At 70.7% G+C, this 56,313-nt stretch carries 52 protein-coding genes and 1 tRNA gene (2 of these 53 running past the window's edge); 19 read left to right on the forward strand and 34 right to left on the reverse strand.

Annotated elements, in window-relative coordinates; translation table 11 throughout:
• Nucleotides 1–128, reverse strand: the 5' end (the start) of a protein-coding gene (locus tag ABT158_RS25570; RefSeq protein ID WP_043629845.1) for an STAS domain-containing protein. It extends 223 nt beyond the left edge of the window; only the first 128 of its 351 coding nucleotides appear in the window; the start codon lies at nucleotides 126–128; the stop codon falls past the left edge of the window.
• Nucleotides 129–537: 409 nt separating this feature from the next.
• Here ABT158_RS25570 and ABT158_RS25575 point away from each other — a divergent pair, with 409 nt between their 5' ends.
• A complete protein-coding gene (locus ABT158_RS25575) occupies nucleotides 538–2,892 on the forward strand; it encodes a DEAD/DEAH box helicase (RefSeq protein ID WP_352357404.1) in 2,355 nt (784 codons plus the stop codon).
• Here the strand turns inward: ABT158_RS25575 and ABT158_RS25580 are convergent.
• A complete protein-coding gene (locus tag ABT158_RS25580) occupies nucleotides 2,889–5,087 on the reverse strand; it encodes a hypothetical protein (RefSeq protein WP_352357406.1) in 2,199 nt (732 codons plus the stop codon). The two genes, ABT158_RS25575 and ABT158_RS25580, sit on opposite strands and share 4 nt — an antisense overlap.
• Nucleotides 5,088–6,114: 1,027 nt before the next feature.
• Nucleotides 6,115–6,573, reverse strand: coding sequence for a MarR family winged helix-turn-helix transcriptional regulator (locus tag ABT158_RS25585; RefSeq protein ID WP_352357408.1), 459 nt, complete (start codon nucleotides 6,571–6,573; stop codon nucleotides 6,115–6,117).
• Nucleotides 6,574–6,636: 63 nt separating this feature from the next.
• Between ABT158_RS25585 and ABT158_RS25590 the strand changes: the two genes are divergently transcribed.
• Both ABT158_RS25590 and ABT158_RS25595 read left to right on the forward strand, forming a co-directional pair.
• Nucleotides 6,637–7,005 (forward strand): VOC family protein, encoded by a 369-nt coding sequence (locus tag ABT158_RS25590; RefSeq protein ID WP_352357410.1) that lies wholly within the window; start codon nucleotides 6,637–6,639, stop codon nucleotides 7,003–7,005.
• Nucleotides 6,992–7,855, forward strand: coding sequence for an NAD(P)H-binding protein (locus ABT158_RS25595; RefSeq protein ID WP_352357412.1), 864 nt, complete (start codon nucleotides 6,992–6,994; stop codon nucleotides 7,853–7,855). The genes ABT158_RS25590 and ABT158_RS25595 overlap by 14 nt, the downstream gene beginning before the upstream one ends.
• 277 nt (nucleotides 7,856–8,132) lie before the next feature.
• Here the strand turns inward: ABT158_RS25595 and ABT158_RS25600 are convergent, their stop codons facing one another.
• The 8 genes from ABT158_RS25600 to ABT158_RS25635 all read right to left on the reverse strand — a co-directional run bounded on the left by ABT158_RS25600 (nucleotide 8,133) and on the right by ABT158_RS25635 (nucleotide 15,124).
• Nucleotides 8,133–8,546 (reverse strand): Rv3654c family TadE-like protein, encoded by a 414-nt coding sequence (locus ABT158_RS25600; protein ID WP_352357414.1) that lies wholly within the window; start codon nucleotides 8,544–8,546, stop codon nucleotides 8,133–8,135.
• 177 nt (nucleotides 8,547–8,723) lie between these two features.
• Nucleotides 8,724–9,104, reverse strand: coding sequence for a TadE family type IV pilus minor pilin (locus ABT158_RS25605; RefSeq protein ID WP_352357416.1), 381 nt, complete (start codon nucleotides 9,102–9,104; stop codon nucleotides 8,724–8,726).
• Nucleotides 9,101–9,481 (reverse strand): DUF4244 domain-containing protein, encoded by a 381-nt coding sequence (locus ABT158_RS25610; RefSeq protein ID WP_352357418.1) that lies wholly within the window; start codon nucleotides 9,479–9,481, stop codon nucleotides 9,101–9,103. The genes ABT158_RS25605 and ABT158_RS25610 overlap by 4 nt, the downstream gene beginning before the upstream one ends.
• A 164-nt stretch (nucleotides 9,482–9,645) precedes the next feature.
• Nucleotides 9,646–10,206 carry a type II secretion system F family protein gene (locus ABT158_RS25615; protein WP_352357420.1) on the reverse strand — a complete coding sequence of 187 codons (561 nt, stop codon included), beginning with the start codon at nucleotides 10,204–10,206 and terminating at the stop codon, nucleotides 9,646–9,648.
• A 478-nt stretch (nucleotides 10,207–10,684) separates the two neighbouring features.
• Entirely contained in the window at nucleotides 10,685–11,398 is a 714-nt protein-coding gene (locus ABT158_RS25620; protein ID WP_352357422.1) for a type II secretion system F family protein, read from the reverse strand.
• A 13-nt stretch (nucleotides 11,399–11,411) separates the two neighbouring features.
• A complete protein-coding gene (locus ABT158_RS25625) occupies nucleotides 11,412–12,575 on the reverse strand; it encodes a TadA family conjugal transfer-associated ATPase (RefSeq protein ID WP_352357424.1) in 1,164 nt (387 codons plus the stop codon).
• Nucleotides 12,572–13,612 carry a septum site-determining protein Ssd gene (gene ssd / locus ABT158_RS25630; RefSeq protein WP_352357426.1) on the reverse strand — a complete coding sequence of 347 codons (1,041 nt, stop codon included), beginning with the start codon at nucleotides 13,610–13,612 and terminating at the stop codon, nucleotides 12,572–12,574. Before ssd ends, ABT158_RS25625 begins: the two co-directional genes overlap by 4 nt.
• A 732-nt stretch (nucleotides 13,613–14,344) precedes the next feature.
• Nucleotides 14,345–15,124 carry a Fic family protein gene (locus ABT158_RS25635; RefSeq protein WP_352357428.1) on the reverse strand — a complete coding sequence of 260 codons (780 nt, stop codon included), beginning with the start codon at nucleotides 15,122–15,124 and terminating at the stop codon, nucleotides 14,345–14,347.
• 418 nt (nucleotides 15,125–15,542) lie between these two features.
• Between ABT158_RS25635 and acs the strand changes: the two genes are divergently transcribed.
• The 4 genes from acs to ABT158_RS25655 all read left to right on the forward strand — a co-directional run bounded on the left by acs (nucleotide 15,543) and on the right by ABT158_RS25655 (nucleotide 19,510).
• Nucleotides 15,543–17,516 carry an acetate--CoA ligase gene (gene acs / locus ABT158_RS25640; protein WP_352357430.1) on the forward strand — a complete coding sequence of 658 codons (1,974 nt, stop codon included), beginning with the start codon at nucleotides 15,543–15,545 and terminating at the stop codon, nucleotides 17,514–17,516.
• Between the two features lie 186 nt (nucleotides 17,517–17,702).
• Nucleotides 17,703–18,143: a phage holin family protein gene (locus ABT158_RS25645; protein WP_352321392.1), complete on the forward strand. Its 441-nt coding sequence runs from the start codon at nucleotides 17,703–17,705 to the stop codon at nucleotides 18,141–18,143.
• Nucleotides 18,133–19,050, forward strand: coding sequence for an alpha/beta fold hydrolase (locus tag ABT158_RS25650; RefSeq protein WP_352357432.1), 918 nt, complete (start codon nucleotides 18,133–18,135; stop codon nucleotides 19,048–19,050). The genes ABT158_RS25645 and ABT158_RS25650 overlap by 11 nt, the downstream gene beginning before the upstream one ends.
• Before the next feature lie 16 nt (nucleotides 19,051–19,066).
• The gene (locus ABT158_RS25655) at nucleotides 19,067–19,510 is read left to right on the forward strand and encodes a DUF309 domain-containing protein (protein WP_352357434.1); all 444 of its coding nucleotides are present in this window, start codon (nucleotides 19,067–19,069) and stop codon (nucleotides 19,508–19,510) included.
• On the opposite strand, the gene ABT158_RS25660 is transcribed toward ABT158_RS25655, so the two are convergent.
• Nucleotides 19,507–20,697, reverse strand: coding sequence for a MarP family serine protease (locus ABT158_RS25660; RefSeq protein ID WP_352357436.1), 1,191 nt, complete (start codon nucleotides 20,695–20,697; stop codon nucleotides 19,507–19,509). The genes ABT158_RS25655 and ABT158_RS25660 overlap by 4 nt on opposite strands.
• A 103-nt stretch (nucleotides 20,698–20,800) precedes the next feature.
• On the opposite strand from ABT158_RS25660, the gene ABT158_RS25665 reads away from it, so the two are divergent.
• Complete coding sequence (locus ABT158_RS25665) at nucleotides 20,801–21,292, forward strand: HEAT repeat domain-containing protein (protein ID WP_352321385.1); 492 nt, start codon at nucleotides 20,801–20,803, stop codon at nucleotides 21,290–21,292.
• Between the two features lie 15 nt (nucleotides 21,293–21,307).
• Here the strand turns inward: ABT158_RS25665 and ABT158_RS25670 are convergent, their stop codons facing one another.
• Nucleotides 21,308–21,973, reverse strand: coding sequence for an NUDIX hydrolase (locus ABT158_RS25670; RefSeq protein ID WP_352357439.1), 666 nt, complete (start codon nucleotides 21,971–21,973; stop codon nucleotides 21,308–21,310).
• 49 nt (nucleotides 21,974–22,022) lie between these two features.
• Entirely contained in the window at nucleotides 22,023–22,745 is a 723-nt protein-coding gene (gene nth, locus ABT158_RS25675; protein WP_352357441.1) for an endonuclease III, read from the reverse strand.
• A 76-nt stretch (nucleotides 22,746–22,821) separates the two neighbouring features.
• On the opposite strand from nth, the gene ABT158_RS25680 reads away from it, so the two are divergent.
• Together ABT158_RS25680 and ABT158_RS25685 are read left to right on the forward strand one after the other, a co-directional pair.
• On the forward strand, nucleotides 22,822–23,250 hold the full coding sequence (locus ABT158_RS25680) for a hypothetical protein (RefSeq protein ID WP_352357443.1): 429 nt from the start codon (nucleotides 22,822–22,824) through the stop codon (nucleotides 23,248–23,250).
• Nucleotides 23,251–23,383: 133 nt separating this feature from the next.
• The gene (locus ABT158_RS25685) at nucleotides 23,384–24,064 is read left to right on the forward strand and encodes a Crp/Fnr family transcriptional regulator (protein ID WP_125644033.1); all 681 of its coding nucleotides are present in this window, start codon (nucleotides 23,384–23,386) and stop codon (nucleotides 24,062–24,064) included.
• Here the strand turns inward: ABT158_RS25685 and ABT158_RS25690 are convergent.
• The 4 genes from ABT158_RS25690 to sp36 are packed head-to-tail and all read right to left on the reverse strand — an operon-like array spanning nucleotide 24,046 to nucleotide 26,309.
• Nucleotides 24,046–24,834 carry an MBL fold metallo-hydrolase gene (locus ABT158_RS25690; protein ID WP_352357446.1) on the reverse strand — a complete coding sequence of 263 codons (789 nt, stop codon included), beginning with the start codon at nucleotides 24,832–24,834 and terminating at the stop codon, nucleotides 24,046–24,048. The two genes, ABT158_RS25685 and ABT158_RS25690, sit on opposite strands and share 19 nt — an antisense overlap.
• Nucleotides 24,831–25,649, reverse strand: coding sequence for an NUDIX hydrolase (locus ABT158_RS25695; RefSeq protein ID WP_352357448.1), 819 nt, complete (start codon nucleotides 25,647–25,649; stop codon nucleotides 24,831–24,833). Before ABT158_RS25695 ends, ABT158_RS25690 begins: the two co-directional genes overlap by 4 nt.
• 49 nt (nucleotides 25,650–25,698) lie before the next feature.
• Nucleotides 25,699–26,157 (reverse strand): RidA family protein, encoded by a 459-nt coding sequence (locus ABT158_RS25700; protein ID WP_352357450.1) that lies wholly within the window; start codon nucleotides 26,155–26,157, stop codon nucleotides 25,699–25,701.
• The gene (gene sp36, locus ABT158_RS25705) at nucleotides 26,154–26,309 is read right to left on the reverse strand and encodes a Sp36 family protein (protein ID WP_219471185.1); all 156 of its coding nucleotides are present in this window, start codon (nucleotides 26,307–26,309) and stop codon (nucleotides 26,154–26,156) included. The genes ABT158_RS25700 and sp36 overlap by 4 nt, the downstream gene beginning before the upstream one ends.
• A 132-nt stretch (nucleotides 26,310–26,441) precedes the next feature.
• Here sp36 and bagA point away from each other — a divergent pair, with 132 nt between their 5' ends.
• Together bagA and bagB are read left to right on the forward strand one after the other, a co-directional pair.
• On the forward strand, nucleotides 26,442–27,446 hold the full coding sequence (gene bagA, locus ABT158_RS25710) for an ATPase BagA (RefSeq protein WP_352357453.1): 1,005 nt from the start codon (nucleotides 26,442–26,444) through the stop codon (nucleotides 27,444–27,446).
• Complete coding sequence (gene bagB, locus ABT158_RS25715) at nucleotides 27,443–28,570, forward strand: ATPase BagB (protein ID WP_352357455.1); 1,128 nt, start codon at nucleotides 27,443–27,445, stop codon at nucleotides 28,568–28,570. The genes bagA and bagB overlap by 4 nt, the downstream gene beginning before the upstream one ends.
• A 53-nt stretch (nucleotides 28,571–28,623) precedes the next feature.
• Here the strand turns inward: bagB and ABT158_RS25720 are convergent, their stop codons facing one another.
• On the reverse strand, nucleotides 28,624–28,920 hold the full coding sequence (locus ABT158_RS25720) for a WhiB family transcriptional regulator (protein ID WP_090771382.1): 297 nt from the start codon (nucleotides 28,918–28,920) through the stop codon (nucleotides 28,624–28,626).
• Nucleotides 28,921–29,164: 244 nt separating this feature from the next.
• Between ABT158_RS25720 and ABT158_RS25725 the strand changes: the two genes are divergently transcribed.
• Nucleotides 29,165–31,495 (forward strand): transglycosylase domain-containing protein, encoded by a 2,331-nt coding sequence (locus ABT158_RS25725; protein ID WP_352357458.1) that lies wholly within the window; start codon nucleotides 29,165–29,167, stop codon nucleotides 31,493–31,495.
• A 428-nt stretch (nucleotides 31,496–31,923) separates the two neighbouring features.
• On the opposite strand, the gene ABT158_RS25730 is transcribed toward ABT158_RS25725, so the two are convergent.
• On the reverse strand, nucleotides 31,924–32,379 hold the full coding sequence (locus tag ABT158_RS25730; protein WP_352321362.1) for a GatB/YqeY domain-containing protein: 456 nt from the start codon (nucleotides 32,377–32,379) through the stop codon (nucleotides 31,924–31,926).
• Nucleotides 32,380–32,468: 89 nt separating this feature from the next.
• Between ABT158_RS25730 and ABT158_RS25735 the strand changes: the two genes are divergently transcribed.
• From ABT158_RS25735 to ABT158_RS25745, 3 genes are all read left to right on the forward strand, one after another.
• Nucleotides 32,469–33,332, forward strand: coding sequence for a metallophosphoesterase (locus ABT158_RS25735; RefSeq protein ID WP_352357634.1), 864 nt, complete (start codon nucleotides 32,469–32,471; stop codon nucleotides 33,330–33,332).
• A gap of 64 nt (nucleotides 33,333–33,396) precedes the next feature.
• A tRNA-Pro gene (locus ABT158_RS25740) sits at nucleotides 33,397–33,470 on the forward strand.
• 357 nt (nucleotides 33,471–33,827) lie between these two features.
• Nucleotides 33,828–34,448 (forward strand): TMEM175 family protein, encoded by a 621-nt coding sequence (locus tag ABT158_RS25745; protein WP_352357460.1) that lies wholly within the window; start codon nucleotides 33,828–33,830, stop codon nucleotides 34,446–34,448.
• Between the two features lie 90 nt (nucleotides 34,449–34,538).
• On the opposite strand, the gene ABT158_RS25750 is transcribed toward ABT158_RS25745, so the two are convergent.
• From ABT158_RS25750 to ABT158_RS25775, 6 genes are all read right to left on the reverse strand, one after another.
• Nucleotides 34,539–39,260 (reverse strand): nSTAND1 domain-containing NTPase, encoded by a 4,722-nt coding sequence (locus ABT158_RS25750; RefSeq protein ID WP_352357462.1) that lies wholly within the window; start codon nucleotides 39,258–39,260, stop codon nucleotides 34,539–34,541.
• Nucleotides 39,247–39,765, reverse strand: a complete 519-nt coding sequence (locus tag ABT158_RS25755) for a CU044_2847 family protein (protein ID WP_352357464.1) — start codon at nucleotides 39,763–39,765, stop codon at nucleotides 39,247–39,249. Before ABT158_RS25755 ends, ABT158_RS25750 begins: the two co-directional genes overlap by 14 nt.
• Before the next feature lie 301 nt (nucleotides 39,766–40,066).
• Nucleotides 40,067–42,577: an ATP-binding protein gene (locus ABT158_RS25760; protein WP_352357466.1), complete on the reverse strand. Its 2,511-nt coding sequence runs from the start codon at nucleotides 42,575–42,577 to the stop codon at nucleotides 40,067–40,069.
• A gap of 180 nt (nucleotides 42,578–42,757) precedes the next feature.
• Nucleotides 42,758–45,916 (reverse strand): S8 family serine peptidase, encoded by a 3,159-nt coding sequence (locus ABT158_RS25765; protein ID WP_352357468.1) that lies wholly within the window; start codon nucleotides 45,914–45,916, stop codon nucleotides 42,758–42,760.
• Complete coding sequence (locus ABT158_RS25770; protein ID WP_352357470.1) at nucleotides 45,907–46,758, reverse strand: hypothetical protein; 852 nt, start codon at nucleotides 46,756–46,758, stop codon at nucleotides 45,907–45,909. Before ABT158_RS25770 ends, ABT158_RS25765 begins: the two co-directional genes overlap by 10 nt.
• Entirely contained in the window at nucleotides 46,755–47,342 is a 588-nt protein-coding gene (locus ABT158_RS25775; protein ID WP_352357472.1) for an RNA polymerase sigma factor, read from the reverse strand. Before ABT158_RS25775 ends, ABT158_RS25770 begins: the two co-directional genes overlap by 4 nt.
• Nucleotides 47,343–47,553: 211 nt before the next feature.
• Here ABT158_RS25775 and ABT158_RS25780 point away from each other — a divergent pair, with 211 nt between their 5' ends.
• A complete protein-coding gene (locus ABT158_RS25780) occupies nucleotides 47,554–48,462 on the forward strand; it encodes a WXG100-like domain-containing protein (protein ID WP_352357474.1) in 909 nt (302 codons plus the stop codon).
• Between the two features lie 15 nt (nucleotides 48,463–48,477).
• On the opposite strand, the gene ABT158_RS25785 is transcribed toward ABT158_RS25780, so the two are convergent.
• The 4 genes from ABT158_RS25785 to ABT158_RS25800 all read right to left on the reverse strand — a co-directional run bounded on the left by ABT158_RS25785 (nucleotide 48,478) and on the right by ABT158_RS25800 (nucleotide 50,254).
• Nucleotides 48,478–48,831 carry a YbaB/EbfC family nucleoid-associated protein gene (locus ABT158_RS25785; protein ID WP_352357476.1) on the reverse strand — a complete coding sequence of 118 codons (354 nt, stop codon included), beginning with the start codon at nucleotides 48,829–48,831 and terminating at the stop codon, nucleotides 48,478–48,480.
• Between the two features lie 17 nt (nucleotides 48,832–48,848).
• On the reverse strand, nucleotides 48,849–49,403 hold the full coding sequence (locus ABT158_RS25790) for a hypothetical protein (RefSeq protein ID WP_352357478.1): 555 nt from the start codon (nucleotides 49,401–49,403) through the stop codon (nucleotides 48,849–48,851).
• Between the two features lie 80 nt (nucleotides 49,404–49,483).
• On the reverse strand, nucleotides 49,484–49,846 hold the full coding sequence (locus tag ABT158_RS25795; protein ID WP_352357480.1) for a nuclear transport factor 2 family protein: 363 nt from the start codon (nucleotides 49,844–49,846) through the stop codon (nucleotides 49,484–49,486).
• A 132-nt stretch (nucleotides 49,847–49,978) separates the two neighbouring features.
• Nucleotides 49,979–50,254, reverse strand: coding sequence for a hypothetical protein (locus tag ABT158_RS25800; RefSeq protein WP_352357482.1), 276 nt, complete (start codon nucleotides 50,252–50,254; stop codon nucleotides 49,979–49,981).
• A 212-nt stretch (nucleotides 50,255–50,466) separates the two neighbouring features.
• Between ABT158_RS25800 and ABT158_RS25805 the strand changes: the two genes are divergently transcribed.
• Nucleotides 50,467–51,747, forward strand: coding sequence for an esterase-like activity of phytase family protein (locus ABT158_RS25805; protein ID WP_352357484.1), 1,281 nt, complete (start codon nucleotides 50,467–50,469; stop codon nucleotides 51,745–51,747).
• 9 nt (nucleotides 51,748–51,756) lie between these two features.
• Here the strand turns inward: ABT158_RS25805 and ABT158_RS25810 are convergent, their stop codons facing one another.
• The 3 genes from ABT158_RS25810 to xylA are packed head-to-tail and all read right to left on the reverse strand — an operon-like array spanning nucleotide 51,757 to nucleotide 54,748.
• Complete coding sequence (locus ABT158_RS25810) at nucleotides 51,757–52,860, reverse strand: Gfo/Idh/MocA family protein (RefSeq protein WP_352357486.1); 1,104 nt, start codon at nucleotides 52,858–52,860, stop codon at nucleotides 51,757–51,759.
• Nucleotides 52,857–53,600 (reverse strand): sugar phosphate isomerase/epimerase family protein, encoded by a 744-nt coding sequence (locus ABT158_RS25815; protein ID WP_352357488.1) that lies wholly within the window; start codon nucleotides 53,598–53,600, stop codon nucleotides 52,857–52,859. The genes ABT158_RS25810 and ABT158_RS25815 overlap by 4 nt, the downstream gene beginning before the upstream one ends.
• On the reverse strand, nucleotides 53,597–54,748 hold the full coding sequence (xylA, locus tag ABT158_RS25820; protein WP_352357490.1) for a xylose isomerase: 1,152 nt from the start codon (nucleotides 54,746–54,748) through the stop codon (nucleotides 53,597–53,599). The genes ABT158_RS25815 and xylA overlap by 4 nt, the downstream gene beginning before the upstream one ends.
• Nucleotides 54,749–54,838: 90 nt before the next feature.
• Between xylA and ABT158_RS25825 the strand changes: the two genes are divergently transcribed.
• A complete protein-coding gene (locus ABT158_RS25825; protein ID WP_352357492.1) occupies nucleotides 54,839–55,951 on the forward strand; it encodes an ROK family protein in 1,113 nt (370 codons plus the stop codon).
• Between the two features lie 4 nt (nucleotides 55,952–55,955).
• On the opposite strand, the gene ABT158_RS25830 is transcribed toward ABT158_RS25825, so the two are convergent.
• Nucleotides 55,956–56,313 carry the 3' portion of a DinB family protein gene (locus ABT158_RS25830; protein WP_352357494.1) on the reverse strand. Its footprint extends 158 nt past the window's final position, so only the last 358 of its 516 coding nucleotides appear in the window; the start codon falls outside the window, past its right edge; the stop codon is at nucleotides 55,956–55,958.

The following is a 56,313-nucleotide window of genomic DNA, read 5'->3' on the forward strand; positions in this document are numbered from 1 at the left end:
AAGTTGCCCTTGTTCACCAGGTCGATGAGGAGCTCACGCAATCTCGGCGCCGTGTAGACATCGATCTCACCCTCGACCTCCACGATGGTGAGTCGGTCTTCGGTGCGGTGATCCAACTTCAGATCCACAGATCCTCCAGCGCCTCGCCTGCGAAAGTACTCTTGCGGGCCTGGCAATCTGGAGCGTGGCCCCAGACTGTCCGACCCTGACGCGCGGCATTCAACCACGCGTCTGGCTTGTGTCTATACGAAATCACGATTCCCGGCGACTTTGCCCATCGATGCAAGACTGGAAACAGTGACTTCCTCGGCATCCTCCCCACAACAGGCAGGTCCACTCCTCGCCCACCTGCTCGGAGTTCCCGCACGTCATGAGCGTGTCACCCATGTGGAGCATGTTCCAGCACGTCAGGCGGGTCAAGCCCGTTGGCCGGACTGGGCTCCGGAAGTCCTGGTTACGCGCTTGGCGAACCGTGGAGTTACAGGACTCTGGCCTCACCAGTACGAAGCCGCCGACCTGGCTTTCCGTGGCCGAAACGTGATCATCAGTACCGGAACGGCCTCGGGCAAGTCCCTGGCGTACCTCACGCCGGCGGTCGCCTCCTGCCTCGAAGGCGGCACCGTCCTGTACCTGACGCCGACCAAGGCCCTGGCCGCCGACCAGCTCCGCGGCCTGCGCGAACTGCGCATCACGCAGGTGCGCGCCGCCTGCTTCGACGGCGACACTCCCTTCGAGGAACGTACGTGGGTCCGCCAGCACGCCAACTACGTCCTGACCAATCCGGACATGCTCCATCGCGGCGTCCTGCCCCGGCACGCGCAGTGGTCCTCGTTCTTCCGCCGCCTCCGCCTGGTCGTCGTGGACGAGTGCCATGGATACCGCGGCGTCTTCGGCTCGCACGTGGCCCAGATCCTGCGCCGCCTGCGCCGGGTCTGCGCCCGGTACGGCTCGCGCCCCACGTTCGTGCTCGCCTCGGCCACGGCGAGCGAGCCCGGCGTGTTCGCCATGAGGCTGACGGGGCTTGAGATGGACGAGGTGACCACGGATGCGTCGCCGAAGGGTTCCACGACCATCGCGCTCTGGGAACCGCCCCTGACGGATCTGCGGGGCGAGGGAGGGGCTCCTGTGCGCCGCACGGCCACCGCGGAGACCGCTGACCTCCTCGCAGACCTGGTCCTGGCGAACGTACGGACGCTCGCGTTCGTGCGTTCGCGACGCGGCGCGGAGACGGTCGCCCTGTCCGCCCGCGCCAAGCTCGCCGACGTCGCCTTCTCCGTCACCGCGCCCTGGCCTCCCCAGGGCACCCCCGAAACCGCGCCCTGGCCTTCGCACCCCACGCCCGAAACCGCTCCTTGGCCCGCGCACGCCATCCCCGAAACCGCGCCCACGGACTTCACCCCCAGCGCCGAGCCCCCGCCGCTCGCCTCCCCCTCGCCCCCTCAGGACTCCGCCTCCCCCCTCGGAAGCGCCACCGTCGACGCCCAGGACCCGCGCCACCCCACCCCCGCGAGCCCGCTCACCTGGGCCATCCCCGACGACGTCCAAGACCTGGCCGCCCTCCCCGACAAGGTCGCCGCCTACCGCGCTGGCTACCTCGCCGAGGACCGCCGCCTCCTGGAGAAGGCCCTGCGCGCCGGCACCCTCATGGGCCTGGCCACCACGAACGCCCTCGAACTCGGCGTGGACGTCTCGGGCCTGGACGCCGTACTGATCGCCGGCTGGCCCGGCACCCGCGCCTCCCTCTGGCAGCAGGCCGGCCGGGCGGGACGCGACGGCCAGGACGCCCTCGCCGTCCTCATCGCCAGGGACGACCCTCTGGACACCTACCTCGTCCACCACCCGCAGGCCCTGTTCGGACGGCCGGTGGAGGCGATCGTCCTGGACCCGGACAACCCGTACGTCCTGGGTCCCCACCTGTGCGCCGCCGCCGCCGAGATCCCGCTGACGGACGACGACCTGCCCGTCTTCGGCACCACCACCCCCGACGTCCTGGAAGACCTGGTCGCCCGGAACCTCCTCAGACGCCGTCCCGCAGGCTGGTTCTGGACCCGCCGCGAACGCGCCACCGACCTCGCCGACATCAGAGGTGGCGGAGGCGCCCCGATCCAGGTGGTCGAGTCGTCGACCGGCCGCCTGCTCGGCAGCGTGGACGAGCCGTCCGCCCACACCACGGTCCACACCGGCGCGGTCTACATCCACCAGGGCGAGACCTTCCTCGTGGAGACCCTCGACCTGGACGCCGGAGTCGCCCTGGTCGAGGCCGCCAATCCCGACTACTCCACGTTCGCCCGGGACATCACTGACATCTCCATCCTGGCCACCCAGCGCTCCCGCCCCCTCGGCCCGGGAACGCTGCACTTCGGCGAGGTGGAGGTGACCAGGCAGGTGGTCTCGTACCTGAAAAGACGCCTGCAGTCAGGCGAGATGCTCGGCGACGAACCCCTCGACCTGCCACCCCGCACCCTCCGCACCCGCGCGGTCTGGTGGACCCTCCCCGCCACGGCGGTCGCGCCGCTCGCGGCGGCGGACATCGACCTCGGCGGCGCCGCACACGCCGCCGAGCACGCCTCGATCGGCCTGCTCCCCCTGTTCGCCACCTGCGACCGATGGGACATCGGCGGCGTCTCCACCGAACTGCACGCCGACACCGGCCTGCTCACCGTCTTCGTGTACGACGGCCACGAAGGCGGCGCGGGCTTCGCCGAACGCGGCTACGCGCGAGCCACCGACTGGCTGACGGCCACGCGTGAGGCGATCGCCTCCTGCGAGTGCGAGCGCGGGTGCCCGTCCTGCATCCAGTCCCCGAAGTGCGGCAACGGCAACGAGCCCCTGCACAAACGCGGCGCGCTCCAGCTCCTGGACATCCTCCTCACCCCCGGCCCCCTGTCCTAACTGTCACCCTTCTCCGGCCGACGCCCCGCATACGCCCGCTCTTCTTCTTCGTCGTCGGAGGCCCAGAAGTCGCCGGCGCCCGGCAGCGGACGCTCCCAGAAGCCGCTGTCCTCCATGCATCTGGGCGAGGGAGGCAGGTAGTCGTCCCAACGCTGTTCCAGAGGGGTGGCGGGTGGGACGACAGGGCCGGGCTCGGCAACGTCCGTGACGGCCGAGCTGGACAATGCGATGCGCGGCGGCTCCTGCCGCGTATCCCGCCCTGTCTTCCCCGCTGCTTCCTGGCCCGCTTCAGGCCGAGCCTCATGACGGGCTGACTCCCGCGATTGCTGGGCCGCGCGTAAGTCCTGCACGCTCAGATGGATCGGTAGAACAACCGACACCTGCCCCGACGCCCCACCCGGCTTCTCGGCAACCCTGGGATCCGCCTCCCGCCACCCCCGAGCGCTGTACGCCGCCTGCCCCTCTCCCGCCTTTCCCCCCGACATCTGCGACCTCACCGGAGCGTCCGCCGCCTCTCCCTGCACATGCGACGTCCCTTGAGCCTCCGCCGCCCTCACACCCTGGACACCCGATGTCCTCTGAGCCTCCGTCGCTCTGATGCCCCGCACATGCGACGTCTCCTTGGCCTCCGCCGCCCTCACACCCTGCACAGGCGAAGTCCCCTGAGCCTCCGCTGCTCTCATGCCTGGCGCATGCGCCCCCTTCTCAGGCTCTGCCGCCCTGGGATCCGTGCTTTCGCGAAGCGGACCAGGTGCGGCGGCCGCCCTTCCGAGAGCACGCTGTGGCGTCTCATGTGCCTGGCCTGCCCTCTCGTCCACCTGTTCGCCGCCCCCTTGCCCGATCGCAGGCTCGGGCATGGGCGTCGGGGGGTTCGGCTGGGGAGGCTCCGGCATGCGCGTCCTGGCGATGGCGAGCACCACGGCGGGACGTCGGGACGCTGTCCTGGCTCGCAGGACCTCGTCCGTGTTGTGCCGAACCGCCCCGCTTCCAGCTGATGTGGCTGCACGGCTGTCCGAAGCCGCGATCTTCCCACCACCACTCCTAGCGCCGGTGGCCAGCGCACGCCTCCGAGCCCATGCCCCGGCGTGCGCCGCGAGCAGGAGAAGCAGCAGGCCGCCTGTCACGTACATCCCGTACTGCCCGATGTTCCCCAGCGGCGACTCGTCCGACTGCGCCCTGACGCCGCCTGCCTGGATCGGAGCCGCTTCGGTGTCCTCGTTCGCGCCCTTGTTCGTCCCGGATGGTTCCTGGCGGCCCGGGTCGGCCGCGGTCGAGGTCGGAAGGTTGCCCTTGTCGTCGGTCTCCGGTATCGCGGGCAGGGCGGAGGTGTGCCTGCGGGTCGCGGTCGGCTTGCGGGTGGGTACGGTCGTGGGCCTGACGTGCTTCTTGGCCGGGAGGGTCGGCAGCGGATCGACCCGCGTCCTGCCGTCCGTCTTCGGCGTCTGCTGCTTGTTCGTCTCTTGCTCGGTCGTCTGCTTCTTGGGCTGGGACGCGGGCGGCGCGGGAACCGTGACGTACGCGGCACCCGATTTGCCGGACCCGACCGAACCGCCGTCCCCGTCGCCCCGGAACGCCTTGACCGTGATGCCCACCCGCCGCCCCGCCGCCTTGGCGGGCACCGCGAGCACGGCCTTGCACGAGGAGCCGGAGCACGCGTTGTCCGCGGACAGCCGGCCCACGACGCCGGACTGACTTGTGGAGACCTCATAGGACTGGAGATCCGGCTCCGAGCCCTTGCTCCAGGTCATCTCGACCTTGGTGGTGCCCTCCAGGCGCGCGTTCACGTTTCCTGGGGGCTCGGGAGGTCGCCGCAGCTTGAACGTGCTGCTGGCGTACCTCGTACCAGTGATGCCTCCCTTGAGCGTCACGGTGAAGGTGCCGTTGGGCGCGCTGCCGGCGTCGAACGTCCCGGAGATCGTCTGGTTCGCTCCGCCTCCGGCGACCCTCCGGCTCGGCGTGGAGGGGCCTTCGATGTACAAGCCCATCTTGAGCTGCATCAACCCGGTCTGAGCCGAAACCGTCACGGACGACCCCGTGACCACCTGACCGTCGGACGGCGACGTGATCTGCCCAGAGGCTGCGGCCTGCCGCGTCACCACAGCCGCCTGCGCCGACCCGCCCAGGACGATCGAACCCGCCACGACCGCCACAGCGGCCACCACCCTGCCAACCACCGTCACGACGATTCCCTCCACAGAGAGCCTCGCGCCGCATGACCGTCCAAGGGGCGTGCACGCGACGACCGGAAGTGCAGTCCGCCCGGCCGATGCGGTCACCGACCGCTCCCGAATTCGTCCTGTTGGCGACGTTCTGGAAGCGCGCCGTGGCCAGCATGAACCGAGGGTAAGCGGAACCTTATGTGACGTAACGAACTCTTGGACACCGCGTCCAAGAAGTCGTGACTCGATTGCGACATTGCACGGCAACTCACAGAAATATCGCGTGTTTGACAGGGGTCACCCAGAAACACCAATAGACCCCAGCCGAAAAGACGCCATTTCTATCAATCAAACAACTTCGACGCCAGACTTTCGCGCCATGCATCACCCCGAAACAATCCCGAGGTTCTCCGGCACCCCACCCCACGCTGAACGCACCTGCAGGGCCTCCCTACAGCACTTCACACCGGAACGCCCCCGCGAGGCTCCCCCTCAGCGCTGCACGCCGGAACCTGCGAGCCTCCCCGCAACACTTCACGCCCGGAACGTCCCTACGAACCTCCCGTGGCGCTTCACGCTGGACACCCTGCCGGTCCCAGGCTGGACACACGCCCCCGAGGACACCTCCCACCTCGACGCAAACACCGCTGCTCCGCGGGCCGTTCCTGCTTCCCATCGCTGAACCGTGTGCCTTCTCGGTCGCCCACTGCCCTACCTTGCTGCACTCCCGCCAGCGCCCGCGCCCCCGCCTCAGCTTGCTCCGCCGGGTTCCACGTGAAGCCGCTGTCGACTCCTTCCCGCGACCCTCGCGCCCTGCTGCACACTCCTTCACGGCGGAAGGCCCCAGCGCACAAGCCGCCACAACCTGCACCTCACGCCGCCTGATTCCAGCCACCACCGACGACCTGCAGCTTGCGCCACACGGCCTTCACTCATTCGCTCGCCCGACGATTTATCAGCTCAATCGCAGAACAAGGTGCCGGTTTTCCGACGTCACTCGCACAGATTTCCACGCCCGGCCGCACCCGGCCCCAACACGGCGAATCATGCACCGAGAAACGGGCTATGCACCGCCGTCACCATCGCGCAGCGAATGAATCATGCTCTGCAAAATCCGGAACGCGTCCGACTGCTCGGCCTCGGTCATGCCGGCCAGCATTCTGACCTCGACGGACCGGACCGCCGCGCTCGCCTTCTCCAGGCTCCGACGTCCGCGAGGCGTGAGCCGCGCCGGGAGAGCCTTTCCGACGGGCGCCTCCGCGGGCCTGGTCACGTAGCCGTCTCGTTCCAGGGTCTGGAGCAGCACGTTCATCGACTGCCGGGTCACGAACGCGCCACGCGCCAGCTCGGAGTTCGACAAGCCCGGCCGTTGGGCCAGCAGCTCCAGGCAGGAGTAGTGCGTCACGGTCATCCCGAGTGGCCGCAGCACCTCCTCCATGGCTGCGCGCAGGGCGCTCGAAGCCTCTTTCAGCAGGTAGCCCAGCGATTTGTCCAGGTCGACGCCGGCACCGTTTTGACTCATGTCAGTATTCTGACATACATTGCAACGTGTCAGATAACTGACACGAAGACAAGGAGCAGCACCATGCCCGTCACCGGCCCCGACTTCATCTCGCTGCAAGCGCGCGACCTCGACGCTTCGCAGGCGTTCTACGAGCAGTACCTCGGCCTCGTCCGCTCGCAGGCCGGGCCTCCGCACGCCGTCGTCTTCGAGACGAAGCCGATCGCGTTCGCACTCCGCGAGGTCGTTCCCGGCACCGATCTCACCTCCGTTGCCCGGCCCGGCATCGGCGCCGCGATCTGGCTCCACGCCACCGACGTCCAGGCCATCCACGACGCACTCGTCGCCGACGGTCACACCATCGTCTCCGCACCGATCGACGGCCCCTTCGGCCGCACCTTCACCTTCGCCGACCCCGACGGCTACCAGATCACCCTCCATGACCGCGCCTGAGGCGAGCACCCTGGTCTTCGGGGCCACCGGGGCACTCGGTCGCCACGTCCTGGACGCGCTGGTCGCTCGAGGAATCAGCCCCGAAACGATCACTGCGGCCGGTCGGAACCAGGTACGCCTCAGGGAACTTGATTCCGCCGGGTTCAGCGCCGCCGCCGTCGACCTGTCGGATGCAGCCGGCGTCGCAGCGCTGGTTGCCAGGCACTCCGACATCGTGTTGATCTCGGGCAGAGAGCCGAACCGCCTTGCTCAGCACGAGTCGGTCATCAAAGCGGCGAAGAACGCCGACGTCCGACACGTCTACTACACCAGCGGAGTCCGAGCCGACGACGACCGGTTCGAGATCAACGCGGACCACAGAGCGACAGAGGACGCTCTCATCGCTTCCGGCGTGACGTACACGATCCTGCGCAACACCTGGTACATCGAGAACTACATCCAGATGCTGGCAGGCCCCCGCTTCACCGGCGTTCTCGCCGCCGCGACCGGCGACGCCGTCGTTGCACCGGCCAGCCGGAAGGATCTGGCTGAGGCATTGGCCATCGTCGTCACCACAGACGGGCACGACGATGTGACTTACAGCCTCTCCGGCGACACGAACTTCACCTACGCCGACATAGCCGAAGCGATGTCGGTCGTCCTGAAGCGCGAGGTCACCTACCGGCCTGTCACTCCCGAAGAATTGCAGGCAGCGCTCATCAACTCGGGGATGGACAGCGAGCTGGCCGGCTTCTTGGCACGTCTCGATGAAACCATCGCCGCCGGGGTTTTCGCTCGGGTCGGTGACGATCTTCCTCGACTCCTCGGCAGGCCAACTACCGGCCTGGTCGAGGGACTGACAGCAGAGTGAACACCGGGGGCGGCGCAGGCGAGTCGGCATCTCGGCTCGCGCCGTCCCTTCTCCCGATCAGCGCGTCTGGAGCAACGCCGTCAGTCCGGAACACGTCGAAGCGGGCGGCCACGGAGGCTTCACGCATGTGGGCCACGGTGCCGACACGCGTGTCTCAGCCCGAACAGCCGGTGGCCCGACTCGCGCGACATGCCACGAGGCTTGCACGTGTCGCGGTCGGTCAGGCGCCCCCAAAGCTCAGGGCTGTGGCCTGACGACCGACTGCTGCAACCAGCTGCTACCCAGGTGACATCGTGACCGGCCCCGCGCGAGACCTGCCCGTAAGGGTGTGGGCTCCGGCGATCGGCAAGGTGATCGACAAAGAGGTCCGGACATCCGCGATCTCTCCCGTGATCTCACATGCCGCCAGCTGGACGCCGTTCCTTCTGGCCAACGCGGCCGCCCTGCCGCAAGCGCCCTCCGGATCGACGATCGCCGCCCTGGCCGCCGCCAGAGCGCTCAGGTCGGCCGCGCTGTCAACCCGATGGCGAGCCACACGAACCGCCCCCACGGAGGCCAACCCTCCGGCAACCGCCATCAGGAGCCCCATGAGGGCCACTCCCCATAAGGTCGCCGACCCTCGTTCCTTGTGCTTGTTCATCCTTGTCCTCGGAGTGATTGATCGGTGGAAGGTCATCGCTTCGCCCAGCATTGAGACGCTTCCTCACCTTCCGCGCGGACGATCTCCGTGCCGCGTCGCGGAGTTGTTGTCTCTTCTTGTGGGTAGAAGAGGCCGTAGGGGTTGGAGATTTCGCCCCCCGACTGCCAGGAGGACACGAGGGCTCATGTCCTCCTGGCAGATCTCATTTCGGCAGGCACCTGCGTGACGTCACGGTTCTGTGGCGGCTGTCGCCGAGGCCGACACGGGCACGGCCGGCAGCGAAACGCCCCAAGCTGGTCGTACATCTACTGCGATCTCTACGTGGGTGAATTCTGCGTCGCGGGTGATCTCTACGTGTGCGTCCGGGCGGGTGGCCGAGCGGGCGAGTTCGCGGACCTGGTCCAGCGGCTCGCCCCGGGCTGCCGCGCGCACTGCTGCTCGGGCTGCGTCTACGCATTCCAGTTGGACGTTCACCGCTTGTATGGCCCAGAGCGCGGCTGCCAGGACGAGCATGAGCGCGGGCAGCATGGCGGCGGTCTCGGCCGTCACCGAGCCGCGTGATGCCGACCGTTTCCTGGTGGCGGCGTTCCGCGTCTGGTGGAGGGTCATCCGGTCATCTTGAGTGCTCGGTCTATGAGGGACTTCAGCATCTCCTGAACTTCCGGGCTGCTGACCACCTTGAACAGGAGTGCGGCGAAGGCGCAGGCCGCGATGGTGCCGACTGCGTATTCGGCTGTGGACATGCCGCGCTCTCTGTTCGCGACAGCGCAGGAGATCCACTTGCCCGGGTACCAGCGTGAGCCCTGCCCGGTGGGCCCGCCGAGAGGTGCGGAGGAGGTCGAGGAGGTGTGGGCGGCTTCCGTCTCGACATGGGAGGAGTCGACGGCTTCGAGGGGCGGCGCGGTGGTGGCCGGCTCGGTGCAGGCGGTGGGCCGGGGTGAAGTGGCGTACGCGTGAGCTGGAGTGGGGCTGAGGGTGCCTGGCATGGTGGCGGAACCTTGCATCGTGCCTCCAGGTGGTCGGAGCCGGGTCTTGTCCGGCGGGAGTCCAAGATTCGCCGAGAAGGCACAGCCGCCGTCAGGCCGAATGGCGTTCTGGGGATTGCCCACCAGGTCGGCCCTCAGGCTGTGGACAACGCCGCCCCAGGACGTCACGGCAGGACGATCGTGGACGCGAGGCCGGCGATCACCGGGATGATGCCCAGCAGGACGAAGGCCGGCAGGAAGCACAGGCCCAGCGGGGCGACCGCTTTCACGCCCACGGTCCGGGCGGCGGCGAGTGAGGCGGCTCTGGCTGTGTCTCTCGCGTCGTCGGCCAGGCGGGTCAGGACGTCCGCCAGCGGGGCACCGGTCTGCGCGGCCCGGCTCATGGCTCTCGACAGCTGGCTCAGGGCCGGGTCCTTCGCCAGGGTTGCCCAGGTCGGCTCGGGATCGGCGCCCAGGCGGAGTTGGCTACCCACCCACGCCAGACGCTGACCGAGTGGGCCGCCGATCGTGGTCGCGGCCAGGTCGGTGGCGGCGGTCACCGGTTGTCCGGCGAGAAGGCAGGCGGTCATCAGGTCGGCGGCGAAGGGGAGATCGGCGGTGATCTGCTCGCGCTCCAGGCGGGACCGCGGGGGCTCCTTCCTGTGCAGGATCAGGACGGTCACCGGGGTCAGCAGCAGGGCCACCGCGATTCCTGGGAGGCCGCCGACCAGGAGGGCGGTGATCACGCCCGTGATGGCGGCGGTGGTAACGGTTCTGCGGGTCGGGCGGCGTTGGTGGGGGTCCTCCTTGTCTAGCCAGTCGGGCTGGACGGGGGTGTCCGTCGGAGAGGTGGCGGGGTTCGACGGCGGGTCGGGCGAGGGCAGGAGGCGGGTGAGGCGGTCTACGGGGGTACGTGGGGCCGACCACAAGAAGACGGCGAGGGCTGCGCAGAAGGCGGACAACAAAGGGAGCATCGGGCGGATCCAGTGGTTCGGGCGGACGTGGATTGAGCACCACTCGGACAGGCAGGGACAAGGGCGACTCGGACGGGCGGGGATGAACACGACTCAGGGAGGACGGCTCGCCGAAACAGGGGCCTACAGGCTTCCCTGGAGTGCTGGCCAACAGGACACGCATGAGTGCTGAGCCACAGGGCTCGCATGAGTGTCCAGCTACAGGTGTCGCTGGGTGCCGGCCTACAGGAGTGTGCAAGGACGTGGCGGGTCAGGGTTGGGCCTTGGTGGCCATGCGGTGGGTCCACCACAGGCCGCAGGCGTCGAGGGCGGTGCCGGACAGGAGGCAGAGCAGGCCCGGCAAGGTGCCGAACAGGAAGCCCAGCGGGTGCATGTTGAGCGCTCCCGCCATGACCAGGCCGAGAACCGGCAGGGCCGCGAGCATCCGAGCTGTCGTGCGAGGGCCGGCCAGTTGGGCGGCGACGTCCTGACGGTGGGCCTGGGCGGCGCGGAGCATGCCGCCGACGCGTTCGACCAGGGCGGACATGCCGGCGCCCACGGTGAGGCTGACGTCCCAGCAGGCCGCGAGCCGGCGGAGGCCCTCGCCGCCCTGAGCCGGCGCCGCTGCCGTGAGGGCCGCGGAGACGTCGCCGCCGTCTCGTGCGGCGGCCAGGGCGGGGCGCATGGCTTCGGGGTCGGGGAAGTCGACTGCCGTGATGGCTCGGGTCAGGGCTTCGCCGGGGGTGCGGCCCGCGGCGAGCTCGGCCGAGAGCGACTGGCACAGCTCTATGGAGGCCCGGCGCCAGGAGTCGGCGCGGCGGGTGGGGCCGGGGCGGGTGAGGGTGGCCCGGAGCAGGTGTTGCCATGGGAGACGGCGGTGGCGAGCGGTCAGGAGCGCGTGCAGGCGGAGGGCGGGCGTGGCGGGGCCGGTCCACAGCCAGACGGCACAGGCTGTGGACAGGGCCGAGACGATCGCGGCGGTCATCGGCCGGGGGCCTTCATGATGTCCTGCGCAGCAGGGATTCGTAGCCGGGGCCGGAGTATGAGGCGCCGTTCGGGGCGAAGGTGAGGGCGGGGAGCGACTCGACGAAACCGGCCGGGGTTCTGGAGAGCAGGCAGATCTCGGCAACGCGCCTTCGGCCGTCGCTGCGGGCGCGGGACAGGTGGACGACCACGTCGAGGGCCGCGGCCAGCTGGCTGTGCACGGCCTCCCTGGTCAGGCCGGCCGCGCAGCCGAGGGCTTCCAGGCGGGGTGGCACGTCGGCCGCGGCGTTGGCGTGCAGCGTGCCGCAGCCGCCCTCGTGGCCGGTGTTCAGGGCGGCGAGCAGGTCGACGACCTCCGCTCCCCTGACCTCGCCCACCACGAGCCGGTCGGGACGCATGCGCAGCGCCTGGCGCACCAGATCGCGCAGGCCCACTCCGCCCGCTCCTTCGAGGTTGGCCGGACGGGTCTCCAGGCGGACCACGTGGGGGTGCAGAGGACGTAGCTCGGCGGAGTCCTCCACCAGCAGGAGGCGTTCGGCCGGGTCGGCCTGGGACAGGAGGGCCGACAGGAGCGTGGTCTTGCCCGTGCCGGTGCCGCCCGTGACGAGGAAGGCGAGGCGGGCGTCGACCATCGCCGTCAGCACCGTGACGGCCGCCGGGGCGATCGTGCCGGCCGACACCAGGTCGGACAGGGTGAAGGTGCGGCGCGGCGGCAGGCGCAGCGACACGCAGGTGCCACCGGACGCGATCGGCGGCAGGACGGCGTGCAGCCGGACGCCGCCGGCCAGCCGCGCGTCCACATAAGGCGATGCGTCGTCGAGCCGGCGACCGGCGGCGGCCGCGAGGCGCTGGGCCAGCCGGCGGACCGCTCCGTCGTCGGTGAAGGTGACGGAGGTGCGGCGCAGGCCGCCGCCGTCGTCGATCCAGACCTCGCGTGGGCCGTTGACCAGGACGTCGGTGACGTCGGGACGGGCCAGGAGCGGCTCCAGCGGGCCGGCGCCGATCAGGTCGGCGCACAGGGCGCGAGCCACCGCCAGGATCTCGGCGTCTCCATAGACCGAGCGTTCGGCCCGGAGCGCCACGGCCACCTGGGCCGCCGTCGGCTCCACACCGGCACGCGCCAGGCGGACCCGGACGGCCTCCACGAGCTCCGGCGAGACCTCCTCAGCGGCGCTCATGCCGGAAGCAGGTCGCGGAGGAGGGCGGCGCAGAGGGTGCCGAGAACCGTGCGCGGGCCGAGCCCGGGCAGCTCGCCGCGGTTGAGGGTGGCGGTGAGCCTCGGATGGTCGGGCAGGTGGGCGGCGACGGGGATGCCGAGGGACGCCGCGGCCGTCTCCTCGTCGAGGACGCCGGGACGGAGGACGGCCCGCACGTCGGAGGTGTGTTTGCGCAGCTCGCCCAGGACCTGGACGGTGGACAGGATGCCGCGCAGGTCTGCCGTGGTGACCGTCAGGGTCGTGGTCGCCCTGGTGAGTGCTTCCACGGCGGCCGGGTCGAGATGGCGCGGCAGGTCGACGACGATCAGGTCGAAGCCGCGCCGGCCGGCTTCCAGGACCGAGCGCATGGCCTGGGACGGGATCGCGGCCACCTCGCCACGGTGGAAGGACAGGACGGCGAGGTCGCCGAACGACGGGAGCGCCGCCTGCAGGGCGCTGGAGCTGATCCTTCCCTCCCGCGCCACCAGGTCGCCCCAGCGGGCGCCCGCCGACTCCTCGTGGCCGAGCAGCGCGTCGATGCCGCCGCCCAGCGGGTCGGCGTCGATCAGCAGCGTACGGAGGCGGTCGCCCGAGGCGCGCAGGGCCAGGCAGGCGGCGACCACGCTCGCGCCCGCCCCGCCGTGGCCTCCGATGACGCAGGTCACCGCGCCGGACCGGGGCTCGGGCTCCATGGCGTCGGCGAAGCGTTCCACCAGGTGGCGTTCGTCACCGGGGAGGCGGACGACGGCCTGGGCGCCCACCGCCACGCATTTTCGCCACGTGTCGGGGTCGTCGGCGGCGCGGGTCACCAGCAGCACCTGGTCGCGGGCGGGCGGCGAGGTGGCGGAGAGGGCGTCGGCCTGGTCGGGGCCGACGGCGACCATGGGGGCGAGGTTCCAGTAAGGGCGCGCGCCGGCGGGGGTGTGGGCGACGTCGAGCTGGGCGCCGGCGGCGGCCGCGATGCGGACCAGGTCGTCGAGGAGGTCGTGGTCCTCGGTGATGACCAGGGGGCGGTGCACGGGTCCTCCTCTTGCGGGGGCGTGGGAGGCCAACCCTGCCGGGGAGGACGGACGTCGCGAGAGGGCGAACGGGATTCTGGGGACGGCGGCGCGGAGACGCGGGCCGCCTGTGGACAACCGGTGAGCCGAGCCCGACCTGGGGCGGAAAAAGGGCGACCCCCGCCGGGGGGGAGAGCGGGGGTCGCCTGATCGGTCCGGCTCCGGGGGGGTAGAGCCGGTCCCGTTTCAGAAGAAAGCTTTCATCACTTCACCGGAGCATGGCAAGAGACTTGCAAAGCAATCCCTCACACAGTCGCTCCAGTTTCGGGCGATACCCCCGTATGCTGCCCGATCCACTCGAGTTTCGTCGAGCAGTAATCTGGCATTTTCGCCAAGTTTTTTCGCCGTCCCATAACAATCACATAAAGGCGATCACTGTCCGTAATCGTCACAGGTAGATAACGGGTTGGCGTTCGCGGGCGCCGCAACGGGACCCTCCCGGCCGCTCCACGGCTCGGTAAAGCTCTTGCTCCAAGGGGTTCCCATCAGGGGGGATCCGACGTAGAAAGGTGTTACGGACCACTTGTCCGGGTGCATCAGCCGGGCACCCACGTGCGACCAGCCGCGGGAGGCGCGTCGTGGCGGGCTTGACCCGCTCCGACGGATTGAGGTGCACGCTTGGTAACCCGGTGTGATGCACAGGCGGACGGCGTCTCTGACGAGACGCCGTCAGCTATGTGACCAGCCCGTCCGTCAGCCCCGCTGCATCGCTTCGCAGATCGCGGTCGTCTCCCGTACCCCCAGGCTTACCGCCGAGGCACAGTGTTGTACCCACTGGCCGACGCCCTCCGGGGTCCCGGTCAGGTACGCCCGCAGCGCCTCCGCGTACGGCAGCTCCAGGTGCCCGATCTCCACGACGACCAGCGATTTCGGGTCGAGCCCGTACTCGACCAGGGTCAGCCGCTCCGCGGAGCGCGCCACGACGCCGTCGCACGTACCGAACGGACGCAGCACCGCCAGCTCGGCGTGCACCACGGCGGCCAGCACGATCGCGGGCGCCTTGCCCGCCCCCTCCAGCAGCCGGAGCAGTGCCTCCATCCGCGTCGCGGTCTCCGCGGCGCCCGGCGCGGGGCCGAGCCCGAGCGGGTCGGGGGCGGAGTCGTCCGTACGGGGACGTCCCAATGCGGGCTGGTCGGCGAGCCCCGCGGCGGCGACGGTGTGCAGGCGGGCCAGCACCTGCCTCGGGGCCTTCCGCCAGGTGGGCCCGAGCCGGCCCATCTCCGCGGACGCCCGCAGCGCTCCCTGGACCAGCGGGTCGTGCACCTCGTCGCGGCGCAGCGCGTCCAGCGGCACGTCGGCGCCCTCGAGCGCGGCCGAGGCCCGCGCGCCGCGCAGGGACGACTCGGTGGACACCGCCGGGCTCGCCCGGCGCAGGACGCGATGCCGATAGAGCCGGTCGACGGCCTGACGCGCCTCGTCAACCGCCTCGGACACGCCTGGGAACCGCGCGACGACGGCCAATGGGTCACTCACGAAAACCGACCTTACCGGCGGGTACACCATGCGCCGCCAGGGACCACACCCCCCCGCCGCAAAAGGCATCACGCCGTGCCCCGCCAGGGACCACACTCCCCGCCGCAAAAGGCGCCACGCCGTGCCCCGCCGGGGAGCACGATCACCGCCATATGAGGCGCCACGCCGCCCCCGCCATGGACCGGACCGCCGCCGGATTAGGCGCTACGGCGACCCCCGCTTTTTCCCGCCACGCCGAACCGCATATTCTCCTGATTTCAGGATGACAACAGTTCAATTGCGTTTGTCATGCGAGCTGATAATCATGCGACCACCCACGCGAATCGGTACAGACCTGTCTAGACCTCTTGTGTGGGGAGGCCGTGAGCTGGTGAAGTGGGACCCGACCTATCCAACCTGGCCATAGAAGGAGCACGAAGTGGCCCCGGAGACCCCTGGCAACGAGACCCAGGCGCTGTCCAACCTGCTGCAGGAGAACCGCCGGTTCGCACCACCGGCTGAGCTGGCCGCGGCCGCGAACGTGACCGCCGCCGCCTACGCCGAGGCCGACGCCGACCGTCTCGCCTTCTGGGAGCGCGCGGCCGAGCGGCTGACCTGGGCCAGGCGGTGGGACACGACGCTGGAGTGGAACGCGCCGTTCGCCAAGTGGTTCGTCGGCGGCGAGCTCAACGTCGCCTACAACTGCGTCGACCGGCACGTCGAGGAGGGACGCGGCGACAAGGTCGCCTACCACTGGGAGGGCGAGCCCGAGGGCGACAGCCGCACGCTCACCTACAACGACCTCAAGACCGAGGTCAGCAAGGCCGCCAACGCCCTGCGGGAGCTCGGCGTGGGCAAGGGCGACCGGGTGGCCATCTACATGCCGATGATCCCCGAGCTGCCGATCGCGATGCTGGCCTGCGCCCGCATCGGCGCGATCCACTCGGTGGTGTTCGGCGGCTTCTCCGCCGGCGCGCTCAAGAGCCGCATCGACGACGCCGACGCCAAGCTCGTGATCACGGCCGACGGCGGCTACCGCCGCGGCAAGCCGAGCGCCCTCAAGCCCACCGTGGACGAGGCCGTCGCCGAGTGCCCGCAGGTGGAGAACGTGCTCGTCGTACGGCGTACCGGCCAGGACGTCGCGGTGGGCGAGAAGGACGTGTGGTGGCACGACCTGGTCGAGCGCCAGAGCGACCAGCACACCGCCGAGCCCCACGACGCCGAGGACCCGCTGTACATCCTCTACACCAGCGGCACCACCGGTAAGCCCAAGGGCATCCTGCACACGACCGGCGGCTACCTCACCCAGACGGCCTGGACGCACCACGCGGTCTTCGACCTCAAGCCCGAGACCGACATCTACTGGTGCACGGCCGACATCGGCTGGGTCACCGGCCACTCCTACATCGTCTACGGCCCCCTCGCCAACGGCGCGACCAGCGTCATCTACGAGGGCACCCCGGACACCCCGCACCGCGGCCGGTTCTGGGAGATCGTGCAGAAGTACAAGGTCACGATCCTCTACACCGCCCCCACGGCGATCCGGACGTTCATGAAGTGGGGCGACGACATCCCCGCCAAGTTCGACATGTCCAGCCTGCGCGTCCTGGGCTCGGTCGGCGAGCCGATCAACCCCGAGGCCTACGTCTGGTACCGGGAGAACATCGGCCACGACCGCTGCCCGGTCGTGGACACCTGGTGGCAGACGGAGACCGGCGCGATCATGATCAGCCCGCTGCCGGGCGTCACCTCGGCCAAGCCGGGCGCGGCGATGCGGCCGCTGCCGGGCATCAGCGCCGACGTGGTCGACGACCAGGGCAACAGCGTGCCCGACGGCGGCGGCGGCTTCCTCGTGGTGCGCGAGCCGTGGCCCTCCATGCTGCGCACGATCTGGGGCGACGACCAGCGCTACATCGACACGTACTGGTCGCGCTTCGAGGGCATGTACTTCCCCGGCGACGGCGCGAAGAAGGACGAGGACGGCGACCTGTGGCTGCTCGGCCGCGTCGACGACGTCATGCTCGTCTCCGGCCACAACATCTCCACCACCGAGGTGGAGAGCGCGCTGGTCAGCCACCCCAAGGTCGCCGAGGCGGCCGTGGTGGGCGCCACCGACCCGGTGACCGGCCAGGCCATCGTGTCGTTCGTGATCCTGCGCGGCAGCGCCGAGGAGAGCGACGACATCGCCGCCGAGCTGCGTGACCACGTGGCCAGGACGCTCGGCCCGATCGCCAAGCCGCGGCAGATCCTGGTCGTGCCCGAGCTGCCGAAGACCCGCTCCGGCAAGATCATGCGCCGCCTCCTGCGCGACGTGGCCGAGAACCGCAGCATCGGCGACGTCACCACGCTGGCCGACAGCACGGTGATGAACCTCATCTCCGACAAGCTGCCCGCGGCCAAGTCCGAGGACTGATCAGGCCGTAAGTCAGCTGAGGCGCATGCCCGAACCGGGCATGCGCCTCAGCTGTCTCCACCGGACGGCGTTATCGTGGGCGATCGGGTAGTTCTGTGAGAAGCAGCGTCCTCGGCGTGTTCGGTGGCGCCCAGCCGTCCGTACGGGATGTTTGACACGGCCACCAGGCCTCGATAGGAGACGTTCATGCCGCAGACTCCCGAGGAAGAATCCCTGGGCTCGCTGGTCGCCCAGGCCAGCAGCCATATCTCCGACCTCGTCCGCTCCGAGATCGAGCTGGCCAAGGCCGAGTTCAAGTTCGACGCCAAGCGCGTGGGCATGGCCGCGGGCCTGTTCGCCGCCGCCGCGTTCATGGCCCACCTGTGCCTGATCCTGGCCTCGTTCACCATCGCGTACGTGCTGGCCCAGTGGCTGCCCAACTGGCTGGCCTTCCTCATCGTGACCGTCTTCTACCTGGTGGCCGCGGGCCTGCTGGTGCTGGTCGGCGTGCGCAGGCTGAAGGGCCTGGCCGGGATGAAGCGCACCGCCAGATCGATCAAGGGCCTCAAGGAGATCGCGACGCCGGAGGAGCAGCCGCTTCCCGTGCCCAGCCCCGAGGGCCAGCCGGTGAGTCGTGATGGCACCTGACGAGTCGGTCGTCCAGATCGACGGCCCGTGGACACACCGGGCCGTGCACGCCGGCGGCACCCGCTTCCACGTCGTGGAGGCCGGTGAGGGGCCGCTGGTCCTGCTGCTGCACGGGTTCCCGCAGTTCTGGTGGACCTGGCGCAACCAGCTCACCTCCCTCGCCCGCGCCGGTTTCCGGGCGGTCGCCGCCGACCTGCGCGGCTACGGCGGCAGCGACAAGCCGCCGCGCGGCTACGACCTGCCCACCCTGGCCGCCGACGCCACCGGGCTGATCCGCGCGCTGGGCGAGACCGGCGCGGTCGTCGTCGGGCACGACTGGGGCGGCCTGCTGGCCTGGACGATGGCCGTGCTCGACCCCAAGTGCGTGCGCCGGCTGGTCGTGGTCTCGGCGCCGCACCCGCTGCGGCTGCGCAACGCGCTGGTGACCGACCCCGCCCAGTTCAGGGCCGGCCGGCACGCGCTCGGCTACCAGCTCCCGCTGCTGCCCGAACGCTGGCTCACCCGGCATGACGCCGCCCTGGTCGGCCGGATCCTGGCGGGCTGGTCGGCGCCCGGCTGGCCCGACGCCGAGACCGCGCGCACCTACCGGGAGGCGTTCCGGATCCCCGCCGTGGCCCACTCGGCGCTGGAGTACCACCGCTGGTTCGGCCGTTCCCAGCTCCGGCCCGACGGCCGCCGCTACGCCAGGGTCATGCGTACCGAGATCGAGGCGCCGACGCTGCACCTGCACGGCGCGCTCGACCCGTGCGTGCTGCCGCGCACCGCCCAGGGCTCCAGCCGGTACGTCGCCGCCCCCTACCGCTGGCGGCTGTTCGAGGGCGCGGGCCATTTCCCCCACGAAGAGATCCCCGACGTGTTCGACACCGAGCTGCTCGGCTGGCTGGCCGACCCCGAGCCCGACCGATGAGGAAGCCCCCCGAGCGATGAGAGACCGCGACCCCCAGGGCAAGCCGCGCAACGCCAGGCCACGCGACGCGTACGGCAGGCCGCTCCCCTACGGCTCGCCCGGCGTCGACCGGGTCCCCGACGACTACGCCCCCACCGCCGAGCAGGCGCTCGCCGACGCGCGGCGTTTCCTGGCCGAGGGGCTGCCGTTCAACGCGCACGAGGTCTTCGAGGGCCGCTGGAAGTGCGCGCCCGAGGAGGAGCGCGAGCTGTGGCAGGGGCTCGCGCAGATCTGCGTCGGCCTGACGCACCTCCAGCGCGGCAACGGCCGCGGCGCGGTCACCCTGTTCAGCCGCGGCGCGGCCAGGGCGCAGGCGTACGGCGGCGACTACGACGCCGTCGGCAGGGCGGTCACCGGCCTGACCCAGGACAGCGACCCCGTCGAGGCGATCGCCCTGGTCCTGGGGGAGCTGCCCGGCTAGTCGCACTCCTGGGTGCTGGCCGCGGAGGTGTCGTTCCTGCCCTGGCCGGCGTCGGGCGCGACCTCCTCGGCGGTCAGCACGTATCCGGTGTCCTTCTCGCTGACCGCGGCGGCGAAGATCACGCCGTAGACGCGGCCGTCGACGGTGAGCAGCGGGCCGCCGGAGTTGCCCGGCAGCACCTTGCCGCGGATCGCGTAGACCTTCCGCCGGACGTTGCTGCCGTGGTAGATGTCGGGACCCTCGGCGTCGAGGCGGCCGCCGATGCGGGCCGGCTCGGCGGTGAAGCCCTTGCCCCTGGGGAAGCCGGCGATGATCGCGTTGGCGCCGCGCTTGCCGTCGGCCTCGAAGCTGAGCTGCGGCAGGTCGAGGCCGGGCACGTAGAGGATCGCGATGTCGCGCTGGGGGTTGTAGCGCACGACCTTGGCCGGGTGGCGCACGTTCTTGTAGTCGATGACCTCAAGGTCGCGGGTGACGCCCGCGACGACGTGGGCGTTGGTCATGATCCGGCCGTCGGCGTAGACGAAGCCGGTGCCCTCGATGTGCTTGTTGCAGCTCTCGGCGTTGCCCTGGACCTTGACGATGGCCCGCTGGGCCCGGCCCAGCTTGGCGCCCTGGAGGATGCTCTGCGCGGGCGGCGGCACGTCGATGAGCGTGTCGGCGCCGATCGCGTCGAAGACGGGCGGGAACTCCGACCTGTCGACGAACTTCTTGAACGGCTGCTGCCAGTTGCGCGCGGCCTGCGGGATCGCGTCGTCGACGGTGGTCAGCAGCGCGGAGTTCTTGACCTGGTCGACCAGCGGGGTGAACGTCGTGGAGACGATCAGCGACCCGATCAGCCAGGCGATCACCAGCACGGACAGCGCGCTGGCGAACGTGCCGCCCACCGCGTCGGCCATCTTGGCCGGCTCCCACGTCACGTGGCTGCGCACGACCGCGCCGACCGTGGAGGAGGCGAACTGGCCGATCGTGGCGGCCAGGAAGACGATCACGATCGCCAGCAGCGCCTGCGGGGTGTCGCCGTCGACGACGGCCTTGGCGATCGGCGGAGCGATGAAGATGCCGAGCACGGCGCCGCCCACGAACCCCACGAAGCTCATCGCGCCGATGATGAAGCCCTGTCGGTAGCCGGATACGCCGAAGGCGATCACGAGGCCGATCAATATGAGGTCAAGCAGATCACCGCGCACGCTTCAAAGGTAACCAGCGATACGGTCAAGTGTGCACGTCTTCCGCCAGGACGGCGTCACCCGCCTGGCTATCTTGAGCGGTATGCCGCCGGCCGAGGGAACAGTGCGCGATCTCATCCAGGCAGCTCTCAGCGACACCGATCCGGACGGCCCGCTGCGCTGGCACGTGATCTGCCAGCTGCGCCAGCGGGCCGACCTGGAGTCGTTCATCGAGGCACGCCGCCTGTGCGCTGCGGACAACGTGGCCGAGCGGCTGCTCGGGGTGGACATCATGGGCATGTTGCGGCCGTTCGTGGACCGTACGCTGCCGGTCCTGCGCTACCTGGCCGCCAGCGAGGACGACGCCATGGTCCTGTACTCCGTGCTGATCGCCTTCGGCCACCTGGCCGACCCCCGCTCGCTGCCTTCGGTGATCGACCTGGCCTGTCACGGCGACGCGAGGGTGCGGTACGGGGCGGCGTACGCGCTGCAGCACGTGCTCGGCGATCCGCCGGACCGGGCCGGCCTGGAGATGCTGCGCACCCTGGCCGCCGACGACGACGCCGACGTGGCCGACTGGGCCTCACTGGGCGTCTCGCTCAGAGCCCCGGAGTGACCCCGGCGTCCCGCGTCAGGGGGCCGGAGTGGTCCGCTCGCGCAGGCCGAGCCGGACGACCTCGGCCGGCAGCTCCTCCAGCCGCGCCTGGTCCCAGGGACGTTCGAGGCCGCCCTCGCGCAGCACGACGTCGAGCACCATCGCGGTGAACCCCCACACCAGCATGCCCCGGACGTGGAAGGCCGGGCCGGCGAGCCCGCTGGGATGCCGCAACATGACCCGGTTGCCCGGATCGACCAGCTCCGCGATCGGCACCCGTTCCACGGACTCCACCTCGTCGGGCGAGGCCGCGTGCACGGCGGACGGCGTGTGCCACCAGCCGAACACCGGGGTGACCCGGTTGTCGCTGTGGTCGAGGTAGAGCTCGGGCATCGTGCCGAGGACGCGGACGCCGCGCGGATCGACGCCGGTCTCCTCCTCCGCCTCGCGCAGGGCCGCGCCGACCGGGCCGCCGTCGCCGGGATCGACGCCGCCGCCGGGGAAGGCGGGCTGGCCCGCGTGCCTGCGCCCGCGTGAGCTGCGCTGAATGAGCAGCACGTCGGGGCCGAGCGGGCCCTCGCCGAACAACATCAGCACCGCGGCCAGGCGCCCGCCGTCGGCCGGGGGACGCAGGTATCGGGGGACCGTGATGCGCGCGGCCTGCGCCGCCAGCCGTTCGAGCCAGTCGGGCACTTCTGTCACGCAAACCTCCAACACGGCACGGCCTCGATCACTTCCCGCGGCTCGGGGATCAGGAGAAGGGACCGGGCCTGACCAGCTTCTCGGCCTCCGCCTCGCCGGTGGGCCCGGTGCCGAAGGAGGGGCACAGGCTCGCCAGCGGGCACACGCCGCAGGCCGGGCGGCGGGCGTGGCAGATGCGGCGGCCGTGCCAGATCACCCGGTGGGAGAAGATCGTCCACTCGCGGCGGGGCAGCAGCTCGGCCACGATGTGCTCGATCTTGACGGGGTCGGTCTCCTCGGTCCAGCCGAAGCGGCGCACGAGCCGCTGGAAGTGCGTGTCGACGGTCAGCCCCGGCACGCCGAACGCGTTGCCGAGCACCACGTTCGCGGTCTTGCGGCCCACGCCGGGCAGGGTGACCAGGTCTTTGAGCCGGCCGGGCACCTCGCCGCGGTAACGCTCGCACACGGCCTGGGCCATGCCGATGATGCTGTTGGTCTTCGCGCGGAAGAAGCCGGTCGAGCGGATGATGTCTTCCATCTCGGCGCGGTCGGCGGCGGCGTAGCCCTCGACGGTGGGGTATTTGGCGAACAGGGTGGGGGTCACCATGTTGACCCGCTTGTCGGTGCACTGGGCCGACAGGATGGTGGCGACCAGGAGCTCCAGCGGGTTGCGGAAGTCGAGCTCACAGTGGGCGTCGGGGTAGGTCTCGGCGAGGATGCGGTTCATCTTGCGTGCCCGCCGTACCAGGGCGAGCTGGGTCTCCGGCTTGCGCCCCGACGCGTTCGTGGCCATGCCGCAAGACTATGGGAACGGTTGAACCTTCTACGCCGCGTTCGCGTACAACCTGGCGGCTTGGAGGGCGGCGACCATGGGCGATCGGCACAAGGGCGAGTCACTGACCGAGTTCGTCCGCGCGGGCGGACCGTTGCGCGGCGCGGCGCTGCACCGGCTGGCGCTGGGCAGCGCGGCGGCCATGGCCAGGATGCACGCCCATGGCGTGACCGGCCTGCGGCTCACCCCGGACAACGTCGCGCTCGGCACGCGCGGCCAGGTGCTGGTGGGTGTGCAGGGCTCGCCCGGCCGCGGCGGCCAGGCCGCCGACGTGCGCGACTGGGCCGAGCTGGTGACGTTCGCGAGCGGGTCCGGCGCGCTGCCGCAGCCGCTGCGCGGGATCGTCGAGCGGTGCCGCCGTCCGGAGCCGGCCGGCCGTCCTTCGGCGGCCCATGTCGTACGCGTCCTGCTGGGCCACACGATGGCGACGGCGGTCGCCTCCGTGGACGACCTCCTGCGGAAGTAAGCAGGTCACCCGATTTGTTCATACACTTCAGTGCGCCACACAACAGGGCAATCCCGGGCCAACCCGGGCATTCCCATAGCCTGTGTGTGCCGCCCGGAGTGGGGTGAGTCACAATGGCAGCAGAGGAGGCAGAGTGAACACCGAAGATGTGCTGGGCAAGGCCCCCCTGTTCGCCGCGCTCGACCGCGAGAGCGCCGCGGCGCTGCGGACGAGCATCACCGAGGTCCAGCTGTCCAAGGGACAGACCCTCTTCCACGAGAACGAGACCGGCGACCGGCTCTACGTCGTGCTCGAAGGCAAGATCAAGCTTTCCCGCACCTCGCCCGACGGCCGCGAGAACCTGCTGAGCGTGCTCGGCCCGAGCGAGATGTTCGGCGAGCTGTCGCTGTTCGACCCGCGTCCGCGCACCGCCACGGCGACCGCGCTGACCGACGTGCGCCTGGCCGGGCTGGGCCACGACGACCTGCGCCCGTGGCTGACCGGCCGCCCCGAGGTGGCGCTGCACCTGCTGCGCGCGCTGGCCCAGCGGCTGCGCCGCACCAACGACGTGCTGGCCGACCTGGTCTTCACCGACGTGCCCGGCCGGGTCGCCAAGCAGCTCCTCGACCTGGCCGAGCGGTTCGGCACCAAGACCGACGACGGCATGCGCGTGCACCACGACCTCACCCAGGAGGAGCTGGCCCAGCTCGTCGGGGCCTCGCGCGAGACGGTGAACAAGGCCCTGGCCGACTTCGCCCAGCGCGGCTGGCTGCGCATTGAGGCCAAGGCCGTGGTCATCCTCGACATGGACCGGCTCTACAACCGTTCCAGGTAGTCGAGCTGGGCCCGCACGGAGACCTCCGCGGCGGGCCAGAGCTCCCTGTCGACGTCGGCGTACACGATCTCGACGACCTCCCGCGGCGTGCGCGCGCCCTGCGCCTGCGCCGCCCTGATCTGGTCGAGCCGCTGCCGCCGGTGGGCGATGTAGCCGTCGAGGGCCGCGATCGGGTCGGGCAGCACCGGGCCGTGGCCGGGCAGCAGCGCCCGCGCTCCCAGGCCCTCGGCCGCCGCCCGCAGCCGGTCGAGGCTGCGCAGGTAGTCGCCGAGGCCGCCGTCCTGGGCGATGATCGTGGTGCCCCGGCCGAGCACGGTGTCGCCGGTCAGCATGGCCCGGTCCTGGGGCAGCCAGAAGCACAGCGAGTCGAACGAGTGGCCGGGCGTGGCGTGGACGTGCAGCTCCAGGCCGTCGACCGTGATCACGTCGCCGTCGCCGAGCCCTTCGTCGCCGAGCCGGTGGCGCGGGTCGAGGGCGCGTACGGGGGCGCCGACCAGCTCGGCGAACCGTTTGGCGCCGCCGCTGTGGTCGGCGTGGCCGTGCGTGAGCAGGATCTGGGTGACCCGCCGCTCGCCCAGATGGTCGCGTACGCGCAGCAGGTGCGCCTCGTCGTCGGGCCCGGGATCGACCACGACCGCGTCGCGGGTGCCGATGACCCAGGTGTTGGTGCCGTCGAGCGTCATGGCGGACGGGTTGGGCGCCAGCAGGTTCTCGGCGTGCTCGGTACGCGAGCCGTCGGGCGTGCCGAGCGGGATGTGCAGGCCGCTCACGGCGTCATCAGCCTCATTTCCCCCTCGACCTCCATCGCCGTCGGCAGGATCGCGGTGATCCGCCGCTCCTCGGCCAGCACGGACGCCACGCTGTCGTGCCCGGCCAGCTCGGTGAGCGTGTGGGAGGTGGGCGGCATCAGGAAGATCTCACCCGCGCGCCACAGCTCGATCGCCTCGGCCGGCCGCCGCCACACCACGTGGTCGGCCTCGCCCCCGACGTCGCGCGTGCGCTGGCCCTCGGGCAGCACCGCCACGAAGAACCGGGTGTCGAACCGGCGCTGCTCGATCTCCGGCGTGATCCAGTGGGCCCACGGCTTGAGCAGGTCGGACCTGAGCACCAGGCCCCGCTTGGCCAGGAAGTCGGCGAAGGCCAGGCTGCGGTCGATCAGCGCCAGCCGGTCGGCCTCCCAGTCGTCGCCCGTGGTGTCCTCGACCACGCTGTCCGGCCCCGGCCCCGCCAGCAGCACCCCGGACTCCTCGAACGTCTCCCGCACGGCCGCGCACACCAGCCCGCGCGCGACGTTCTCACTGGCGTGGAAGACCTCGCCCCACTCCTTGGGGGACGGCCCGGCCCAGGCCACCGCCTGGTCGGTGTCGCGTGGATCGACGGAGCCGCCGGGGAAGACGTAGGCGCCCGCCGCGAAGGCCATCGTGGACTTCCGCCGGAGCAGGTAGACCTCGGGCCCGCCGCGCGGGCCCGAGCCGCGCAGGATCACCACCGTGGCGGCGTCGCGCGCCGGGACGGGGGCGAGCCGCCCGGCGATGATCTCTCTGGCTCGCGCGGCGAGCTCGTCGGGAAGGGGAAGACCGGCCACCTGACCTCCTACTAGAACATCACTCGGTCATGGTGACACATCCTGATGGTCAGGAGACCTCCGCGATCAGCTCCACTTCCACGGGGGCGTCCAGCGGCAGCGCGGCCACGCCCACGGCGCTGCGGGCGTGCTTGCCCGCCTCGCCGAACACCTCGGCCAGGAAGTCGCTGGCGCCGTTGGCCACCTGGGGCTGCTCGGTGAAGCTCGGCGCGCTGGCCACGAAGACCACGACCTTGACGATCCTGCGCACCCGGGACAGCTCGCCCAGCTCGGCCTTCAGCGCGGCCAGCGCGTTGAGCACGCAGATGCGCGCCTGCGCCTTGCCCTCGTCGACGCCGAGATCGACGCCGAGCTTGCCGGTCTGGTGCAGTTTGCCCTCCAGCATGGGCACCTGGCCGGAGGTGTAGACGAGGTCACCGGTACGGGCGGTCGGCACGTACGCGGCCAGCGGCGTCACCGGCTGGGGCAGCTCGTACCCGAGCTCGGCGATCCGCTCCTCGGGGCTCACGCCTTCTCCCGCTTGAAGTAGGCGACGAGCTGCTCGGGCGTGGCGCCCTGGACGATCTGGACGAGCTCCCAGCCGTCGGACCCGAAGTTGTCGAGGATCATCTTCGTGTTGTGGATCAGCACCGGAGCGGTGAGGTACTCCCATTTCTTCATGGCATGACGATCTCATGGAAAGCCGCTTCGCGGCCTGTCACCCCACCCCATACGCGGGGCGGTGACCACAATGTGAGCAATCAAACGGTGGCCGTCGGGTTTCGACAAGTAACCGTTCGGTAGCCTCGAAACGTGGACTCTCCGGACACGGATTGGGGCGACGTGCGGCTGCACGTCGTCACCGGCAAGGGCGGCACCGGCAAGACGACCGTCGCCGCCGCCCTCGCCCTCGCACTGGCCGCGGGCGGGCGCAAGGTGCTGCTCGTCGAGGTGGAGGGCAGGCAGGGCATCGCCCAGATCTTCGACCTGCCGCCGCTGCCCTACGAGGAGCGCAAGATCGCCGTCGCGCCCTCCGGCGGCGACGTGTACGCGCTGGCCATCGATCCCGAAGAGGCCATGCTCGAATACATGGAGATGTTCTACGGCATGCGCAGGGCCGGGCGCGCGCTGACCAAGATGGGCATCGTCGACTTCGCCACCACCGTGGCCCCCGGGTTCCGCGACGTCCTGGTCACCGGCAAGACGACCGAGGCCGTGCGCAGGCGGGGCAAGAACGGGCGCAGGGTCTATGACGCCGTCGTCCTCGACGCGCCGCCCACCGGCCGCATCACCCGCTTCCTGAACGTCACCCAGGAGGTCGCCGGCCTGGCCAAGGTCGGACCGATCAAGAACCACTCGGACCTCGTGAACGGCGTCGTGAAGTCGAGGGAGACGATGGTGCACTTCGTCACCCTCCTGGAGGAGATGCCGGTGCAGGAGACCCTCGACGGGGTCGCCGAATTGCGCTCGGCCGGGCTTCCCGCAGGTTGCGTTTTCATCAACATGGTCCGTGAATCACTGCTTCCACAGGCCGCTCTTGACATGGCTGTCAAGGGCCGATTCGACGTGGGCGAGCTGGCGCTCGGGCTCAAGGCAGCTGGGCTCGCCGACACCTCCGACGCCGCCGCGATGGCCGAGGCGCTCGCCGAGGAGGTCGTCGAGCACGCCCGCCGCACCGAGCTGGAACACTCCGAGCGCGAGTCGCTGGCCGAGGCCGGCCTGCCGCGCGTCGAGCTGCCGCTGCTGGCCGACGGCGTCGACCTGGCCGGCCTGTACGAGCTGGCCGAAATCCTCCGCACCCACCGGGGAGCAGTGTGAAGAAACCCATCCCCCTCGACATCGACGCGATCCTCGACGACAAGGGCACCCGGATCATCGTCTGCTGCGGCTCCGGCGGCGTCGGCAAGACCACGACCGCCGCGGCCCTCGGCCTGCGCGCCGCCGAACGCGGCCGGTGCGCGGTGGTGCTGACCGTCGACCCGGCGCGCCGCCTGGCCCAGTCGATGGGCCTGACCGAGCTGGACAACACCCCGCGCCTGGTCAGCTCGCCCGAGGGCGGCGGCCAGCTGTTCGCCATGATGCTCGACATGAAGCGCACGTTCGACGAGATCATCGAGGCGCACGCCGACCCCGAGCGGGCCCGCCAGATCCTGTCGAACCCCTTCTACCAGTCGCTGTCCTCCAGCTTCTCGGGCACGCAGGAGTACATGGCGATGGAGAAGCTCGGCCAGCTCCGCCGCTCCGACGAGTGGGACCTGATCATCGTGGACACGCCGCCCTCGCGGTCGGCGCTGGACTTCCTGGACGCGCCGGAGCGGCTCGGCCGCTTCCTCGACGGGCGGTTCATCCGGCTGCTCACCGCCCCCGCCAAGGCGGGCGGGCGCAGCGCGTTCCGGCTGCTCAACGCCGGGTTCGGGTTGATGGCCGGAGCGATGACCAAGCTGCTCGGCGCGCAGGTGATCAAGGACCTGCAGACGTTCGTGTCCGCCCTGGACGCCGTGTTCGGCGGGTTCAGGCAGCGGGCCGAGATGACGTACAAGCTGTTGCAGGCGCCGGGCACGGCCTTCCTCGTGGTGGCCGCGCCGGAGCGCGACGCGATGAGGGAGGCGTCGTACTTCGTGGAACGGCTCGCCGAGGAGCGCATGCCCCTCGCCGGGCTCGTGGTGAACCGGGTGCACGTGTCGCCCGGCTCGGCGCTCTCGGCGGCACGCAGCGCCGCCGCGGCCGAGGACCTGGAGTCGAAGGGCGAACACGAGTTGACGGCCGCTGTGCTGCGGCTGCACACCGGCCGGATGCAACTCGCCACTCGCGAGAGCCGCGAGCAGGAGCATTTCGTCTCGGCTCATCCCACGGTGCCCGTGGCACAGGTACGTGCGATGTCCGGAGATGTCCACGACCTAGCCGGACTGCGGCAGATCGGGAACCTGTTGGCGAGCGCGTAGAGAGAGCACGGCCGACGGGCGGCGCCGGCCGTGCTCTCCCGCCGCGGGCCAGATCAGCCCGCGATCAGCTCATTGGTCCGTTCGTACTCTTCCTTCGCGGACTCGAGCAGGTCGCGCCACGAGTCCACGTCGGGCCGGCGCCTGAGCAGCGCACGGCGTTCGCGTTCGGTCATACCGCCCCACACCCCGAACTCGATGCGGTTGTCCAGCGCATCGGCGAGGCATTCGGTACGGACCGGGCATCCTCGACAGATCAGCTTCGCCCTGTTCTGTGCGGCGCCCTGGACGAACAGCGCGTCCGGGTCCGCACCCTTACAGGCGGCACGGGAGGTCCAATCCGTGATCCACATTTTTCGACCCCACTCCCCTTAGGTGGTCAGTCGTCATTTGGGGCCGACGGGCGCGGGCGCCGAGCCTCCGTATTCAGTTGCCGCAGAGGATGAACGTACGCAACTTCACGTTCGGGCCGACAGACCCCAGAGGACCAATTTCTCGCCGGACTGTTGACCGGGAATGACTAGTCACCCCTCCCAGTCAAGGCGAAATGGTGTCGTGTTACCGATAAGGACAGTGTTTCGACGTACCCTTGGGAGCGTGCAAGCGAAGGGCAAAGACCGCTCCCACCCGCTCCTCAGCGTCCTGCGTCTGATCATCGCCGGGACGGCGGCGGGTGTGCTGGCGGCGGCGGTGGCGCTGCCGGCGGTCGGCGGGGCAGGCGTGTCGGCCAAGACCGCCATGGACGGACTCGAACTCAAGCCCAGGGAACTCGACGAACCCCCGCTGCCGGAACGCACGAAGCTGGTCGACGCCAACGGCAAGCAGATCGCCCAGTTCTACTACGAGAACCGGCAGTCCGTGACCCTCGACAAGGTCGCGCCCATCATGCAGACCGCGCTGATCGCGATCGAGGACTTCCGCTTCTTCGAGCACGGCCCGATCGACGTCGAGGGCACCGCCCGCGCCCTGGTGAAGAACCTCACCGGCGGCGGCGTCATGCAGGGCGGCTCCTCGATCACCCAGCAGTACGTCAAGCAGGTGCTGGTCAACAAGGCCGAGACGCCGGAGGAGCAGCAGGCGGCCATCGCCCCGACGATGTCCCGCAAGCTCCAGGAGCTGCGGTACGCCATGGCGATCGAGCGCAAGTACAGCAAGCAGCAGATCCTGGAGAAGTACCTCAACATCGCCTACTTCGGCGCGGGCGCGCACGGCATCCAGGCCGCGGCCAGGCGTTTCTTCGACAAGCCCGCCTCCGAGCTGGACCTGTCGGAGGCCGCCACGCTGGCCGGCGCCGTTCAGAACCCGGCCCGCACCGACCCCAACGTCGGCCCCGAGTCGCGCGAACGGCTGCTGATGCGCCGCAACACCGTGCTCGACCGGATGGCCGAGATCCACAAGATCACGCGGGCGGAGGCCGACGCGGCCAAGGCCGAGAAGCTCGGCTACAAGGACGTCAAGTTCCCCGGCGGCTGCGAGGCCAGCAAGTTCCCGTACTTCTGCCTCTACGTCCAGTACGAGATCCTCAACAACGACGACTTCGGCAAGAACCAGGACGAGCGCAGGAAGCTGCTCCAGCGCGGCGGCATGACGATCAAGACCACGCTCGACCCCAAGATGCAGAAGGCCGCCGAGAAGGCCATCAAGAAGTACGTCAGCCCCAAGGACAAGCCCGTGGCCGCGCAGGCCATGGTCGTCCCCGGCACCGGCGAGATCAAGGCGATGGCGGCCTCGCGCAAGTTCGGCGGCAGCAAGAAGAAGAACGAGATGAGCTACAACGTCGTCGCCGACGCCGCGCACGGCGGCGGGCGCGGGTTGCAGCAGGGCTCGACGGCCAAGGCGTACACGCTGGCCACCGCCCTGGAGGAGGGCCTGAAGTACGGCGACGGCTTCCCCGCGCCGGCCGGGTTCACCGCGAGCGGCTACAACTCGTTCAAGGACTGCAAGGGCGACAACGTCGGCGACCCCTCGCACACCGCGCACAACTCCAGCGAGGGCGGCGGCGGTTTCAAGACCCTGCAGACCGGCACGTGGGGCTCGGTGAACACGTTCTTCCTCAAGCTGGAGCAGGAGGTCGGGCTCTGCAAGGTCGTCAAGCTCGCCAAGCGCCTCGGCGTCAAGCGCGCCGACGGCGGCAAGCTGCGCGAGGTCGAGACGTTCACGCTGGGCGTCAACGAGGTCGACCCCGTGACGATCGCCAACTCCTACGCCGTGTTCGCCTCGCGCGGCCAGTACTGCAAGCCGCTGGCCATCACCGAGATCAAGGACAGGAACGGCGTCGCCAAGCAGTACAAGCCGAAGTGCTCGCAGGTCATGGAGGAGGAGGTCGCCGACGCGGTCAGCGGCATCCTGTCGGGCGTGTTCACCAAGGGCACGATGAGCGCCGTGGGCGGCATCGGTCGTGACGCCGCCGGCAAGACCGGGACGACCGACGACTACATGTCGGCCTGGTTCGCCGGTTACACCCCGAACCTGTCCTCGGCCGTGAGCCTCGGCGACCCGCGCGGCGCCTCCACCCACAAGCTGATCGGGGTCACGATCGGCGGCCAGTACTTCCCGTACGTGTACGGCGCCTCGATCTCCGGGCCCATCTGGAAGCAGGCGATGATGCAGGCGCTCAAGGGGGTGGAGCCGGCGGAGTTCACGCCGGTGGACCAGTCGCGGTTCGGCGGCTGCTCCGACAAGTGCGCGCCGAAGCCCAAGAAGAAGAAGCGCGGCGACGAGGGGCCCAGGGACGGCGATCCGTTCGACAACTTCTTCGGCGACCACAACGACCGTGGCGACGGCGGCGGCGACGGGCGCGGGCCGGGCGACTGGCAGCGGCCGGGCAACGGGTTCGGCGGCGGAGGGCTCGACGACGGGCTCGACGACGGGCTCGGCGGCCAGGCCGCCACCGGGCCCACCGCCCCGCCGGCCCGAACCCGCCGCTGAGAGACACTGGGCGGCCCCGAACGGCCTTCGCCACCGATTGCCCTTCTACGGCCGTTCAGGCCCTCGCACAACCCCTCCAGAGGCTCTGTGGGGACGGCCCTCACCCGGCCGCCCCCGACCACCTCCCGCAACACCCCTCAGTCGGACGCCGCAGCCCGGTCACCCCACAGCGCCGCTCCCTCGGACCACCGCCATGCAGGACGGCTCCAGTCACGCCGGCCCCCCGGTGCCTGGTGAACCGCCACCGCCCTGTCGGACTGGTGGTGCCTTGTGAACCGCCCGCCACCGCCCTGTCGACCGTCGCTTCCGCCGTCCTGTGGGGCCGCTGCCGTCCTAAGGGCGGCGTCCCGAGGGCGGCGTCCCGAGTGAGGGCGTCCCACGCGACGGCGGCGCGAGTGTGGCGGTCGGCGGGTGGGGCGGTGCCGGGGTCAGGCCGTGAGGCGGGCGCGGACGGCGGCGGCGACGCGGCCGCCTTCGGCCCTGCCCGCGACCTTGGGGTTGACCACCTTCATGACCTGCCCCATGGCCTGCGGCCCTGACGCGCCGGTCTCGGCCACGGCCGCGTCGACGATCTGGGCCAGCTCCTCGTCGGAGAGCTGCGCCGGCAGGTACTCCTCCAGCACCGCCTGCTCGTCCAGCTCGGCCTGGGCCTGCTCGGTGCGTCCGGCATTCTGGAAGGCCTCGGCGGCCTCGCGCCGCTTCTTGGCCTCCTTGGTCAGCACCTTGATGACCTCGTCATCGCTGAGCTCCCTGGCCGCCTTGCCCGCCACCTCCTCGACGTTCACGGCCGCCAGAGCCATGCGAATCGTCCGGAGACGGACTTCGTCCCGGCTCTTCATCGAGGCCGTGAGATCGGCCTTCAGCTTGTCCTTCATTGCGCTCATGCGGTCCATCTTGCCGTCTGCCGGGACGGCTCGTGCCCGTTGTCAGGCATCATGAGTACGTGAGGAAAGCCGTCGCAGTGCCCCTGTCCATGATCGGTCTCGGCCTGGCCGGGCTGGGCTACGCCTCCGTCGTGGAGCGCAACTGGTTCCGCCTGCGCCGCTTCGACGTGCCGGTGCTGGAGCGCGGGCGGCGTCCCGTACGCGTGCTGCACCTGTCCGACCTGCACCTGACCCCCGGGCGCACGATGCTCATCAACTGGGTGCGTTCCCTGGGCGCCCTGGAGCCCGACCTGGTGGTCAACACCGGCGACTCGATCGCCCACCCAGAAGCGGTCCCCGCGCTCCTGCACGCCCTGGAGCCGCTGCTGTCCCGTCCAGGGCTGTTCGTCTACGGGTCCAACGACCTCTACGCCCCCCAGCCGAAGAACCCGGCCCGCTACCTCTGGCGTACCTCGAAGAACGACCGCCGCCAGCACATCCCCAACCTCCCGTGGGAGGAACTGGGCGCCGGCATGGCCGCCGAGGGCTGGCTGGACATGAACAACACCACCGCCCGCGTCAAGATCGGCGACCTCGACGTCGCGGTGGCGGGCATCCACGACTCCCACATCTCCCGCGACCGCTACGACCTGGTCGCCGGCCCGGCCCCCGCCGACGCCGACCTCCGCCTCGGCGTCATGCACTCCCCCGAGCCCCGCAACATGACCCGCTTCGCCGAGGACGGCTACCAGCTCCTGCTCGCCGGCCACACCCACGGCGGCCAGCTCTGCGTCCCGTTCTACGGCGCCCTGGTCACCAACTGCGGCATCGACCGTGCCCGCGTGAAGGGCCTGAGCCGGCACGAGAACGCCTGGCTGCACGTGTCCGCCGGCCTGGGCACCTCGCCGTACGCACCGGCCCGTTTCGCGTGCTTCCCGGAGGCGACGTTGCTCACGCTGGTTCCCCGGCGCTGAGGCGGTCACGAGTACCCGCGAAGTCCGCTAGACTTTCTCAAGCACGCGCAAGACGGGCGTGCACCGGGGTGTAGCGCAGCTTGGCAGCGCGCTTCGTTCGGGACGAAGAGGTCGTGGGTTCAAATCCCGCCACCCCGACACAGTTTGACCAGGTAGAGGGTCTGATCCGCTCAGCGGGTCGGGCCCTTTTCCGTTTCCGGAAGTCGATACGTTCGCCGCGTCCATCGGGGGGCCGACGTTCCAGCGTTCGGCTGGCCTGCGGGTCTTGGTACCACCTCCGGCCCGGTCGGCTCGCCTCAGAGCAGCGCTGCGGTCCCCGTTGCTCGGGATGGCCGAAACCCCGAGCACTACAGAGGTTGGGCTGAGGTTCTTCGGCAGGCTTACGAGGTTCAGCCTCGCGGTGCCTCTGAGACGGCACCGAGTCCTGCCTCGCAGTAGAAATTTGCCGAAATGCCCGTCATCTGGCGACTTGATCCTCTCGCTACGATACGCGGCGTGAGTGATGACTCTTCCGTGATGAGCACCGGGCGCCTGGAGGCGTTCAGCGACGGCGTTTTCGCCATCGCCATCACGCTGCTGGTGCTGGAGATCCGGCTGCCCGAAGGCTGGGAAGAGGACCTCGGGGGTGCGCTGATCGGCCTGTGGCCGTCCTACCTCGCCTACATGGTGACGTTCCTGCTGGTGGGGATGATCTGGATGAACCACCATCGGATGTTCCACTTCATCCAGAGGACTGACGGCCTGCTGCTGGCCCTCAACGTGCTCCTCCTGATGGATGTCGCCTTCTTGCCGTTTCCCACGCATGTGCTGGCCGAGGCGCTGCACGCCGACCACGGCACCCAGATGGCCGCCGTCTTCTATGGAATCGTGCTGGTGATCGGCGGCATCTTCTACAACGCCGTGTGGTGGTACGCCTCGTCAGGGCACCGCCACCTCGGCGGGCACATCACTCCGGCCGAGGCGCGCTCGTTGCGATTTCGCTGGGGCATGGGGCCGGTGCTCTATCTCGTCGCGACCGTCATCGGCGCGCTCAGCGCGATTGGCGCGCTCGTGTTCTACGTGTTGCTGCTCATCTTCTACATGTTCGACATGCGCCCCAGACGACAGGCTGCGTAGCCACGGCCACGAGCCGCGATCGTCTCCCGCTTCGGGGAGACTCCGGGGAGAAGCGCGACGCGCATCGACCGCTTCTGTTCCGTGGAGTGGTCAGGGCTCCTTGCGGTCGGGGACCACGGCGGCGCCGTCCCAGTGATAGGTGACGACCACGCGCTCGCCTGAAGGGCAGCACGGCGCGTCGGTCGGCCGGAAGGTCGGGTAGGAGATCTTCACCGTGGTCCCGTCCTGACTGACGATCTTGATCAGGTGGACCTCGCGATCCAGCACGAGGGTCCCGTGGTGGAAGAAGACCAGGCGCCGGCACTGGCCGTTCACTGACACGCACACCCCGACGAAGGCTCTGAGCGGGCCGGGCGGGGCCGTGGAGCCGTCCTCCGGCTCCACGTGTCGCGAGCGCATCTCCTTGACGGCATCGGACAGGCTGAACGGCGTGGCTGACGAGGTCGGTTCGCCGTCCGCCAAAGGTTGGGCGTTGGGCGCGATCGTCCAGGGAATCCCGGACACAGGCGCTCGCCCTCCGGCGGCGGCGCTCTCCGGGACACATGTCTCATCCCTGTCCACGTTGTCCGGCAGCAGTCCCTCCCATCCATGCAGTTGCCCGGTGATGCGGCATGCATGGGCACGGCGCTGCTGCACGTCGAGGGGGATGAGCATCAGCCCGGCAGGGGTACTTCGGAGGTTGTTCGGCCTGCGGGCCAGCAGCAGACGGCCGACGCCCGGCAGCGGCCGTGCCCAGAGCAGACCGCGTGGTGCCTGCCGGAAGACGGGCAGCGAGTCACCATCCAGACGCATCTCCAGGGATCCACCGTCCGACAGGAACCAGCCACCCTCGCCGAGCAGCCCGAAGACCCTGCGTTCCGTCGTACCTCCGCCAGGGATGACCTGATCTGGCTCGGACGCCGTCGTCGATGACATGTCGAAGACCGCCACGCCGCCACGTCTGTCGCTGACCGTCAGCAGGTCCCCGGTCGGCGAGAAGCCGAGACTCGCTGCCACGTCGTTCCCCGGCAGGCGAAACTCCTTGCGTACCCGGCCAGTGTCCGGATCGAGCAGTCTGATCTGGTTGTCGGCAGAACGAGCGAGGGCCACTTCCCCCGTGCCGGGACGTACCGCTACGGCGTTCAACGGCCGGGCGACGGCGGAGTCCAGCCGCAGCAGCGGGCCGGGGCGGCCTTCCGCAAGATTCCAGCGTTCCGTCACTCCCTCACCCCAGACAGCAAGTTCCCCTTCTGACACGAATCCGAGTCCTTGCACCATCCCGGGCGCGCCAGGGGGTGAGACGCGTCGTGGCGCGATCTCGCTGATCTGGCGGAGGGTTACCGCGTCGACCACCCAAACCACTCGCCGACCGGGCAGCGACAGAGCGAGCCTTCGTCCAGAAGGGCTGAGTGCCCATGGCGCCATCGCCGCCGTCTCCGGCGCGGCACTGCCGAAGGCGGCGGGCGCGCCGTCCGCCGCCAAGGCCGCGGTCTGCCGTCCGTCGGACGCGCGCCAACTGGCCACGTGGTGGTCGTCCCAGGTGAGTACGTGGCCATCACCGGGGGTGACCAGCACCCGTACCTCCCCGTCCCACCGCTGCGTATCCAGGGCGGGAACCGAGCCGAGAGCGGTCAGGCGCAACACGTTTCCGCTGCTGCTCCAAGCCTGCCGCCACTGTGCGCCGAGCGCGATCCACCCCCGGTCACTCGTCGCAGGCAGCTGGTGGTCGCGAGAGGCGGAGTTCAGCCGATACCCGCTGCCGTCCTGGGTGGCCACGCCGAGGCCGCCTTGCCTGGTTCCCACGGTCCGGGGGTTCAGCGTGCCGGGATCGTCGTCCACACAGCTTGAGATCGCCGGTAGATCCCGGATCGGAAGTGGCTTCGGCCAGGCTATGTCGAATACCTGGATGCGGCCTTCGAGGCATCCGTAGAGCCTGACGCCGTCCTCGCCCGGCACCAGAGTGTCGCTGTGGTAGTACTCCGGCAGCTCTCTCGCCTTCCCGTCGAGCTGCCAGACAGTGGCCATGTTCATTCCCGCACCGCCCACCACCCACTTGCCGTCGGGGGTGAAATCCAGCGACCAGAGCGGGTTGGGGAAAGGCATTCTGCGGTCGATCTGGCGAAGGACGACTTGGGCGTTCCCGCCGTGTTCCGTCCAGCGCCACAGCAGTGCCTGCTCGCCGTCCTCCCATCGCACCGCGAGCATCGTCCCGTCGGGGCTGAAACGTACCCCCGCGACCTTGGCGCGGGCGTTGCCGACCTCGGGCGGGGGATCCAGCCTTGCCCGTACGCGACCGTCCAGGCCCGAGACCAGGACGGCGCCGAGATCGTCACCGAAGGCGAGGGTGGTGCCGTCCCTGCTGAGTGCGGCCGAACGGGCCTGCGGATGGCGTCCGACGAGACGGGGAGTCGTCCCTGCTGTCCCCTCCCAGACGGTTGCCCCGCCGTCGGCGGTCATCGCCACCGCATGCCGGCCCGAATCGTCCACGGCCAGAGAGACGATCTCCCCGCCGCCCGGGACCACCAGTCGGGGATCGCCGCCTCCGGCCACGGTGGCGATGCGCTCGGCGAGCACCGACTCGGCCTCCGGCAGCGGGGACCGGGCCTGCGCCGCGGCGGCCATGGCCAGTGCCAGGCTGCGGTCCTCGGACTTTTCCTGCACCGCCTGCTTGGCCGTGACCTCGGCCGCCTTGGCGGCCCCACTGTCCAGCAGGGCATCAAGGCTCCAGATGAAGAGGGCGACAGCGAACGACGCGGCGGCGATGCCTGCCGTGCACTTCGTCGCGAACCTGCGCCAGCTGCGGGACAACCACTCGCGGTCCCGTTCGCCGATCCAGCGCTGGAAGTCGCCCTTGAGGTGAGCCCGTGACTCCAGCAGTTCGCGCAACGTGAGACGACGCCCGCTCGACCGGGCCTGCTGGACGCGGAACTGCCATGCCCGGAAGTCCCCCGCTTCCTCGGTGAGCCAGTTCTCCGGCATCCCGGCGGCATTTGTGATCTTCTCAAGTGTGGCGATGAGAGAGTCGTGCACCAGCTCGACGAGGAGTTCGGCCTCGCCGTCGCGCCCGGACGGGTAGCTCTGGATGAGGCGTCGATCGACGAATCGATCGAGTACCGAGCGGGCAGTCCGGGTGAGGTCTTCGACCGGGACGGCGACTCTCGTCCAGCGGGCGGTGCCGCCCACCCCGGCGATCGGGGCGACCAGTTGGATGAGCAACTCGCGGCAGGCGTCGTCGTTGCCGCTGGCCTGGCAGACGCCCTTGACGATGTTCGCCATGGCCCCATGAAGCTCCCCGAGCTGGGCATAGGAGCGAGTGGTGAGCCGACCGCCTTCCTCCTGTTCCCACAGACCGTGCAGCACCAGCGCCAGGGACGGGAGCCACTCGCCGGTGAACTCTTCGACGTCGCGCCTGAGCCGCGCGCTCAGTTCCGGATCGACCCTGACCCCAGGGGCGGCGGCGGCGACCGCCCCGTGCACCAGGCTCTCAAGCTCGTCGACCGGCATCTCCCGGAGTTCGTAGGGGAGCAGCGAGACTCCTTCCCTGCCCAACTCGGCCAGGAGCTGTTCTCGCACTTCGGTCCGAGCCGTCATCATCAGCCGGACTCGCCCCGCACCCCAGGGATACGGAGAGTTCACCAGATGCGAAACCTGCTTACAGAACCGCAGCCTCTCCTGCCGCGGACGCGTCAGCAGCGCCTCCGCACCGTCCAGTACGAGCAGCAGCCAGCTGTCCGGGCCGGTGCCCACGACGTCGGCCAGGACTTCGCCGCTGCGCCCAGGATCGTCCAGCACCTTCACCAGTTCCTCATTGGTCCAGCGCCGTGACCTGGAGGAGGCTGCGTCCAGGAGCGCGCCGGCCAGCACCCCCGCCCCGTTGACCTGGGAGAGGCGGCACGTCGCCACGGTGGGCGTGGCCCGGCTCTCGCCGAGCCGGGGGACGACGCCGGCGAGCACCAGCGAACTCTTGCCACGCCCCGACGGGCCGAACACCGCCACACCCTGCGACGAGCCGTCCCCTGGGCGCAGGATCAGCTGGGCCACCTCGTCGCTCTCCCGGTCCCTGCCGAGGAACACGGTACGGTGGGCGGCGTCGAAGGCGTCGAGCCCGGGGAACGGGTTGGCCGGACGGAGTTCCTCCCTGAGCCCGGGAAACACCTTGAAGATGCGATCGACGGTGGAGATCTCGGCCTGCCGGAGGGTGACCGGGCTCCCGCTCGACCACCGGGCCAGCGTCATGCCGACGACGCCGTCGAACTCTCTCGACCAGACGGGGCCGCCGCTGAAACCCCACTCGACAAGCGAGCTGTCAAGGTCGGGGAGCACGTAGCTGCCGTGCCGGCCGACCCGGTCGACGTAGCCCCGAACCACCTTCGGCCCAGTGGGCCAGGCCTTCCCCTCTTCGACGGGAAACCCGTGCAACTCCACCCTGTCGCGGTATTCCTGCCGTTCCAGCAGCCGAAGCGGGCGTGCCTGCGGCGGGGCGTCCACCTTCAACAGGGCCAGGTCCTCGTCGTCGTAGACGCTGGCGGATTCGACCTCGGTTATCCGTACCTGGGGGCGGAGCAGCAGTCCCCAGAAGACTGCGGTCAGGGGGTTGATCGTCCAGTTCCCGTGTGACAGCCCCTCCCCGGGAGGGGCGGTTTCTCCCGACCGCAGTCCGGCCCACAACAGATTGTGCTTCGCCGTGAGGAGTCTGCTTCCGGCAGTGCCTCTGACATGGAAGGCACTGCCCAGAGCAACCCGCTCACCAGGTGTCGGCTCGTGGTACAGCAGGACGAGACCTTCCTCGACCGAGCCGTAACCGCCCCAGCCGATACGGTCATTCGCCGTCACGCCCTGCCTCCGGCTCGCCGGCCCCGTTCACGGCCAGGTCGTTGACCTTCACCTCAGCGAGTTCGCGCTGCTCGTCCGGTTTGTCGTCCGCTTCCTTCTCAGGCGCTCCCGCGGTCGCAACGCTGCTCCATTCCAGGGTCACCTTGACGGATGCCTCGCCCGAGACGTTGGCCATGATGAGGCCGGCCTGCGCGCTCATCTTCACCCCGACCTCGATGACCATGCGGTCCGGCTTCCTCGGCATGGCCGTCAATTGCTTGAAAGCCGCGCCTGCGGCCTGGCGCACCGAACGCATGCCCTCGTTCCACGCGTTCTGGAGCTTTGCCGGATCCGACGTCAGGTTCCGGCGCACCCCTACTTCCTGCCTGCTCGGGTCACGGGGAAGGCGGGAGGGCCCTGCTTCCACGGGCGGAGCGGCGGTGTCTCCGATGACCTCCACATCGACGCATTCGATGTACACCGGCTCTCCGTCGACTTCTATGCGGACTACTTTCATGTGTTCCATGAGCGGTCTCCATTTACGGCGCTCGCTGACCGAGCACCGCGATGTCAGCTGCTTCTGTGCGCTTGCCCTTGGTGCGAGAAGCATGTGATCTCTCTCGCGACATGACTCGCGACGTGCATCGTTGGCATGAGCGATGTGGCCGGGCGCCTTCCGTGGAACCCGGGTTCTGCCCTGACGGCACGGCGTCCCCACAGTGTGGGGGGAAGGGGGGACTCCGGCCAGAGCGGTGCGGGAAGGTTGCGGGCTCCTTGCGGAATTGCGGATTCGCGCGAGCCGGCTGCCGTCTGCCCGCAAGCGCCGGCTACAGGCGTGCGGCCTGTTCCAGGGCTCGGGCGAGCCCCAAGGATTCGCCCAGCCGGTACGCTTCGTCGAATCGCCCGTCCCCGAGCCGCCGCCGTATCTCCGTGACGCTACGGTCACGTCCGTCGATGAGGTGGGCGAAGCCCCACAGCTGCGGAGCGCCCGCCGGCTTCCAGGCGATGTGCGCGGCGCCGAGCAGGAGCGCCCCCAAGTACGGTCGGCCGCCCTGCGCCAAGGCCCAGGCCAGAGCCTCGCTCACTGTGGCCGCCCCGAGCTTGTCCCCCAACTGCCGCTTGAGGTCGAGGCTGCGCCACAGCAAGGCCACCGCCTCCTTCGTCTCGCCGGTCTCGACGTACTGGATGGCGAGTGTCCACAGCAGATAGGAGCGGTGCCAGATCTCGCCGCAGCTCTCCGACAGGTCGAGGCCCTGCCGGAAGAAGTCGCGGGCGGCCCGGCGATCGCCGCTCATCGACGCGGCCAGGCCGAGCTGGGCGAGCGCCTGCTGCTTGGTCAGCATGCCGGCGCGGCAGGCGCCGGCCCGCAGCGCCGCGCTGGAGTGCTCCTCCACCCCCTTGACGTCGCCGACGAACAGGGCGAGGAGCCCGCGAAGCTGGTCGATTCCGGCCCGGATGGCGCTCCACCCGTCATCCGAGCCCTCAAGACGAGGCTCGATGAGGCCGAGCGAGCGTTCCGCGCCCACCCTGTCGCCATGCAGCATGAGGACGTAGGCCGCACACCACTGCGCCCGGCACCACACCTGCGACAGCTCGGGGCAGGGCGGTTCCGGATGGCGTTCGGCGATGCGGCGCATCCAGTGCGCGCCTTCCCCGATGTTGCCGCTGGCCACCCAGTACAGCCACAGCGCGTAGGCTCCGGCGAGGAAGCGGCCGGACTCGATGCCGGCCCCTGGGACGGCCGCGAACACCTGCCGGAGATTGCCGTGTTCCTGCCCGAGCCGGATCAGCCAGCGTCCCTGCTGCGGGGTGGCGTACAACTCCTCTGCCTGGCAGGCGAGCCACAGGTAACGGTCGTGGTGGCGGCGCAGTGCCCGCTTCTCGCCGCCGGAGGAGGCGAGCCGTTCCCGTCCGTACAGACGTACGGTCTCCAGCATGTGCAGCCGGGTCGGTCCGCCCGTCTCCGCCCGTACCAGCAATGACTTGTCGACGAGCGCGGTGATCGCCTCGAACACCGCGTGCGACGCCGGGGTGCCGTCCTCGCAGATCGCCTCGGCATCGCCCAGTGACACACTGCCCGCCGACACCGACAAGCGCTCCCACACCTGACGCTCGTCCGGCGTGCACAGCTCGTAGCTCCAGTCGAAGACCGCTCGCAGAGTACGGTGACGCGGATGGGCAGTCCGGTCGGCGCCGACGGAGCCCAGGAGAAGGAAGCGCTGGTCCAGGCGGTCCAGCAGGTCCTCGACCGACAGCGTGCGCAGGCAGCGGGCAGCCAGCTCCAAGGCCAGCGGCAGGCCGTCGAGCAGGCGGCAGATCCTGGCCACGGTCGTCCGGTTCTCCACCGTCAGGCGGAAGTCCGGCAGCACGGCGCGCGCTCGTTCGCAGAAGAGCTCCACGGCCACCGAGTCCGTGCCGCCCTCTGCGGGCAGCGGGAGCGGAGACACCTCCAGGACGTGCTCGCCCGCGACCCCCAACGTCTGACGACTGGTGGCCAGCACGGACAAGCCCGGCACGGCCTGTAACAACGACCGGGCCAGATCGGCGGCCTCGGCCAGCAGATGCTCGCAGTTGTCCAGGACGAGCAGCACCTTCTGCCCGCTCAAGGCCCTCGCGAGGCCCGCCCGGGGCGGCTCGTCAGCCGTGAGCTGGACTCCCACGACGGCGGCGACAGCGTGGTCGACCATGGTCCGGTCGGTGAACGCCGCGAACTCCGCCAGCCACACCCCGCCAGGAAACCGGTCGGCCACCTCCTCGGCCAGCCGCAGGGCGAGCCGGGTCTTCCCTACGCCACCGACCCCGGTCAGCGTCACCAGCCGGACCTGCCGCATGAGCCGCATCCCCTCGGCCAGCTCATGCCGGCGCCCCACGAAGCTCATGAGCGCCACCGGCAGGTTGCCGGGGACGTCCGAGCCCCCTCCGACGTCTGCCATCCCTCCGACGTCCGGCTCGGGCCGAAGGCGCCCGCCCGCGGGGACGTCCTCGCTGATCGACATCTCGCGCCAGCAGGTCGACCATTCGTCCAGCAGCGCCTGGACGTCCCAGGCACGCGCCGCCTCGCCGGCTCTGTGCGGATTCTCCTTGGCGAAGGCCACGCACGCGCGGACGAACGTCTCCACGACCTCCCAGGACGGCCTGAACCGTCCGGAGGCGGCGTTGCGGAGCGAGGTCTCGGAGTAGGGCGAGCCGGACCGGGCGGTCTCACGGGCCAGCAATTTGTAGCTCGGATCGCCGGCCTGGTCACGTAGCTCGCGCAGTGACTGGGCGAAGCGCCCGAGGACACTTCCGGGATCGGGGATCGGGGTCTGCCGACGCCCCGGACGCGCCAACCGGCTCATGTGGCCTCCGCCACGCACCACCACGACAAGAAGATCCAGCATAACTCGAAACGCGGTGGTCGCCCCCGCGTTTCGAGCCGCTGCGGGGCGCGGCCGGCTGCCGGCACGGCCGCGCCCCGAGCTCACGAAGGTTCTCGGAGCGTGCCCGGCCGTTCCCCAGATGGACGGCCGGGCGCCGGTTCAGCCCACCGCGTAGGCGCGAGTGATCGTCTGGGTCAGCCCGGTGGTGGGGGTGTCCGTGACGGTCGCGCGCAGGGAGACGAATCCGGCAGTGCGGGGGTTGGAGATCATCGCCAGCCAGCCGTGGGCGGATCGCGTCACCGGGACGGGACGCCAGGTGCGGCCGTCGTCGGAAGAGGACTCAAGGCGTACCCGGGTGCCCTCCTGGCGGGATGAGGGTTCGAGGGTCAGGGTGAGGGGGGTGCGGGTGCCCGGGCGGGCGCGGTTGTGGTCGTCCAGAGTAGTGGGGGTGAGGCGTACCGCTGTCAGGGACGGCGGGCGGCGGCCGTCGGCCCTGGCGGAGCGGAACGTCCAGACGGACTCCACGGCGGTCGAGAGGGCGGAGTAGGGCACCTGGCGGCGGGCCGACGCCTTCAGGGTGTACGTGGCGGCCTCCGGTCGCAGGGTGGCGTGGAGCACGCAGTCCTCGGGCCGTTCCGTCGCGCATCCCGCCAGGTCGGTCTCGGCCAGCGTCCGGCCGCCGGCGGTGAGGGTGGCGGTGCCGGTGGCCGCGTCGTCGGCGCCCCTGTGGCCGGCGACGCCGTCGGCGAACAGGTCGCCCACGGGAACGGTCAGCTCGTCGCCCGATCGGGTCGCGACGGGTGCGGACGGGCCGGTCACGGCGGCGTTCCACACCTCCGTGGTGCTCCCCCGCTCCAGCCTGACCGGGGCGCCGGCCAGGACGGACGTGCCGACCTGGAAGCCGCTGTCCCACACCAACCCCGGCGTCCGGTAGTGGGTGAGGGTGCTCGGCAGTTCCGCGTCCTGCCCCGGGCTCGCCATGATCCCGGGCCTGTCCTCGACGAGCCTCGGGCCGAAGTACGGAAGCCCGGTCGCCGCCGTGGCCGCGGCCCGGTACGTCGCCGTCACCTTGACCAGGTCCACCCGCCGGGCGGCGTGGAAGGGGTTGTCCGGGAGCCCGTCGGTGTGGGTGTTCACCAGGTCGTAGACGTACGGGCTCGGCGTGCGGGTCCTGCTCTTCCAGATGTTCCTGCTGAGGAATCGCAGGCCCGGCGCGCGTGCCGGGACGACGTAGGTGTCCCAGCCGGGTGCGCGCCAGCTCCCGAACCCGTAGGACCAAGCGCCGTCGGCCAGCTCGACGACGAGCTCGTCGCCCGGCGCGGCGTCCGGGTCGTCCACGCTGAAGCCGATCCGCCTGCCGTCGCGGGCGTCGATGGTCACCTGCCGGTCCTGGTCGAGATCGAGCCGGGCGTGGGCCAGGGTGTCTCCCGCGTCGTAGATCTCGGCGTACAGGTTCCACTCACGCTCGGGCAGCCTGAGCCGGGCCGTCCCGTCGATGAGGGGCACGTCGCGGCCGGCGCCCGTCCGCGCGTCGTACACCTGGACGAAGCCCGCTTCGGCGGGCCGGCCGGCCCGGTCGAGCGCCTTGACGGTCATGTTGTGGGACTCGGGCTCGACGTACGCGCCGGCGAGGGTGCGGATCACCGTGTCGCCCGACCTGGCGGTGATCGTCACCGGGTGCTCGCCGGACGCCTGGTCCTTGGCGTCGATCGTGACAGTGACCGTCGCCTGCCCTTTGGCGGGCACCTGGAGACGTCGGTCGGAGAGCCGCACGACCTCGCCGTCGGCGGTCAGGTCGAGGTCGACGGGGGTGTCACCGGCGTTGTCGTACGTGACGGTCCCGGCGGACACCCGCTCCCCCGTCCCGTCCGAGGGGAAGTACGCCCACACCCGCTCCGGCACGGCGACGACCTGCTGGGCCAGCGCGCGGACGACGTCCACCCGCCCGGCCCCCTGCCGGTACGGCGTCAGGCCGGGAAGCGGCGTGGCGCTGCCCGTCAGCGCGGCCTTGAGCCGTTGCCCGGTCCAGTCGGGATGAAGCTGGGCGAGGATCGCCGCGGCGCCCGCCACGTGCGGCGCGGCCATGGAGGTGCCCGACATCGCCACGTGCGCCTCGGTCCCGGTCCCGCCCGCCTTCGCGGCCACGATCCCCACTCCGGGTGCGGTGATGTCCGGTTTGATGGCGTGATCGCCCTCACGGGGGCCGCTGCCCGAGGAGGCGGCGATGCGGTCCTGGTGGTCGACGGAGCCGACGGTGAGCGCGGCGTCCGCGCTGCCGGGGCTGGAGACGATGGCGCTGTCGTTGCCCGAGGCCGCGACGAACAGCGTGCCGTACCGCTGCGACAGCGTGTTCACCGCCTGCTCGACCGGGTCGAGGTCCAGGGTGTCGGGGGCGCCGAAGCTCAAATTGACGATCTTGGCCTTGACCTCGGCGGCGGCCCACTCCATGCCCGCCAGGATCGCCGACTCGGTCAGCCCGGAGGCGGTGCCGGCCTTCGCGACGGCGAGCTTCGCGCCGGGCGCGATCCCCCGGTACTTCGCGTCGGCCCCCGCGATGATCGAGGCGACGTGGGTGCCGTGCCCGATGTTGTCGCGGATGTCGGGCTCGTCGGTGAAGTTCTTCTCCTGGGTCACCACGCCTTTCAGGTCGGGGTGGTCGGGGTCGTACCCGCTGTCCAGGACGGCCACCGTGACGCCCTTGCCCGTCATGCCCTGCTTCCAGGCTTCGGTCGCGCCGATCTGCTCGGCGCTCCGGTCGAGGCTGTAGGAGCGGCGGCCGTCCAGCCAGAGCTTGGCGGATCCGGCCGTCAGGGAGCGGGCGCCGGCCGCCAGGTCCTGCCAGGCCAGCCCGGCGGACGCCTTGACCACGTTCATCGCGCTCATCCCGAGCCCGCCGAGCGGCCGGGCCCGCTCGGTCCCCCGGAGCGCCGGGGCCGTCCCTTGGGACGACTGGACGATCAGCGGGATGTCGGGCCGGTCGGCGTCGCCGTACCGCCAGGCCAGCAGCTGGGTGACGTCGAACAGCCGCCGGTCGAGCAGGTTCGCGGCGACCAGCGGCCGGGCGTCGGACGGGATCACGTACAGGTGACCGTCCTGGACCTGGCCGCTGAACCCCACCCGCCGGCCCGGACCCGGTTGCACGCGGTATCCGCCGCCGCCGGTGACCACCACGCGGTCACCGGTGATCAGCGTGACGCCGCCCGGCCGGGCCGCGTCCGCGGGCTGCGGCAGATCGTCCTGACGGTCGGGCGCGGGCACGACGCCGACCGTCGCGGCCACCAGGACGGCGGCCAGCACCTTGTTCGGGATCACGGGCATCCGGCCTTCTCCTTCAGCGTGCGGACGAGGTCGGCGGGCAGGTCCGAGTCGCTGACCTGGACCGCCGCCTTGCCGGCCATCGTCAGGTAGCCGCCGACGACGTGCATGGACTCCGGGACCGACGCCTTGGTCACCGGCTCGGTCTCCTTGCCGTCCTTCGTCCAGAAGGCGGGGCCGAGGACGTCGAACGCCTCGATGTCCACCCCCCGGTCCTTGAGCAGGGCGCGCACCTCGCTGACGGGCCTGTTGTAGTACGGCGCGCAGTGCATGGGCTCGCCGGGCACGTCGAAGCCGGTGACGATCTGGTATTCCTCACCGGGACGCGCCTCCCGGCCGAGGACGAGCTCGGCCGAGCCCTTGAAGTCCCGGCGGACCTTGATGCTGATCGGGCAACCGCCCACCGTCTCGCAGCCTTCCTGACGGTCGATCACCTTGATCCCGTCCGGTTCCACCGTGCTCGGGGCGACCGAGCCGACGCTGCTGGGCGTGGAGGGCAACAGGCGCAGCTTGATGTCGAGCCCGGCGTCGCGCAGCTGCCGCTGGTACACCTCCGGCTCGGCGAACACGTCCTTGACCTCGATGACGAAGTAGTCGCCCTCGTCCTTGACGTCGAGGGCCGAGGCCGAGGCGGGCCCGAGGGTGACGACGACGGCCAGCGACGCCGCGAGGGCGCCCAGCGCGGCCGGCAGCACGAGCAGGGCGCGCCGCCTCCTGCGCGCGGGCAGGGCCGGGGCGGGCTCCTCCTCCATGATCTTGTACATCGTCTCCCTGGCGCCGGGCGTCAGCCCCGGCCCGGCGGGCGGGGCGAGCCGCCTGACGATGTCGTCGAGCTGCGGGTTCATGAGGTCTCCTTGGCGAGACGGACGGCCCGCGGGCCGTACCGGGCGAGATCGGGGTCGTCGGCGGCGAGCTCGGCGGCCAGGCGCTTGCGTGCGCGGTGCAGGCGCTGCCGGACGGCGAGGCGCGAGCAGCCGAGCACCTGCGCCAGCTCGGCGTTGCCCAGCCCCTCCCAGGCGACGAGCGACAGCACCTCCCGGTCGTCGGCGGACAGCCGCATGAAGGCCGCGCGGGCGGTCTCGGGCACAGCGTCCGCCACCGGGTCCGCCGCGGGGTCCGCCGCGGGGTCCGCCGCCGGGCCGGTCCATTCCGCGAGTTCGGCGCGCAGGCGCGTGGTGAGGGCCGCCCTGCGGGACTCGCCGCGGCGGTGGTTGGCCAGGGTGCGCCGGGCCACGCCGTACAGCCAGAGCCGGGCGCGGTCGCCGGGCGGCACCTCGCCGAGCCGCCGCCAGGCGGTCGTGAACGTCTCGGCGATGACGTCGGCGACGTCGTGAGGGTCGTCGCTGCGTCGCCGCACATAGCCGGAGACGGTCGCGTAGTGCTCGGTGTAGAGCTCCTCGAAGCGTTGCCGGGGGTCCGGTGGGCCCACGCGGTCGTCCCTTCCGTAGGGGTATGTCACAACAAGCAGGTGTCCGGATGGTTCCAGGTGTGACAGACGAATACGGAGAAGGCCGCTTCCGGGTCCGGAAGCGGCCTTCTTGTCGGGGTTATGTGCCCTACCGGCCGGGACTGGCGTAATCAAACGTATTGGTGGGATGATCCTATGATTATTGTCGTTGTTACGAGAACGGGGTTGTCGAATGAGTCCTTCGTCCCGGGCGCTGCCGATGGCGGGGTTCATGTTCTCCGCCGTCGGAGTGGGCGGCGTGGTTCTGCAGATGTTGAGCGTGGCCTATCCCGACGGCGATCCGGCGAAGGCGCGGGCGGCCGCGGAGCTGTTGCGGCAACTCGCGGGACGCGTGGACGCCAGCCTTGACGACGTCGAGGAGGTCGCGGCCCGGGTCTGGCGGCCGCCGAGTTCCGGCGCGGGCATCGACGCCTTCCGGACGTATTTCAACCAGGAGATCGCGCCCTATCCGCCACGCCTGTCCGCCTACATCCGCGGGCTGGCGGACGCGGTCGAGGATTACGCGGAATTGCTGGAACGAACGCAGCACGCATTGCGCACGATGGCCATGATCCAGTGGATCGAACTGCTGATGTTCTTCTGCTGGCCGGCGATCGACAAGAAGGTCCAGGTGATGATCAATTGGGCGATACGCAGGTCGCAGGCGCGGCTGCTGCTCAAGATGTTCGAGAACGCCGTGGGGAAGCGGTTCATCTACGCCGTCGGGGGCAGCCTGGCCTACACCGTGCTCGACCAGGCGGTCGTCGACGGGCTCAAGCTGGCGCGGGGCGAGGACACCGGCTCCTGGGGGGACCGCGGCGACTACATGCTGAAGAACTTCGCGGCGGCCATGGTCTTCTACCACGTGGACCCCGCCAACTTCGGCAAGGCCGCGAACGTGCTGCCGAAGAACCCGGCGGCGCGTAACGCCGTCGTGTTCCTGACCGGGTCCACCATCTTCAGCACCACCGCCAACGCCCTCAACCGGCCGGGCGACGTCGTGGACGACCCGGTCAGCCTGTTGCCGACCTGGCAGCAGATGCTCGCCAAGCTGGGGGTCGCCGCGGGCCAGGACCAGTTCAGGCGGTGGCGCCGGTACTGAGTGCCGGTCACGTCGTCAGTCCCGGGTGAAGCGACGGACCTCGTCGGCGAACGGGGTCAGGCCGGTCGTCATCAGGCCGGTCATCTGGGCCGCGAGGTCCTCGGCGGCGGCGTTCGCGGCGGCCAGGACGGCCTCGGCCAGGGCGTCCGCGCCCAGTCGCATGGCCCGCGGATCGATGCGCAGGCCGCCGAGCGCGCCGGTCGGCAGCACCTCGGCCGTCACCTGGCCGTCGGCGGCCTCGCCACGGCCGCGGACGGCGTCCAGGCTCTCCTGCAACTCCTCCAGCGGGCCGATGTCGGCCTGGAACTGGCCGAGGAGCCGGCGCATCTCGTCGTCGAGGTAGGGGGTGGGGTTGTCGGGGGTGGTCATCGGGGGCTCCAGGGGTGTCAGGCGAACTGTCCGTCGGGGGCGAGCTTGGGCGGGTCGGACACTTCGGGCAGGGATGCGATGGTGGCCCAGTTGGCGACGTCGAAGCTGGTCCGCATGTCGGCCAGGCGGTCGGCCACCGCCGGATAGACGTCGCGCAGGGCGTCGACGTAGGTCTCGGCCTTCGTCAGGGCCGTCGAATAGTTCTTCTTGAAGGTGTTCGCGGTCTCGTCCGTGCCGGCGAAGTCGCCCAGCGCGTCGAGGGCGTCGAGGATGCGGCGGGTGTCGGTCGCGAACTCGGTGCGCTCGGCGAGGAAGGCGCCGGCGGCCTTGGTGAAGGCGGTGCCGTACACCTCGGTGGTCGGCATTCCGGAGCCCTGGGGGGCGGCCGCGGCGGGGCCCGAGGGGGTGGCGTTCGGGGTCGCGTGGGGCGACGGGGTGGCCGTGGAGGTCGGGGTGGGGGTGGGGTACGGGGTCGTGGGGCTGGGGGTCGGGGGCTCGCTGGGGGTCGGGGACGTGGGGCTCGGGGCGGGGGTACCGGTCGGGGTGGGGGTGGGCGGCTCGTAGGTGGGCATGGCGGTTCTCCTGTCGGTACGTGGCCGCCGGCGGGCGCACGAGAGTTCTCCACAATACCGACAGGAATACAGGGCAAGGGCTACGGCTCGTATACGGGGGCTAGATCGGCGAAGATGCGGTAGTCCGAGATCAGGCCGTCGTCCCGGGTGCGCCAGATCGACACGGCCACCACCGCGGCGTCCTTGCCGTCGAGCCGCCGGTACGTCACCTGGGTCTCGGCGATCGTGTCGGCCCCCACCTGCCAGTCCCGGACGATCCGGTGCCGCAGGCCGCCGATGGTCGAGTAGAACGTCCGCAGGCCGGCGGCGACGGCGTCGCGTCCCACCATGGGCTCGGCGTTGCCGAACACCAGGGTGGCGTCCTCGGCCAGCAGCTCGGCGAACTTGTCGGGGTCGAACGAGTCGACCACCTGGAAAACGCGTCGTACCACATCGTGGGACATGTTGATCATTCCTCACGTGGACGGGGTCGCTGCTGCGGACGATACGGGACGACGCGTTCCCGTGCGACAGGCCGGCGCGTCCGGCGCTTCCGGCACACAGCCGGGCGTTCCGGCGGGTGCTCAGACGGGTGCTCAGACGGGCGAGGCCCCGCCGGGACCGGCCGGCGACTCGAAGGTGATCGACACGATGGCGCTGATGGCGAGGTTGTGCTCCCGGACGCCGGCGGTCCGCTCCGAGGACTCGACGGTGACGACGGAGTCGCCCCGGCGGGTGACGTGGCCGGTGAAGCAGTCGCCGCTCAGCAGGCGTACCGAGATGACCCGGTTCTCGTGGCGGGCGTTGTCGAGGAGCGCGATCCAGGAGGTGATGAGCCCGGTTCCGGGGGGTTCGAAGGGGTCTTGGGTCATAAGCTCCCTCCTGCCCTGAACGAAGGGAAGGGAACGGCCGGACCGGGGACCTCACCGGCAGGCAAGGAATCCCCCCGAGTACGACGTGTCACCCACCGTCGTGAAATTTCGTGGGATGTCGTAGGACGAATTCACGCACCCTTCAGCGGCAGGACATCCAGCGTGGATACCTTTCGACCCCTATCTGTAGGTTTGCTGCCAAGGGAAGCGTCATGTCTCGTTCGTTCATCGCCATGCTGGCCGTCGGCGCGGCCCTCGCCACCACCGTCGCCGCGCCCGCCGACGCCGCCTCGGGACGGCAGCCGCGCGTCCTGTCCGACGTGACGCTGCCCGCCCCCGACCTGGCCGCCTTCGAGCCGGACATCGTCAAGGACTCCCGCGGCGTCAAGCTGGGCGGCCTCGGCAGCGGCCTGTTCCCGGCCAGGCGCGCGGGCGAGTACTGGATGGTCACCGACCGCGGCCCGAACGGCGAGCCCAAGGTGAACGGCGAGAAGCGGCGCACGTTCCCGGTGCCGGAGTTCGCGCCGGCGATCGTCCGCGTGGCCGTGCGGCACGACACGGCGCGCATCGTGGAGAGCATCCCGCTGAAGACCTCCGACGGCACCCCGATCACCGGCCTGCCCAACCAGTCCGGCCACGACGAGATCCCCTACACCTGGGACGGCCTGACGCAGCTTCCCTACGACCCGAACGGCCTGGACACCGAGGACATCGTCACCGACGGCCGCGGCGGCTTCTGGCTGGTGGACGAGTACTCCCCGTCGCTGCTGCACGTGGCGGGCGACGGCCGCGTCCTGGCCAGGTACGTCCCCAAGGGCCTGAAGCTCACCGGCGCCGGCTACCCGGTCCACGAGACGCTGCCGGCGATCCTGGCGACCCGGCAGCAGAACCGCGGCATCGAGGCGCTCGGCGTCTCGCCGGCCGAGCGCGCCCTGTACCTGGCCGTGCAGAGCCCGCTCGCCAACCCCGACAAGAAGACCGGCAAGGCGTCGAGCACGGCCCGCATCCTGCGGGTGGACCTGCGCACCGGCCGCCCGACCGGCGAGTGGGCCTACACGATGGAGAACGCGGCCGGCTTCGACCCGGCGGCCGAGCAGGGCGACATGAAGATCTCCGCCCTGAACGTGCTGAGCCCCGGCCGTCTGCTGCTCCAGGAGCGCACCGACGCCGTGGCCCGCCTCTACACCGTCGACCTGCGCCGGGCGACGAACCTGCTCGGCGGCCCGCACGACGACCCGGCCACCACGCCCTCGCTGGAGGCGTCGCTGCCGTCGGACGTCACCGTCGCCGCCAAGGCCCTGGCCGTGGACCTGGCGGCGATCCCCGGCCTGCCCGGCAAGATCGAGGGCGTCGCGCTGCTCGACCCGGTGACGCTCGCCGTGGCCAACGACAACGACTTCGGCCTCGGCACCTTCGACGCCGACGGCCGCCTGGTGGACTCGGGCGTGACCAGCCGGATCCTGACGATCCGGCTGGCCAAGCCGCTCTTCTGAGCCGTCCGGTCAGGACAGCGTGCCGGCGTACGGGTCCCAGCCGGCGGGCAGGGGCTCGGGGGCCGTCACGGCCGAGGTGATCGGGCGGAACTCGGCGCGTTCGCCCGACTCGGTGATGGCCGTCATGAGCTCCAGCACGTGCAGCGTCAGCTCGCCCGAGGCCCGGTGCGGCGTGCCCGCGCGCAGCGACCGGGCCAGGTCGAGCACGCCGATGCCGCGCCCGGCCCGGTCGGCGCCGACGGGCAGCTCCCGCCAGTCGGCGTCGTGCGGGCCGCGGGCCAGCAGCGGGCCGCCGAAGGTGTTGGGGTCGGGCAGCAGCAGGGCTCCTTCCGTGCCGATCACCTCGATCAACTTGCGGCTGACGGGCGAGTCGAAGCTGAAGGTCGCGGTGGCGGTGGCCGTGCCGGGAAAGTCCAGCAGGGCGTTGACGTGGGTGGGCACGTCCACGGGGAACAGGGTGCCGGCTTTGGGGCCCGAGCCGACGACCCGCTCGGCGCGGGCCCTGCGCGTGCCGCCCGCGACGCGGGCGACCGGGCCGAGCAGGGAGACCAGCGCGGTCAGGTAGTAGGGGCCCATGTCGAACAGGGGGCCGCCGCCGGGCCGGTAGTAGAACTCGGGATCGGGGTGCCAGGACTCGGGGCCCAGGTTCTGGAAGGCGACGGTGATCCCGACCGGCTCGCCGATCAGGCCGGAGCGCAGGGCGTGCGCCGCGGCCTGGAGCCCGGGGCCGAGGAAGGTGTCGGGGGCGCCGCCGACGCGCAGGCCCAGGTTGGCGGCCTCGGCCATGACCTTGGCCGCCTCGTCCATGTCCAGGGCGAGCGGCTTCTCGCCGTACACGTGTTTGCCGGCGCGCAGGGACTCCAGCGCGACGGCCGCGTGCGCGGCCGGGACCGTCAGGTTGACCACGATCTCGACCTCGGGCAGGGCGAGGATCTCGGCCAGGCTGCCCGAGGCGGGCACGCCGTGCTCGCGGGCCGCCGCGGCGGCCCGGCCGGTGTCGAGGTCGGCCACGCCGAGCACCCGCACGTCGGGGAAGGCGGTGAGGTTGCGCAGGTACTGGGCGCTGATCACCCCGGCGCCGACGACCGCGACGCCGACGGGCCCGCCGCTCATGAGCCCTCCAGGCCGGTGAGGTGGGCGTTGCTGTCGGCCAGGGCGGTGAACAGGTCGGTCGCGCACGTGTCGAGCTCGACGATCCGCCAGGCGTCCGGCGCGGCGGCCAGGATCTCGGGCACCGGCATCGCGCCCGCCCCCACCGCCGTGTGCGGCTCGCCCTTCACCACCGGCCCGTCCTTGACGTGCAGCGCGAGGGTGCGCCCGGCCAGGCGGCCGAGCAGGGCGGGCACGTCGGCGCCGCCCACGGCCGCCCAGTACGTGTCGATCTCCAGGAACACCTCGGGGGCGAGGAGGTCGGCCAGCGCCTCGATGGCGTGCCGGCCGTCGATCCTGGGCTCGATCTCCCACCAGTGGTTGTGGTAGCCGATGCGCATGCCGTGCCCGGCCGCCTGCTCGGCCAGGCCGTTCAGCAGGTCGGCGGTGCGCGAGAGGCCGTCGCGGGTGGTGAACTCGGCCTCGGGGACGCCGCCGGGGATGATCACCAGGTCGGCGCCGACCGTGGCGACGGCGTCGAAGACCTCGGCGGGCTCCTGGCTGAGCAGCGCGTACGCGTGCGTGCTGCTCACCGCGAGCCCCAGGTCGTCGATCACCTGGCGGAAGCCCTTGGGGTCGGCGGTCGGGTCGAAGGGCTCGACGGCGCCGTAACCGATGCCGGCGATGCGCTCAAGGGTGCCGTCGCGGTCGGCGGCGAGCTGTTCCCTGACGGTGTAGAGCTGGACGCTGAGCGGCCTGGTCATCCACGGACCCCCATGAGGTGCTCAAGGGCGAGCTGGTTGAGCCGGGTGAAGTGGAAGCCGCGCCGGGCCGCCGCCTCGGGGTCGAAGTCGTCGGCGGCCAGGTCCTGCCAGGTCTCGCCCGCGGCGAGGGTGGGCCGGGCCAGCTCGTCCACGCGGGAGGCGCGCAGGGCCTCCTGGACCTCGGGGTCGGCGCGGAAGGCGCGCGACTTCTCCTTCAGGATCAGGTACGTGCGCATGTTCGCGGCGGCCGAGTCCCACACGTCGTCGGGGTCCTCGGTGCGCAGCGGCTTGTAGTCGAAGTGGCGGGGGCCGTCGTAGCCGCCGTTCTCCAGCAGGTCGACCAGGAAGAAGGCGCTCTTGAGGTCGCCGTGGCCGAAGATCAGGTCCTGGTCGTACTTGGGGCCGTGCTGGCCGTTGAGGTCGATGTGGAACAGCTTGCCGTGCCACAGCGCCTGGGCGATGCCGTGGACGAAGTTGAGCCCCGCCATCTGCTCGTGGCCGACCTCGGGGTTGAGACCCACCATCTCCGGGTGCTCCAGGTCGTTGATGAGCGCCAGGGCGTGGCCGATGGTCGGCAGCAGGATGTCGCCGCGCGGCTCGTTGGGCTTGGGCTCCAGGGCGAAGCGCAGGTCGTAGCCGCGGTCGAGGACGTACTGGCAGAGCAGGTCCAGGCCCTCCTTGTAGCGGTCGAGGGCCGCCTTGACGTCCTTGGCCGCGTCGGACTCGGCGCCCTCGCGTCCGCCCCAGCACACGTACGTGGTGGCGCCGAGCGAGGCGGCCAGGTCGATGTTGCGCATGACCTTGCGCAGGGCGTACCGGCGCACGTCGCGGTCGTTGCTGGTGAACGCGCCGTCCTTGAACACCGGGTGGGTGAACAGGTTCGTGGTGGCCATCGGGACCTTCATCCCGGTCTCGTCCAGGGCCTTGCGGAAGGCGGCGATCGCCTTGTCCCGGTCGGGCTCGACGGCCAGCAGGTCGTCGTCGTGGAAGGTGACGCCGTACGCGCCGAGCTCGGCCAGCCGGTGCACGCTCTCGACGGGGTCGAGCGCGGGACGGCTCGCGTCGCCGAACGGGTCACGGGCCTGCCAGCCCACGGTCCAGAGTCCGAAGGTGAAGCGATCGGCGGGTGTCGGAGTGAAGGATGACATTTGCTGACGTCCCCTACCTTTAGTCCATAATCTGTACATAATCCTGAGGAGGCATGCATGGTGGCGTCAAGGGGGGTCCGGCATGATTCCATGCGTGCCCGTAATCTGGCCGTAGTACTCCAGGCCGTCCACGCGCACGGCCCGCTCACCAGGGCGGCGCTGGCCGAGCTCACCGGGCTGACCAAGACCACCGTGTCCAGCCTGGTCGCGGCCCTGCTGGAGGCCGGCGCGGTGAGCGAGTCGGGCGCGGTGCGCGACGGCGAGCGCGGGCGGCCCGGCGTGGCCGTGGGGCTGAGCGGGCACCGGGTGGCCGCGCTCGGGCTGGAGGTCAACATCGACTATCTGGCCGCCTGCGTGGTCGACCTGACCCGGTCCGTACGCCTGCGCCGCGTCCGCCCGGCCGACAACCGCGGCTCCGACCCGGCCGACGTGCTGCAACTGCTGCGCGACCTGGTGAAGGAGGTCACCGTGGAGGCGGAGGCGGCCGGGCTGCGGATCATCGGCGCCGCCCTGGCCGTGCCCGGCACGGTCGAGGACGGCCTGCTGCGCAACGCCCCCCACCTGGGCTGGCGCGACGTACGGGTGGCCGACCTGCTCGACCTGCCGTGCGCGGTCGACAACGAGGCGAACCTGGCGGCGCTGGGCGAGTTGTGGTTCGGCTCGCGGGCGACGGACTTCCTCTACGTCTCCGGCGAGATCGGCGTCGGCGCCGGGCTGGTCGTGGACGGGACCGTGTTCCGGGGGACGTACGGGCTGGCCGGCGAGCTGGGCCATGTCGTCGTGACCCCCGACGGCCCCGCCTGCCGCTGCGGCGGCCGCGGCTGCCTGGAGGTGTACGCGGGCCAGGACGCCCTGCTCGGCGACCTGGACTCGGTCGCCGCCCTGGCCGACGCGCTGGCCGCAGGCGACCGGCGCGCGCTGGCCGCCTGCGCGCGGGCCGGGGAGGCGCTCGGGGTGGCGCTCACGTCGGCCGTGCACCTGCTGGACCCCGGCCGGATCGTGCTCGGCGGCATCTTCGCCCCGCTGTTCCCGTGGCTGGAGACCCCGGCCCGCGACGTGCTGGCGGCCCGGCTCGGCCAGATGCGCGGCACGCCGCCCGCCCTGGTCGTCTCGGCCAACGGCGCCGACGCGGCGGTGCTGGGGGCGGCCGGGCTGATCATCCAGCGGATCGTCGCCGACCCGGCGGACGTGCTGGGCGTGTGACGGGTCAGTAGTAGCCCTTGTTCCCGTCGACCAGCTCTCTGACGATGTCGAGGTGGCCGGCGTGCCGGGCGGTCTCCTCGACCATGTGGATCAGCACCCAGCGCAGCGAGGACGCCGCCGACCGGAAGTCGGGGTGCTTGCCGACGTCGTCGAGCGAGTGGGCGGCGACGATCTCGTTGGAGCGCTCGCACTGCTTGGCGTAGTCGTCGAGGAGCTGGGCCAGCGTGACGCCCTCGACCAGCATGTCGGCGTCCTCGGGCTCCTCCAGGAACTGCGGGTTGCCCTCGGCGCTGCCGCCCAGGAAGAGCACCTCGAACCAGCAGTGCTCGGTCCAGCGCATGTGGGCGACCAGGCCGGCCATC

It is taken from the genome of Nonomuraea sp. NPDC001636 (assembly GCF_040298265.1).
GTDB lineage: Bacteria > Actinomycetota > Actinomycetes > Streptosporangiales > Streptosporangiaceae > Nonomuraea.

Bases quoted from the DNA above. Each gene is read 5' to 3' on its own strand.
- ABT158_RS25825 (WP_352357492.1), top strand. From the start codon at position 54,839: ATGCGTGCCCGTAATCTGGCCGTAGTACTCCAGGCCGTCCACGCGCAC.
- ABT158_RS25680 (WP_352357443.1), top strand. From the start codon at position 22,822: ATGGGCGATCGGCACAAGGGCGAGTCACTGACCGAGTTCGTCCGCGCG.
- ABT158_RS25605 (WP_352357416.1), bottom strand. From the start codon at position 9,104: ATGACCCTCCACCAGACGCGGAACGCCGCCACCAGGAAACGGTCGGCA.
- ABT158_RS25805 (WP_352357484.1), top strand. From the start codon at position 50,467: ATGTCTCGTTCGTTCATCGCCATGCTGGCCGTCGGCGCGGCCCTCGCC.
- ABT158_RS25780 (WP_352357474.1), top strand. From the start codon at position 47,554: ATGAGTCCTTCGTCCCGGGCGCTGCCGATGGCGGGGTTCATGTTCTCC.
- ABT158_RS25785 (WP_352357476.1), bottom strand. From the start codon at position 48,831: ATGACCACCCCCGACAACCCCACCCCCTACCTCGACGACGAGATGCGC.
- ABT158_RS25790 (WP_352357478.1), bottom strand. From the start codon at position 49,403: ATGCCCACCTACGAGCCGCCCACCCCCACCCCGACCGGTACCCCCGCC.
- ABT158_RS25590 (WP_352357410.1), top strand. From the start codon at position 6,637: ATGCCCGTCACCGGCCCCGACTTCATCTCGCTGCAAGCGCGCGACCTC.
- ABT158_RS25730 (WP_352321362.1), bottom strand. From the start codon at position 32,379: ATGAGCGCAATGAAGGACAAGCTGAAGGCCGATCTCACGGCCTCGATG.
- ABT158_RS25760 (WP_352357466.1), bottom strand. From the start codon at position 42,577: ATGAGCCGGTTGGCGCGTCCGGGGCGTCGGCAGACCCCGATCCCCGAT.
- ABT158_RS25815 (WP_352357488.1), bottom strand. From the start codon at position 53,600: ATGACCAGGCCGCTCAGCGTCCAGCTCTACACCGTCAGGGAACAGCTC.
- ABT158_RS25655 (WP_352357434.1), top strand. From the start codon at position 19,067: ATGAGAGACCGCGACCCCCAGGGCAAGCCGCGCAACGCCAGGCCACGC.
- ABT158_RS25795 (WP_352357480.1), bottom strand. From the start codon at position 49,846: ATGTCCCACGATGTGGTACGACGCGTTTTCCAGGTGGTCGACTCGTTC.
- ABT158_RS25720 (WP_090771382.1), bottom strand. From the start codon at position 28,920: ATGTGGATCACGGATTGGACCTCCCGTGCCGCCTGTAAGGGTGCGGAC.
- ABT158_RS25620 (WP_352357422.1), bottom strand. From the start codon at position 11,398: ATGACCGCCGCGATCGTCTCGGCCCTGTCCACAGCCTGTGCCGTCTGG.
- sp36 (WP_219471185.1), bottom strand. From the start codon at position 26,309: ATGAAGAAATGGGAGTACCTCACCGCTCCGGTGCTGATCCACAACACG.
- ABT158_RS25810 (WP_352357486.1), bottom strand. From the start codon at position 52,860: ATGAGCGGCGGGCCCGTCGGCGTCGCGGTCGTCGGCGCCGGGGTGATC.
- ABT158_RS25650 (WP_352357432.1), top strand. From the start codon at position 18,133: ATGGCACCTGACGAGTCGGTCGTCCAGATCGACGGCCCGTGGACACAC.
- ABT158_RS25600 (WP_352357414.1), bottom strand. From the start codon at position 8,546: ATGCTGGGCGAAGCGATGACCTTCCACCGATCAATCACTCCGAGGACA.
- ABT158_RS25625 (WP_352357424.1), bottom strand. From the start codon at position 12,575: ATGAGCGCCGCTGAGGAGGTCTCGCCGGAGCTCGTGGAGGCCGTCCGG.
- ABT158_RS25800 (WP_352357482.1), bottom strand. From the start codon at position 50,254: ATGACCCAAGACCCCTTCGAACCCCCCGGAACCGGGCTCATCACCTCC.
- nth (WP_352357441.1), bottom strand. From the start codon at position 22,745: ATGGCCACGAACGCGTCGGGGCGCAAGCCGGAGACCCAGCTCGCCCTG.
- xylA (WP_352357490.1), bottom strand. From the start codon at position 54,748: ATGTCATCCTTCACTCCGACACCCGCCGATCGCTTCACCTTCGGACTC.
- ABT158_RS25610 (WP_352357418.1), bottom strand. From the start codon at position 9,481: ATGCCAGGCACCCTCAGCCCCACTCCAGCTCACGCGTACGCCACTTCA.
- ABT158_RS25595 (WP_352357412.1), top strand. From the start codon at position 6,992: ATGACCGCGCCTGAGGCGAGCACCCTGGTCTTCGGGGCCACCGGGGCA.
- ABT158_RS25735 (WP_352357634.1), top strand. From the start codon at position 32,469: ATGATCGGTCTCGGCCTGGCCGGGCTGGGCTACGCCTCCGTCGTGGAG.
- ABT158_RS25770 (WP_352357470.1), bottom strand. From the start codon at position 46,758: ATGAACCCGCAGCTCGACGACATCGTCAGGCGGCTCGCCCCGCCCGCC.
- ABT158_RS25765 (WP_352357468.1), bottom strand. From the start codon at position 45,916: ATGCCCGTGATCCCGAACAAGGTGCTGGCCGCCGTCCTGGTGGCCGCG.
- ABT158_RS25585 (WP_352357408.1), bottom strand. From the start codon at position 6,573: ATGAGTCAAAACGGTGCCGGCGTCGACCTGGACAAATCGCTGGGCTAC.
- ABT158_RS25755 (WP_352357464.1), bottom strand. From the start codon at position 39,765: ATGGAACACATGAAAGTAGTCCGCATAGAAGTCGACGGAGAGCCGGTG.
- ABT158_RS25645 (WP_352321392.1), top strand. From the start codon at position 17,703: ATGCCGCAGACTCCCGAGGAAGAATCCCTGGGCTCGCTGGTCGCCCAG.